Source organism: Polynucleobacter sp. 73C-SIWE, from assembly GCF_018882465.1.
GTDB lineage: Bacteria > Pseudomonadota > Gammaproteobacteria > Burkholderiales > Burkholderiaceae > Polynucleobacter.
This window is the reverse complement of record NZ_JACVOK010000001.1, coordinates 1-57,310: the sequence shown is the minus strand read 5'-3', so window position 1 is coordinate 57,310 and position 57,310 is coordinate 1. Positions and strand designations below refer to the sequence as shown.

Genomic DNA, 57,310 nt, shown 5'->3' with positions numbered 1-57,310 from the left:
ATGATATAAATCGTCTGTGGCATAGGAGTCTCGAGGATTAATCCCTTGATCTCAAATTGATTCAGTAAAAAGGTAACGAATATGAATAAGCTAGTTGCATTGTGTTCTTTGGTTCTGATGGCGGCTGTTGGCTGTGCTGGCGCCGATGTTCGCCCACTCGTGGATATGAAGGGCGTTAATGAATCTGCCTATGAAAAAGACCTGCAGGAGTGCCAGGCGTATGCAAAAGATCAATCTGGCATGGGTGAGACTGCAGCAAAAGGTGCTGGCGCAGGTGCCGTAGTTGGCGGCTTGCTGGGACTGGTTACGGGTGGTAATAAGACTGGCATCATTCAGGCAGCCGGTGCTGGTGCAGTGATAGGTGGAGCTGGCGGTGCATTTAGCGGTAACCAGGCTCAGGAAGCAGTTGTTAAGCGCTGCTTGAGTGGGAGAGGTTATAAGGTTTTGAATTAAGCCTTTAACATAGAGTAGAGCTAAATATGGAAATGCTTGCCGCAAGTTCATCTGGCGACAATAGACCCCTCTTTAGTTGGTCGATAGTATGATTTCCAAACTTAAGGGGATTTAGATATGTACAGAATTATTATTTTACTCATCATTAGCCTTGGTTTAATAGCGTGCAAAAGTAACGATAGAGTGGTTAGTGCTTGGGAGATAAACGATGTTTATCGTTCTACCATCATTAGCTCTAATCCGAGTAATGGGGCAAAAATTTATCAAGGTCCACCGATCAATACGATGGATGATGCCAATACTTTTGAGATGTTTAGTCTCAGAGGAGAGAAAAGTACTCAGGGTGCCAAAACATACGAACTCCTAGTTCATCTGACTTACTTCGCTCCTTGGCGTTATTACGAATCAGCAAACTTACTGAATAAACCTGCAAGTACTTTCAAGGTTGTATCCAGGGAAGCTGGCGTCTGCGATGCGCAAGGTTGTGTATTTAAAGAGCTGATGTCCATTCAAGTCACCGATGCTTTTTTACGGGAGCAAATGGATAAGGGATTTCAGGTCACTATTTCTTCAAAAACTGGGGTGAGCAGCAATTTATTTGTGCCAGCTCAATACCTCAAGGGTTACTTGCAAGCAGTTGACGGGCCAAAGAGCTAGTTGATTAAGCAGGTTCTCAGGGTTTAGTTAGTACTAAAAAGCAAAAAGCCCTTAAAAATTAAGGGCTTAGTACTGAATTACTGGTTGCGGGGGCAGGATTTGAACCTACGACCTTCGGGTTATGAGCCCGACGAGCTGCCAGACTGCTCCACCCCGCGTCTGAAGCTGAAATTCTACCATTTTTTAGGGGTCTCTGTCGAGGTTTTCCTTCAAAAGGAATACAAAAACACGGTTTTTGAGGGTTTCGTTCCTGCTTTATTAGCCCCCTATAAGGAGTAACATATTGCCACGCAACATACCTTAAGGTTATGAGATGTCAATTAGTAATCCAGAGTTTTCCAGTTCAACGCTTCTGAATCCGGTAGAAGTTAGTGGTCCTGGTGGTGAGCATAAAAAAAGTCTTGGTGTAATGATGCTCGCAGCGATTGGCGTAGTTTTCGGCGATATCGGAACTAGCCCGCTTTATGCCTTAAAAGAATGTTTCGATGCCAATCATGGCATTGCATATACTCCAGAAGCTTTATTTGGCGTCATCTCAATGATGATTTGGGCTCTTATTTTAGTTGTGACCGTGAAGTATGTTTTGTTTGTGATGCGTGCAGACAATAAAGGTGAAGGCGGTGTTCTGTCTTTGATGGCCTTAGCTTTACGTTCTTTTGACAGTAAATCAAAGAGCTACTTCTTTTTTATGATCATGGGCATGCTAGGCGCTTGCATGCTCTTAGGCGAGTCGGTTATTACCCCAGCTATTTCTGTCCTGTCAGCGGTTGAGGGTATTGAGATAGCCGCCCCAGGTTTACATAAATTCATTATTCCAATTTCACTCATTATTTTGGTGGCTTTATTTCTCATTCAGAAATATGGCACTGCTGCAGTCGGAAAATTATTTGGACCCATTACGCTTGCCTGGTTCCTCACACTTGCTGCATTGGGTATCTGGAATATTGGCGATGCCCCTGAGATTATTGCTGCCTTTAATCCTTTGTACGCAATCGATTTCATCAGACTGCATCCAACTACTGCCTACATTGTGATGGGTGCGGTTGTTCTTGTGGTGACCGGTGTCGAAGCGCTCTATCTTGATATGGGGCATTTCGGGCCCGCTCCAGTGAGATATGCGTGGCTGTTTATTGTTCTACCAAGTCTTCTGATTAACTATCTTGGTCAGGGAGCTTTGGTGCTCTCAGATCCCGAGGCAATTAAGAACCCCTTTTATTTAATGGTCCCAGAATGGGCCTTGTGGCCAACGGTAGGCTTAGCGACTGCTGCCACCGTGATTGCATCTCAGGCCGTCATTTCTGGAGCATATTCATTGGTAAGCCAAGCAATTTTGTTGGGCTTTATGCCGCGCATGAATATTTTACACACCTCAGATTCTGAGCAGGGCCAAATTTATATTCCGATTGTGAATTGGGCTTTATTGTTTATGGTAGTTGTCACCATTATTGAGTTTCGAGAGTCTGTTAACTTGGCAGCTGCGTATGGTATTTCCGTAACATCAACAATGCTCATCACCACTATTTTGCTAGCGGTAGTAATGTTCCGCGAGTGGAAGATGAATGTTGTATTAGTGGCATTGATTACGGCTGCCTTTTTCCTCGTCGATGTTGCTTTTTGGACAGCGAATCTGATTAAGATTAAAGACGGTGGCTGGTACCCATTAGCTCTCGGCTTACTTTGCTTTACTTGTTTAATTACCTGGTACCGCGGCCGTCAAATTTTGCGCAAGCGTGCAATGGAGGACGGCATTGAATTGAGTAGCTTTATCGGTGCCTTGCTTGCGCACCCGCCTCATCGAGTTGAGGGTACGGCTATATTTTTGACTGCACACGTAGATTATTTGCCGGTATCTTTTTTACATAACCTGAAGCATAACCACGTGCTTCATGAAAGAGTCTTTTTCTTAAAGGTGAGTATTTGGGATGTGCCTTATGTTAATGATCAGGATCGTATTACCCTCAAGGATTTGGGCGGCAATATCTTTGTTGTTAGAGCTATCTATGGATTCAAAGAGACTCCTGATATGGCAACAATCATTAACTTGATTGAGACTAACTTCAATATGAAGTTTGACATGATGAACACTTCATTCTTCTTGTCGCGCGATACCATTATTCCTTCAGCTATACCTGGCATGGCACTCTGGCGTGAGCGTTTGTTCTGCTGGATGTATCAAAATGCTGGACGTCAGTCTGACTTTTTCAAGATACCTGCCAATCGAATTGTGGAATTAGGCGCAAAGGTGGAAATTTGAGAGCTTTTCTTATGCGCTCAAAATTATTCCTCGGAATTTTTTTGCTAGCTTATTCTATTGCTAGTTCTGTCTTGGCGACTCCCGCTGAAGAGGCTAGACTCGAACAATTAAATAAGATTGAGCAAGAGCTTGAACTGCAGCGTGAGTGGGCAAAGTATCGTTGGGGTAAGGCTCAAGCTGAATGCCATCAAAAGTATTGGGTCAACTACTGTATTGGCAGTGCTAGAACCCAATATCGTAAAGAAATAGACCCAATTACCGAGCAAGAGATCGCATTGCATGATGAGCAACGTAAATTACGTAAGAGCTTAAAAGATCAAGAAGATATCAAACGCGCTGCTGACCGTGCTTCGCCAGTGAAGGCTGCTGAGCGTGTAGATAATCAGCGTGAATTTGAAGAAAAGCAAAAAGCCGCTGCTGCAAGAGCGGCTGATCTAGAGCAGCGCCGCAAGGATGCGCCTAAGCGCGCACAAGAAAATAAAGCGGGTACGCAGCTCGATTAATGATTCACTCTATATTCATTTAACTTCATTACTAGGCAACCCTTGGCTAAAGTCAAAACGGTTTACATCTGCCAATCTTGTGGCGGTACCTCTGCAAAGTGGCAAGGGCAATGTCCATCTTGTCAGGCATGGAACACGATGGAGGAGGGCTTGCCAGAGACAACCTCGAACTCTCGTTTTCAGGGTTTGGCACAATCCTTGCCGCGGCAAAAACTTTCTGCAATTGCTGCAGAAGACCTGCCAAGATTTAGCACAGGCGTAGAAGAGTTTGACCGTGTCTTGGGTGGTGGCTTGGTTCCAGGCGGCGTAGTGCTTTTAGGCGGCGATCCCGGTATTGGTAAATCCACATTACTTTTACAAGCTCTAGCCGAGATGAGTGCTGCTGGCATGAATGTACTCTATAGCAGTGGCGAAGAGTCGGCAGCGCAAATTGCCTTACGTGCAAAACGTATTGTATTAGATGCTCCCCAATTGGAGGTCTTAGCAGAAATTCAGTTGGAGAAACTGATTTCGATTATGGATACCGTTAAGCCACAAGTATTGGTAGTGGACTCGATTCAAACTTTGTACTCTGAGGTATTGAGTTCTGCACCAGGATCTGTGGCGCAGGTTCGGGAGTGTGCTGCGCAATTAACCAGGGCCGCTAAATCAAGCGGTATTTGTGTCTTGATGGTGGGTCACGTTACTAAGGATGGCCACTTAGCCGGTCCCCGTGTGCTTGAGCACATTGTCGATACCGTTTTGTACTTTGAGGGTGATACACATTCTTCATTCCGCCTAGTGCGCTCAATTAAAAATCGTTTTGGTGCTGTGAATGAGCTGGGCGTATTTGCGATGACTGAAAAAGGTCTGCGCGGTGTTACGAACCCTTCCGCCATTTTCCTATCGCAGCATGAGCAGATGGTTCCGGGCGCGTGTGTATTGGTGACCCAAGAGGGTAGTCGGCCATTATTGGTAGAAATTCAGGCGCTAGTAGATACCGCACATGTTCCTAATCCTAGGCGTTTGGCCGTTGGTTTAGAGCAAGCTCGCTTGGCAATGCTCTTAGCGGTATTGCATCGTCATGCTGGTATTGCTTGCTTTGATCAAGATGTGTTCTTAAATGCGGTCGGTGGGGTCAAAATCTCAGAACCTGCGGCTGACTTAGCGGTGCTGTTAGCAATCCAGTCGTCGATTCGAAATCGCGCTTTACCTAAAGAGCTGATCGTGTTTGGTGAGGTTGGCTTGGCTGGGGAGATTCGTCCATGCCCGCGCGGTCAAGAACGATTGAAAGAGGCTGCTAAGTTGGGCTTCACAGTCGCCATTATTCCGAAGGCCAATATGCCTAAGACGAAGATTCCTGGATTGAAAGTCATTCCAGTCGAGCGAATTGATCAGGCAATTGCAGCAGCAACAGAATTAAGTTGATGACTGGTTAGCGCAGGTCTTCTGCCTGAATTAATAAGACTTGCTCTTCACCAGCAGATACTTCCATCCAAATGACTGGAATTTGCGGGAAGGCTTTTTTGAAGTTTTCATATTCATTGCCAATCTCAATCAGAATGGCGCCGCGCTCAGATAAGTAATCAGGCGCATGCGCAATAATTCTTCTGATTAAGTCCATCCCATCATCTCCACCGGCTAATGCTAGAGCTGGCTCAGCATGATATTCAATGGGAAGTGCATTCATTGAGTTCGCGTTGACATATGGTGGATTGCAAATGATCAAGTCAAAAAGATTGTCTTCATTAGGCTCAGGTAGTGCATTCCATAAGTCGCCATCAAATAACTCTACTTGAGAGCTCAAGCCATGCCGATCCACATTCCGAGCGGCAACAGATAAGGCAGGCATACTGATGTCGCAAGCGCTCACATGAATATCAGGGCAAGAGAGCGCGAGTAGCACTGCTAGTGAGCCATTGCCGGCGCATAAATCAAGCGCTTTACCATCTGCTGGTAGCCAAGGCTCTAGAGAGCCATCGACAATCAGTTCTGCAATCCATGAACGGGGAACAATACTTTGCTCACTACAGAAAAAAGGTACGCCCATAAGCCATGCTTCACCCAAAATATAGGCGAGTGGTTTGCGTGTGGAGATTCTTGCATTAGCGACAGCGAATGCTTTTTGCTGCTGCTCTTGTGTAATGGGATCTTCTAAATGATCTAGTGCATCACTTGGGCTTAAATCGATCTGTTTGCTGACAAGCCACAAGGCTTCACTCTGTGAATCAATCGCGCCATGTCCATAATGTAAATTGGCAGCTTCTAGTTTTTGTGCAATTTGATCGATGCACTGATTGACTGTTAGGGATTGCTGAGGCTCAGGGTCCATGATGGATTAGTTGTATTAGAAAAGAATCTATTCGCAATTAAGCAATGAGTTGCTCAAGCGTTTTGCGATAAATATTTTTAAGCGGCTCTACATCATCAATGATGACGCACTCATCAATCTTGTGGCTAGTGGCATTTAGGGGGCCAAACTCCACCACTTCTTTGCATATCTTGGCAATAAAACGACCATCGCTGGTGCCGCCAGTAGTAGATAGCTCTGTATCAATCTGAGTTTCAGCTTTAATCGCTGTGCGCAGTGCTACCGCTAAAGCGCCATCACCTGTAATGAATGGACTGCCGCCTAATACCCAGTCAATTTCAAAATCAAGCCCAGCATCTTTGAGAATCTTTTCAAGACGCTCACGCAATTGCTCTGGTTTGCTCTCGGTTGAGAAGCGGAAGTTGAAATCAATGGTTAACTCGCCAGGGATGACGTTATTTGCGCCGGTGCCCGCATGAATATTGGAGATCTGAAAGCTGGTCGGTTGAAAATATTGATTCCCTTTGTCCCATTCAGTTTCTACTAGCGCAGAAATTGCAGGTGCAGAAAGATGAATCGGATTTTTGCCTAAATGAGGGTAGGCGATGTGCGCCTGGATACCTTTCATTTTGAGCTTGCCTGACAAGGAGCCACGGCGTCCATTCTTAATCATGTCGCCGAGTTGGTCTACCGAGGTGGGTTCACCAATCACACAATAGTCTAGACGTTGACCATGCTTTTGCAAGCGTTCACACATGATGACGGTGCCGTCATTCGCGGGACCTTCTTCATCGCTAGTAATGAGAAAAGCAATGGAGCCTTGGTGATCGGGATGGGCAGCAATAAACTCTTCAGTAGCGACAACAAATCCAGCGAGGGAGGTCTTCATATCCGCTGCACCACGACCATAAAGCATGCCGTCGCGTATGGTTGGGGTGAATGGGTTGCTGGTCCACTTTTCCAATGGCCCAGTTGGCACAACATCTGTATGTCCGGCAAACATTAGTACTTTGCCTTCGTCACCAGCTTTCCCTTTTTTAATTGCCCACAAGTTAGTTACTTGAAAGTTATCAGGGCCACTCACAACACTCTCGGTATGAAAGCCGAGAGCTTGTAAGCGTGTCGCGATTAATTCTTGGCAACCACCATCAGCCGGGGTAACGGAATGGCAAGCAATGAGAGCTTCTGTGAGCTCAAGGGTGGCGCTCATCGAAATTTAGTCGCGAAGTAATTCGTTAATGGCAGTCTTTGCTCTAGTTTGAGCATCCACTTTCTTGACGATAACCGCAGCATACAAACTGTATTTACCGCACGCAGAGGGCAGTGAGCCAGGTACGACTACAGAGCCTGCTGGAACTCGTCCGTAATGGACTTCGCCAGTCTCGCGGTCATAAATCTTGGTGCTTTGACCGATATATACGCCCATCGAGAGCACAGCATTTTCTTCAATGACCACGCCTTCAACCACTTCGGAGCGCGCTCCAATGAAGCAGTTATCTTCAATGATGACTGGGCCAGCCTGGATGGGTTCTAAAACACCACCAATACCTACGCCACCGGAAAGGTGAACGTTTTTACCGATTTGGGCGCAAGAACCGACTGTTGCCCAGGTGTCAACCATGGTGCCTTCGCCAACATAGGCACCAATATTGACGTAAGAGGGCATTAAAACCGCATTTTTACCAATAAATGAGCCGCGACGAGCCATGGCTGGGGGAACTACGCGGAAGCCACCAGCAGCAAAATCAGCCGCAGTGTAGTTCTGGAATTTGCTAGGCACCTTGTCGTAGAACTGGGTATAGCCACCAGCGCCCATAGGAATGTTGTCCTCAAGTCGGAAGGAAAGCAAAACAGCCTTCTTAACCCACTGATTTACCTCCCATTTACCAACGCTTTGGCGTTCAGCAACGCGAATAGTGCCGTTATTGAGGCCCTCTAAGACGGCATTAACAGCGCCGCGGACGTTGCCAGGGGCGCTATCTGGAGAAAGGTTTGCGCGGTTTTCCCAGGCTTCTTCAATGATGCTTTGTGGTGATTGGCTCATGCTTTTTAGTTAACTATCAGATTGTTAAGGGATTTTGTCCCTGGAGGTAGATTTATCATTATATCGATGGGGAGAAAACACGTCTAAGGAGCCCCAAGCTTGCTATCATCTTCCCACTTTAGCTTTAATTATTTATCCCCTATTTAAACCTCTTTTTTCCCTACAAAGTACGCCGTGCAACTGAAATCCATCAAACTTTCCGGCTTTAAGTCTTTCGTTGACCCAACCCATTTTGAAATGCCTGGCCAATTAATTGGCGTTGTAGGTCCTAACGGTTGCGGAAAGTCGAACATTATTGACGCCGTCCGCTGGGTTTTGGGTGAATCCCGCGCCAGCGAGTTACGTGGCGAATCGATGCAGGACGTGATTTTTAACGGCTCTGGTTTGCGTAAGCCATCTGGTCGTGCCAGCGTAGAACTCATTTTTGATAATTCTGAAGGACGTGCTCAAGGCCAATGGAGTGCTTTTACAGAATTAGGTATTAAACGTGTTTTGACTCGTGACGGTAACTCAAGTTATTACGTCAACAATCAAGTAGTGCGTCGTAAAGATATCCAAGATATTTTCTTGGGAACAGGTATGGGTCCAAGAGGTTACGCCATTATTGGACAGGGCACTATCAATCGCATCTTAGAAGCAAAGCCAGAAGAATTGCGGGTTTTCTTGGAAGAGGCAGCTGGTGTTTCTAAATATAAAGAGCGTCGCAAAGAAACTGCATCTCGTTTGGAAGACACTGTAGAAAACTTAACACGTGTTGAAGATATCTTGCGTGAGCTTGATCAGCAGTTAACTCGCTTAGAGAAACAAGCTACGGTTGCTGAGCGCCATGCTGAGCTCTCTACGCAAATGAAATCACAGCAACAGTTACTTTGGTTTGTGCGTCAGACCGAGGCTGGTAAAGAGCAAGAGCGCCATGCCAATGGTATCCGTGATACCCAGGTAAGCTTGGAAGAGCAGACAGCAAAGCTGCGTCATGCCGAGGCTGAATTAGAAACTATGCGTACCCAGCAATATTCTTTACAAGATAAAGTTTCTCAAGCGCAGGGAGATTTGTATCAAACCAACTCTGATGTGAGTCAGGTTGAATCACAGATTCATTATGTGCAAGAAGCACGTCAACGTTTGCAACAGCAAACTCAAGACTTGCAAGCTCAGTTACAACGCTGGACTGTTCAAGAGACTGATGCTGCGCAAGCTCAACGCACTACCGAACATGAACTTGGCGAAGCGGCAGACAAAGAGCAAACCTTGTTGGCTAACCTCAATAGCTTACAAGAGCAAATGCCAAGCCGTGAAGAGGCTTACCAAGTATCTGCTCGTGAATTAAATCATGCACGTGATAGCTTGGCATCGATTGAACAGCGTTTAGCAAGTTTGGGTGAGCGTATTCGTGCGATGTCTGCGCAATCAGATGAATTAAAGGGGCGCGAGACTCGTCTTACCAGTGAATTAGATGGCATGCGTAGGCCGGATGCACAGGCTTTACAAATGGCGATTGATCGCCAGGCTATGGCTCAGCGCAAAGTAGATGAAGCTAAGCAGCGTGCAGCCGATACACAGCAACGTGTTCCGGCTACTGATGAGGCACGAAACGCCGCTCAACAAAAGATTCAAGCTGCGAACCAAGACCTCGCCCAAACTGAAGCGAAGCTCACCGCATTAACAACCTTGCAAGCGAGCGTTCAAGCCCAAGGCAAGATTGGCCCATGGCTGGAGAGCAAAGGACTCAAAGAGAGCAAGCGTCTCTGGCAAGAGCTCAAAGTTGAGAGCGGCTGGGAAGCTGCTTTGGAATCTGTGTTGCGCGAGCGTTTAGCTGCGGTGACAGCAAAGAGCGTTCAAGAGACATTGGCTTTAGCTAATGATGCTCCACCAAGTCGCTTGGCAATTTTGCTGACAGAAGAAATTACTCCTGCACATACAGTAGTGCCGGCAGATTTCACGCCACTCCTTACTCGTGTTCAAAGTGCTGGTGCAGCACGTCTCACCTCTGTGTTGCAAGAGTGGTTGGACAATATTTATATTTCTAGCAGCTTAGAAGATGCTTTGCATCGTCGCGAGAAATTGCCAGCGGGAGGTGCTTTTGTAACCCAACAGGGTCACCTAGTTAGTCGCGTTAGCGTTCAACTCTATGCTGCAGACTCTGAGCAAGCCGGTATGTTGGCTCGTGCCCAGGAGATGGAGAGTCTTGAAAAGCAATTGCGCGCACAAAAACTCATGCAAAGCGAGTTGCAAGGCGAACTAGATCAATGTTCTGCAAATTATCAAGCTGCGCACCAGGCAGCAGAGCAAGCTCGTATTCATGCTGAACATGCTGTTCAAGAAGCGCATGGTTTTGAAGTAGAGAGAATGCAGCTTACCCAGGCTGAAGAGCAATATAGTCAACGCGCTGCTCAAATTCAGAGTGAGTTATCAGAGCTAAATCAACAAATGACGCAGCTCAGCGCAAATCAAGAGCAGTCTGCTGCAGAGTTGACTCAAGCAGAGCAATCAAAGCAGGAGCTTCAAGAGTCTCTTCAGGCGGCCCAAGATAAATTAGAGCTCTCTACGCAAGAGCGTGATCGTTTACGTGAATCTCTTCGTGCTGCCGAGATGGCTGCACAAGAAGCAGCATTTGCAACTCGCTCATTACAGCAACGCATTGCTGATTTGCAACGTGATCAAAGTACAGCGCGTACTCAGATCATGGAGATTCAGGATAAGCATGACTTGGCTACCCAAGAATTAGCCACTTTGAGTGATGAAGAAGCGCAAGATAAATTACAAGGCTTGTTGCTAGCTCGAAGTGCACGTGAGGCTGCTCTAGCGAATGCTCGTACAGAACAAGATGCTTTATTGCATCAATTGCGTGAGGCTGATGAGGCTCGTATGCAAATTGAGCGTGGCTTGCAGCCAATGCGCGATAAGGTTGTTGATTTGCAATTGCGTGAACAAGCTGCCCGCTTGAACTTTGAGCAATTTGCAACTTTGTTATCAGATGCAGAGGCTGATCTCAGTGCGCTCGAGGCCAATTTCAGCCCAGACTTAAAAGTAGGCGCGCTTCAAACCGAAGTGAATCGCTTGAATACTGAAATCCAATCTTTAGGTCCAGTGAATATGGCGGCCCTTGATGAGTTAGCCAGTTCAAGAGAGCGTAAGCAGTTCTTGGATGCACAATCTGCTGACTTGAATGAAGCAATGCAAACCTTGACAGATGCGATTGCCAAGATTGATGCTGAGACACGGGATTTATTACAGGGGACTTTTGACCAGGTCAACGGTCACTTCGGCAAACTCTTCCCAGAATTATTTGGTGGTGGACACGCTGAACTGGTCATGACTGGCGAAGAGATTTTGGATGCCGGTGTTCAGGTAATGGCGCAGCCTCCAGGTAAAAAGAATAGCTCTATTTACCTACTGTCTGGTGGTGAGAAAGCCTTGACTGCAATTGCTTTGGTTTTCTCACTCTTCCTTTTGAATCCTGCACCATTCTGCTTGCTAGATGAGGTGGATGCACCATTGGATGACGCAAATACCTTGCGCTATTCACAGCTAGTTGCCAAAATGTCAGATAAGACACAGTTTTTGTTTATCTCTCATAACAAGATCACTATGGAAATTGCTCATCAACTGATTGGTGTCACCATGCAAGAGCAGGGTGTATCCAGAATTGTGGCGGTAGATATTGCATCTGCTGTATCGATGGTGGAGGCTGCCTAAGTGTACGTAGAACAAATCATGACAACATTAGGTTTGTCTGATTTGCAATTCGCTTTGGCCGCAATTGGACTATTGATTGTGATATCAGTAGCCATTCTGAATTTAAAATACGCCCGCGCTCGCCGAAAAGCAAATGAGCAAGCTGAATTTTCCGATGAGCGTACTCGTCGTGAACCTGGTTTTGCAGATTCAGATGCAGAGCGAACTGAGCCAAGCTTCGGGACCGCCTTAGTAGTAAGCTCTACCCCAGAGAAATTTACTATTGACCCTCGTATTGATTGCGTCATTACTCTTCGATTTGACGAGGCCATTGCTGGTTCAGAGATCTTGGAAGAGCTGAATGATTTGACTGATTCGCAGGTACAAGCCAATGTACGATGTATTTGTGAGGGATTAAATGCAGACCAAGATGCTGCTGAGAGCTGGGAAGAGCTCAAGCCTGATTCTTCTTATGCCGAGCTGCAGTTAGCAATTCAATTGGCAAGTCGTCGTGGGGCAATTGGAGTACTGGAGTTATCGGATTTCTGTTCACGTGCACAAGCACTTGCTGAAACTTTGGGCTCTCAGATTGATATGCCTAGCGTGAGCACGATGCTAGAAAGTGCTAAAGAATTGGATGTGATGGCGGCTGATAGCGATATCCAATTAAGTATTAATGTTTTATTTGATGAGCCATGCCCGTGGGGTAATTTTGATGCTCTGATGCGTCAACGTGGTTTCAAGTTGGCTCGCAACGGCAGACAATATGAGTTCTATAGCAATGGGACCCTCATTTTTAATAGCGCTGATTTAGATCCTAATTCGCCAGTATCGCAACTGACTTTATTACTTGAGGTTCCATTGGTCTCCCAAGAGCAGCGAGCATTCGAACGAATGCTGAGCGAAGGTGTTGAGATTTCTCAGGCATCTCATGGCCGCTTAGTAGATGACAATGGGATTAATCTGAGTGAAGCTGCGGTGGTGAGTATTCGTCAGCATCTCGATGTCCTTTACGCCAATCTTGAGAAATCCGGCATTGCTGCTGGATCTTCTGCAGCTAGCAGACTATTTAGCTAGGAAATTGCCTTGTCGTCCAACAGTCCGACAAACTTAGCGGAGCGTTACGCATTCTTGCAGGCAGAGCTCGCACGCTTAGAGCATGCTTACTACGTGCTTGATAATCCTCTTCTACCTGATATTGAGTATGACCTCCTTTATCGTGAGTTATTAGAGATTGAGGCGGCACATCCAGAATGGATTACTTCAGAGTCTTTATCTCAAAGAGTGGGTGGTACCGCTTTAAAAGAGTTTGATTCGGTAACACATGAAGTGCCGATGCTCTCTCTCAATAATGCTTTTGAAGAGTCAGAATTGGTGGCGTTTGATCGGCGCTGTCGTGAAGGCTTGCATCTAGAGCACGTTGTTTATGCCGGTGAGTTGAAGTTTGATGGCTTGGCCATCTCGCTGCGCTACGAAAATGGTTCCCTAGTCACAGCGGCAACCCGAGGTGATGGTGCTAGCGGCGAAGATGTTACCGCCAACATTAAAACCATTCGTGCTATTCCCTTGAAATTGACTGGTAAGAGCATCCCGAGACTATTGGAAGTGCGTGGTGAAGTCTTTATGTATCTAAAAGACTTCGAGAAAATGAATAGACAGGCAGCAGAGCTGGGAGAAAAAGAGTTTGCCAATCCTCGTAATGCTGCAGCTGGTAGCTTGCGCCAATTAGATTCCAAAATTACCGCTAAAAGACCACTCTCTTTCTTTGCTTATGGCTTAGGTGCTCTCGAGCCACAATCTTGGCTACCCAAAACTCATGAAGAATTGCTTAATACCTATGTAGAACTAGGATTACCAGTTTGTGCAGAGCGCAGGGTGCTGAACTCCGTGCAAAAGATTCTCAATTTCTACAATGAGATTGGTGCAAAGAGGGATTCTCTTCCATACGATATCGATGGCGTCGTTTACAAAGTGAATTCATTTGCAGAACAAGCTAAATTAGGTTTTGTATCTCGGGCTCCACGATTTGCATTGGCCCATAAGTACCCAGCACAAGAAGCACTCACCACTGTTTTGGGTATCGATGTTCAAGTAGGCCGTACAGGGGCAATTACTCCGGTAGCTAGACTGGCGCCAGTAGAGGTGGGTGGCGTCACCGTTACCAATGCCACTCTTCATAACGAGGATGAAGTTAAGCGTAAGGATGTACGTATTGGCGATACCGTTTCTGTGCGAAGAGCTGGTGATGTAATCCCAGAGGTAGTTTCGGTGATCAAAGATCGTAGACCTGCCAATACAACAGAATTTGTAATGCCAACGAACTGCCCAGTATGTGATTCTCATATAGAGCGCTTGGCAGATGAGGCAGTAGCACGTTGTAGTGGCGGACTATTTTGTGGAGCGCAGCGTAAGCAGGCATTAATTCACTTTGCCCATAGAAGAGCGCTCGATATCGAAGGCCTAGGAGAAAAGATTGTTGATCAATTGGTTGATCAACATCTGGTGAGAACTCCTGCAGACCTGTACAAATTAGGATTTACGGCTCTAGCCAATCTTGAGCGCATGGGTGATAAGTCTGCTGATAATCTGATTCAGGCAATCAACCAATCCAGAAACACGACTCTGGCTAGATTTATCTTTGCCTTGGGTATTCGTCATGTTGGCGAGACCACCGCAAAGGATTTGGCCAATCATTACCAATCTATGCATGCATTAATGGACGCAGGTATGGAGGATTTGCTCACCGTGAAAGATGTTGGGCCAGTCGTGGCAGATTCCATTACGAGCTTTATGCAAGAGGCTCATAACCGCGAGGTGATTGAGCAGCTTCTAGCATCAGGCATGCAACTCGCAGTAGAGGAAAAGGTGATTAGTGCAGCGGTAGCAGGCAAGACCTTTGTATTAACTGGTACATTTCCAACGATGACAAGAGATGAGGCCAAAGATCTCTTAGAAAAAGCAGGCGCTAAGGTGGCTGGATCAGTTTCTAAGAAAACCGACTATGTTGTGGCAGGCTCAGATGCTGGTAGCAAACTAACCAAAGCTGAAGAGTTAGGTGTGCCGGTGATTGACGAAGCAACAATGCTCGATTTATTGAAGTAGATCGCATTTGATATGAACCTACTAAAGCAAACATTCCATCTCAATTCAGAACACTGGGCTAGCTTAGGTCCAATTTCCGATCAAGAGAAGCGGGTCCGAATTGATTTAGCCACTGCTTATCAATTGGCGTATTTAAAAAATTGGGATGATGGTATTTACACGCATATTTCAGCTTCAGTCCCAGGCGAAGATGGCGCCTATCTGCTGAATCGATTTGGCTTGCGATTTAATGAAGTCACTCCGCAAAATTTAGTGAAGGTAAACCTTCAGTGCCAGATCTTGGCAGGAGAGGGGCCTGTAAATCAGACGGGATTTGCAATTCATGGCGCAGTCCATGCTGCACGCCATAATGCGAAGTGTGTATTGCATCTGCATGTAGATTCAGTAATCGCTATATCAGCCCAAACACAAGGTCTTTTGCCAATTTCACAGCATGCATTGCGTTTCTATGAAGATATGGCTTATCACCACTATCAAGGCCTGGCACTATCTTCTGATGAGCAAGCGCATTTAGTGAAAAGTTTAGGTAATAAAAAAGCAATCATTTTGCATAATCATGGCAGCATTGTGTGTGGAACGTCTGTTCAACAAGCCTTTTATCTGATGGATGTTTTAGATAAAGCCTGTAGGATCCAAGTTTTATCAGGATCTAGTACAGATTTGGTCCACCCATCTCAAAAGATTTGCGAATTAACTTATAAACAGCTTTGCAGTGATGGTGATGAAGAGGGTCAGCTTGAATGGCCTGCGTATCAAAGAATTTTGTTAGCCAGCTAAGAGGAGAAAACAATGCCATTAATTCAGGTGCAATTATTTGAGGGTCGCAGCGATGACGTTAAGCGCGAATATGCCAAGGCCATTACAGAGGCTGCGGTAAACATTATGGGTTGCACTGCAGCATCAGTTGATGTGATCTATCAGGACGTCAAAAAGTCCGACTGGGCAACTGCAGGAAAGTTGTGGAGTGATTCCTAGCTAGTAAAAGCGCACATATTCCCCATAGGAATATGTCATATTGCATCCCTGGTATTCACAACACTGAAGACTTTGCGGAAGATGCCCCTAATCTAATTTTTTATTTCTGAGGGGGCTGTATGAAAATCTGCGTCATTGGGGGTGGTGGAGCAATTGGTGGCTATTTAGCCGCTAGGTTAGCTAGAGCAGGAAATCAAGTAACCGTTGTGGCTAGAGGTAAAACCTTAGAGGCTATCCATAAAAATGGCATAACCCTTTTCATGGAAGATGAGCCCCGTCCGATTGTTGCTCGTGTCACTGCAGTAGAGAAAATTCGTGATGCTGGCACACCAGACGTTGTCATCTTGGCCGTTAAAGCACATCAAATCGAGCCTATCGTCGATGACTTAGCCAGCATCGTTGGTCCTGAGACGGTTGTTATCCCGATGCAGAACGGTATTCCTTGGTGGTATTTCCAAAAGCTGCCGGGCCAATTTGAAGACTTGCCAGTAGAGACGGTAGATGCTGGTGGACAGATTATGAAAAAAATTAATCCACGCAATGTGATCGGTTGCGTTGTGTACCCAGCTACTTATGCTGAATCTCCAGGCGTTATTCGTCATGTTGAGGGCAATCGTTTCCCATTGGGTGAGCTTGATGGTTCTCAGTCTGAACGTATTCAAAAAATTTCTCAGGTGATGGCCGATGCTGGCTTTAAGTCCCCGATCTTAGAAGACATTCGCTCAGAAATTTGGCTCAAGCTTTGGGGCAATATGACTTTTAATCCGATTAGCGCACTCACCCATGAGCATCTTGAGGGAATTTGCAAAAATCCTCTGACTAAGGATTTAGCGCGCTGCATGATGCAAGAGGCGCAAACTATTGCCGAAAAGTTGGGTGTTGTATTTCGAGTAGATATCGAGAGAAGAATTTCTGGAGCGGAAAAGGTCGGCAAGCATAAAACATCGATGCTTCAGGATCTTGAGGCTGGCAATAGCTTAGAAATTGATGCCTTGCTTGGCTCGGTGATTGAGCTTGGACACATCACCAAGACACCAATGCCTTGTTTAAGTACAGTATTTGCCTTAACGAAGCTGTTAAATACTAAGGTTCAAACCTCACAAGGTAGATTAGCACTACCCGAACTTGCTCTCGAGCACTAGTTCCAAAGAAGTCCTGCAGTTCTATGTTGTGTTTTCCCGTCTTCATGACGGGATTTTTTTTATTCAGACTTTGCTGCGGGCAATCCTTTCCACCACTCTCCTTTAAATTGGCCTTGAAGCCAATCAATGCATCGACTCACTTTAGTCGGCACATGCTTGGGGGATGAGAACACTGCATGAATTTCTTGGCTTGGTAAGGACCAATCTTCAAGGATAGGTTTCAATATCCCATCTTTGATGGACTGATGAGCAACGTAAGAGGGCAGGGCAGCTAAGCCCATGCCGGCTCTTGCGGCAGATAAGATCGACGAGAGGTTGTTGGATGTGAATGGCCCTTTCACCTCAATAGATTCCGACTGGCCTGATTTACCGGTGAAATTCCAGCGATGGTCAGCCTGAACGGTGGAATAGATGAGTGCCCGGTGTCGCTGAATATCTTCCGGTGCCTGGGGTACGGAATGATCGTTCAGATATTGTGGGGTAGCTACCAAGACCCAGGGATTAGTCCCCAAAAATCTAGAACCCAGAGAAGAGTCAGGCAGTCGCCTCATACGGATTGCCAAATCAACGCCTTGTTCTACTAGATTGATATATCGATCATCCATATTGAGATTAACTTCTAGTTCTGGATGTTGAGACATAAATTCGAGAATCGAAGGCGTTAGCACCCGACGCCCAAAAGCAACAGAGGAGCTTATCGTTAACTTCCCACGCACTTTTGATTGCATCAATGAGGCAATGTCATCAGCCTCTTCAATCTCACGGGCAATCAGCTTGCACTTTTCGTAATAAACCTTCCCGATTTCGGTAGGGGTCACTCCGCGCGTGCTGCGATGCAGCAATAATGCCCCCAGACGCTTCTCCATCGAGGCAACAAATTTGGTGGCAGTAGGCTGAGTAATGCCAAGGTCTTCAGCAGCTTTGCTAAATGAGCCCGTTTCCACTACTCGAATAAAGAGGGATATGCCTTGTACGCGATCCATTCAGGGGGTTTTTCCAGTGGCGATATATTATTTTTACACTATTCCATGGCGGAATACTAGATATAGATTTGGTGAGGTTCTCAATAGGGATGAATTTGAGGATGATTCGTCCATATCTATACGAGGAGATGATTCATGGCAAAGATGAAGGCGGCAATGGCAGCAGTGTTGGTGATGGAAAAAGAAGGCGTTACTCAAGCCTTTGGCGTCCCAGGAGCTGCAATTAATCCCTTATATGCCCAAATGCGCGAGCGTCAGTCGATTGCTCACGTATTAGCAAGGCACGTAGAGGGCGCCTCTCATATGGCAGAGGGCTACACCAGAGCTGCCCCAGGAAATATCGGCGTATGTATTGGTACCTCAGGCCCAGGCGGCACAGATATGATTACTGGCTTGTATTCTGCACAGGCTGATAGCATTCCAATTTTATGCATTACTGGCCAAGCGCCACGCGCTAAGTTGCATAAGGAAGATTTCCAGGCGGTGGACATTGCCTCGATCGCTAAACCTTTAACCAAGATGGCTGTTACTGTTCTTGAGCCAGCATTGGTTCCTCGAGTTTTTCAGCAAGCATTTCATTTAATGCGTTCAGGCCGTCCTGGTCCGGTATTGATCGATTTGCCAATTGATGTGCAGATGGCGGAGATTGAATTTGATATCGACACCTATGAGCCATTGCCTGCCTATAAGCCACAGGCAACTCGTAAGCAGATTGAAAGAGCGCTTGAAATGCTCAATGAATCTGAGCGTCCATTGATTGTTTCTGGTGGTGGCGTGATTAATTCTGACGCTTCAGATCAGTTGGTTCAGTTTGCAGAAATTACTGGTATTCCTGTTATCCCAACATTGATGGGCTGGGGCTCAATCCCTGATAGCCATCCTTTGATGGCCGGTATGGTCGGTTTGCAAACATCACATCGCTATGGCAATGCCACCATGTTGGCCAGTGATTTTGTTCTGGGTATCGGTAACCGTTGGGCGAATCGTCATACTGGTTCAACTGAGGTTTACTGTAAAGGCCGCAAGTTTATCCACGTTGATATTGAGCCTACCCAAATTGGCAGAATCTTTACTCCTGACTTTGGTATCGTGTCCGATGCGAAAGCTGCATTAGACTTATTCATTGAAGTTGCGACAGAAATGAAAAAAGCTGGCAAGCTCAAAGATAGATCAGAGTGGGCAGCCGAGTGCTTGGGTAGAAAAAATTCTATCGACTACCAGCGCAAGACAAACTTCAACGAGTCTCCAATGAAGCCGCAGCGCGTGTATCAAGAGATGGTTCAGACATTTGGCGAAGATGTTACCTATGTGAGCACTATCGGTTTATCGCAAATTGCTGGCGCTCAATTCTTAAAAGTATTTAAACCGCGCCATTGGATCAACTGTGGCCAAGCAGGCCCATTAGGCTGGACAGTGCCAGCGGCTTTGGGTGTTCGTGCTGCTGATCCAACTCGTAAGATCGTGGCTCTCTCAGGCGACTATGACTTCCAGTTCATGATTGAAGAGTTAGCTGTTGGTGCGCAGTTTAAGTTGCCATTCATCCAAATTTTGGTGAATAACAGTTATCTTGGATTGATCCGTCAAGCGCAACGTGGTTTTGAGATGGATTACTGCGTGCAATTAGCCTTTGATAACGTCAATATTCCAGAAAGTGCTGGCATCGTTAAAGGTTACGGTGTTGATCACGTGAAAGTGGTTGAAGGACTTGGTTGCAAAGCTATTCGAGTAGAGCGCGAAGATCAATTGGCTCCAGCGATTGCCCAAGCCGAAGCATGGATTACTGAATTTAGAGTGCCGGTAGTCGTTGAGGTAATTCTTGAGCGTGTTACCAATATTGCGATGGGAACAGAGATTGATAGCGTCAATGAGTTTGAGCCTGTCGCCAAATCTATCGAAGATGCACCAGTTGCAGTGCTGCAGTCTTAATTGATCCATAAATAGGGAATATTGAATGCCTCGTTTCTCAGCTAACCTCAGCATGCTCTTTACGGAGGATGCATTCTTAAACCGTTTTGCGCTTGCTCGGGTTGGTGGCTTTAAGGCTGTCGAGTTTTTATTCCCTTATGGATTCTCCAAGGAAGAAATTAAGTCTTGCTTAGATACTTATGCACTGAAGTTGGTTTTGCATAATTTGCCAGCTGGCGATTGGGATGCGGGTGAGAGAGGTATTGCATGTCATCCTGACCGCGTACCAGAGTTTCGTGCTGGGGTAGATAAGGCTATTGAATACGCTACCTTTTTAAATGTTGGTCAGTTAAATTGTTTGGCAGGTAAGGCGCCTGCTGGCGTTGACGCTCAAACACTGCGCGACACTTTTGTCGGTAATTTAAGGTATGCAGCAGAAAAGTTAAAAAAAGCCCATCTGAATCTATTAATTGAGCCTATTAATACTTACGATATTCCTGGATTCTATTTATCCAGAACCCAGCAAGCAATTGAAATCATGGATGAAGTAGGTGCAGATAATCTTTACTTGCAATACGACATCTACCACGCACAGCGCATGGAAGGTGAGTTAGCAAACACCATGCAAAAATACTTGTCCAGAATTGGACATATTCAGTTAGCAGACAATCCTGGACGTAACGAGCCAGGTACTGGCGAAATTAACTATGACTTCCTATTTGGATTCTTGGATAAGATCGGCTACCAGGGATGGATTGGTTGTGAATACAAGCCTCTCAAGAACACTGCTGCAGGCCTAGCTTGGATGGGGAAGTATGAGCAGTCTCATCAAGAGATGGCGTTCATATAACTAAGTCTTAGGACTTTCCTGTAAGGTTTTTAGTCTGAATGTCTGCAGGCAACTTTGCCTGCAGTAAGGAGCGGTGTAATCCACTTCTTACAATAGTTTCAGGTATTCCTTTTTCAGTATGCTCGATAAGCTCATATTTTTTGGGTTAAGAAATTATGGGCAATCAAAATATCAGTTCCGCTTTACAGTTGATTATGCAATCTGGTAATCCTTACTCTCGATCCAATCAAGTCGGCCACATTACTGCAAGCGGTTTAGTTATTAAAGATGACAAAGTTTTACTCATCTTCCATCCCCATATCAAATCCTGGTTTCAACCTGGCGGCCACATTGATGAAGGTGAGTCACCTTTTGAGGCAGCTATTCGCGAGGTATATGAAGAAACTGGTTTTAGGTGCCTTTTGGACTCGAGCGGCCTTGATCCGTTAGATATCGATATTCATGAAATCCCTGCCAATCCCCAGAAGGGCGAAGATGCTCATTTACATATAGACCTCCTTTATCGCCTAAAGCTCATTGGAGAGGAGAAATCTCCAGAGGATATTGCTTTCGATTGGTTTTCTTTTGAACAAGTGCAAAGCGCCCGCATTCGAAGGGCCTTGGTTAAGCTAGGTTCCTAAGGCTTCAAGCAACTCCGTTTCTAGCTGGATCTGTAGTTTTGGATTCTTACCTAGGTTCGCTGCATCAAGCAGCAATACATCTTCCACTCGCTCACCCAGTGTATTGATTCGTGCGGTATGGATCGATACTTGATGTTTCGCTAGCACTCTTGAGATGGTGTAGAGGAGGCCTGTGCGATCGCTAGCAGATAGTGCGAGTGTGTAATATTGGCCGCGTTCATCAGGAACCATATGGACACGTGGCTGGATCGGAAAGATGCGCGACTGTCTCGATAGGCGACCCATACTTGGGTTGGGTAATGGATCGGCATTCGTTAAAGCAGCGCTTAATTCAAATTCCACTAGTTGAATAATGTCGCGATAGCTGCCGCCCTCATCCACTAAATTACTTCCTGAGATTTGGAAGGTATCTAAAGCGTAACCATGACGAGTGGTATGAATACGTGCATCCCAAATTGAGAATCCATGTTTTTCAAAGTAGGCGCAAATTCTGGCAAAAAGATCTTCTTGGTCTTTAACGTATACGGCGACTTGCAAGCCCTCACCAATTGGTGACAGTCTTGCACGTACTACAGGTTGATCGCTATTCGCTTTGTTATAGAGATGGCGAGTTAACCAGGCAATGTCTGATGAATCCTGTCTTAAGAAGAAGGCGACATCTAACTGTCTCCATAAATCCTCATAAGCTTCATCGTTAATGCCATAGAGACGTAATTTTGCTTTCGATTCCTCTTGGTGCTGCGCGAGTTCTGAAGAGGCGTCAGGTTTAGCGCCACCTAAAACTCGTAATGTAGCGCGATAGAGGTCTTCTAGGAGTTTGCCTTTCCAGGCATTCCAGACCTTAGGACTCGTGCCACGGACATCTGCTACGGTTAATAAGTACAGGGCGGTGAGATGGCGTTCATCTCCCACCTTTTTAGCGAATGCTTTAACCACATCTGGGTCAGTAATGTCTTGCTTCTGAGCTGTCTGGCTCATATTGAGATGCTCGGCAACTAACCATACCAATAACTCAGTATCTTTCTTATCTAAGCCATGATCTTTGGCAAACTTTCGCATGTCTGCTTTACCAAGTTGCGAATGGTCTCCGCCACGTCCTTTGGCAATGTCATGAAAGAGTGCGGCGATGACTAGTAGCCAAGGCTTTTCAAAGTGGGCAATCAGACTGCTGCAGAATGGAAATTCATGGGTATGTTCAACCACCATGAAGCGACGCACATTTCTCAATACCATCAAGATGTGTTGATCAACTGTGTATACATGAAATAAGTCATGCTGCATCTGACCAACAATTCTTCTGAAGGCCGGAAGGTAGCGACCCAAGACGCTGCTGCGATTCATCAGGTGAAATGCGCGGCTTACGCCTTCTGGCTGCTTGAGTAGCTCCATAAAGAGCGCTTTATTTACAGGGTCAGCACGCCATTTACTATCCATTTTTTGGCGTACGTTATATAGCGCTCTAAAAATGGTTGCTGAAAGACTCTTGACGTTAGATGTTTGGGCAAACACCAGGAAGGTGCGCAGAATCTGGTCGGGATGTTTCTGGTAAAGCTGGGGATCGGTAATATCTAAAACACCTTGCCGCTCAATAAAATGCTCGTTACCTTCACCAGGAATAGGGCGCGTCGTTTTCGACTCTTTTGGAAAGAGAAGTGCTTCAATGTTTTGTAAAAGTACGTCGTTTAACTGAGTCACAGCTTTAGCAGCCCAGTAGTAGCGACGCATGATTGCCTCACTGGCTTCGCGCGGTGATTCTTGCTCGATACCCATCGTTTTCGCTAAGGCAGTTTGCAAATCAAACACTAATACATCTTGTCTTCTTCCGGCCAGTAGATGAAGGTTGGCTCTCAGTGTCTCTAGAAAACGCTGATTACGGTTGAGCTCAGTTAACTCACGTTGGGTAACTAAGCCTGCTTCATTGAGATCCTTAAAAGTATTGCCCAGTAGTGCTGCTTTACTGACCCAGGAAATGACTTGTAGATCACGTAATCCACCAGGACTCTCTTTGCAATTAGGCTCCAGCGAATAGGGCGTGTTCTGATATTTATAGTGACGCTGTATTTGTTCTGCCAATTTAGCTTGGAAGAAGGCCTTAGGATCCATGGCGCCTTCGAAAGCTTTGGCAAATTCTTTAAAGAGTTGTTTTTTACCGCACAAAAAGCGAGCTTCAAGCAAAGAAGTTCGTACCGTAATATCTTGCTCTGACTCTGAGGTGCATTCAGCCACTGTTCTTACCGAAGATGCTATCTCTAGACCAGTGTCCCAGCAGTTGGCAACATACTGCTCAACCTTCTTTGATACTGCTCGTGCTAAGTCCTCTTCGGAGGGCAACAAAACTAGAATATCAATATCTGAATAAGGAAATAATGCGCTTCTACCGTATCCACCAACTGCAATTAAAGTAGCGTTATTATTTAAGCCGCAATCATTCCAGATTTGAATGAGAAGCTGATCTGTGACTTTGCTTAACTGCTTGATGAGTTTGCCAACAGCTTGGGTTTTTTTAAACTCAGTGTATGCAATTTCTCGTGCAGCGCGCAGACTTGCTGCATCGGTGATCTTGTTTGGCGCTTGCTGCAAATCACTCATGGATTTAGGCGCTTGCTAGTGCTGGCCTGAAAGAAAGACCTTGGACACAATCAGGTGGCGGGTTGCTACCTTCTGACCAGGTTAAAACCTCCACACCGGTTTGCGTAACGAGCAAGGTGTGCTCCCACTGAGCAGATAAGCTGCGATCCTTGGTTTTTACAGTCCATTGATCAGGCATCGTACGAATATCTCGCTTACCAGCATTAATCATGGGTTCGATTGTGAAAGTCATCCCGGCTACAAGCTTTTCACCGGTGCCAGGTTTTCCGTAGTGAAGAATTTGTGGGTCTTGATGAAATACTTTTCCTATTCCATGGCCACAATATTCTCGTACAACTGAGTAGCCTGCTTTTTCAGCATGCGTTTGAATGACATGACCAATATCGCCAAGAGATGCGCCAGGTTTGACCTGAGCAATACCAAGCCACATGCATTCAAAAGTGATTTGGGTAAGACGTTTTGCCATGACCGAAACTTCACCCACCATAAACATGCGACTTGTATCGCCGTAGTAGCCATCGGGAGTAATCACTGTGATATCTAAATTCACTACATCACCAGTTTTTAAAACTTTGTCACCAGGAATACCATGGCAGATCACATCATTTACAGAGGTACAAATTGATGCGGGGAATGGGGGGTAGCCTGGGGGCTGATAGTTGAGTGGTGCCGGAATAGTCTTTTGAACATCACGCATGTATTCGTGGCAAATGCGGTCTAATTCGCCAGTGGTGACTCCAGGTTTGACGTGGGGTGCCACATGATCTAAAACTTCACTGGCTAAGCGGCCAGCTTCTCGCATCCCCAGGATGTCTTTTTCTGCGGTAAATACACTATTCATGCCTTGATTATCAACGACTTGGGCAGTTTTGGGGTGAGGATGACTGCTTAAAATTTAGGCAATTACTGCCTTTGAAGGGTCCCCAGGGGCATTTTAAGGCCCGTTACCCCAGGTTGAATCTGGGGTTAGGCTAGCTAGAGCATTGATATTTAAGCTATAATTTTGGTCTCAGGTCTATTTTGGACTTGAAATCGCGAGTTGAGCCTTCCAGGGTGGCGTTTTTTAGCGCAGCTAGGACTCAACTTTAGAACCAACCCTCAGGAGAAGTTATGTCAGTAACTATGCGTCAGATGCTGGAAGCCGGTTGCCATTTTGGTCACCAAACACGCTTCTGGTCCCCAAAGATGGCCCCATTTATTTTCGGTCATCGTAATAAGATCCACATCATCAACTTGGAAAAAACATTGCCAATGTTTCAGGACTCCCTGAAATTTGCAAAACAAGTTGCTGCTAATCGCGGCACGATTTTATTTGTTGGTACTAAGCGTCAATCACGCGAGATCATTGCTGAAGAGGCAACTCGTGCTGGTATGCCTTACATCGACAGCCGTTGGTTGGGTGGCACGCTCACCAACTTCAAAACTGTTAAAGGTTCCCTCAAGCGCTTGAAGGATATGGAAGTTGCTAAAGAAGCTGGCGACTGGGAAAAGCTTTCTAAGAAAGAGGCTTTGACTAATGACCGTGATCTCGACAAATTGCAAAAAGCACTTGGCGGTATTAAAGATTTGAATGGCGTTCCTGATGCGATTTTCGTAGTGGACGTTGGATATCACAAGATTGCTATTACTGAAGCTAACAAGCTCGGTATTCCAGTAATCGCCGTTGTAGATACCAACCACTCACCAGAAGGTGTTGATTACATCATCCCTGGTAACGATGACTCTAGCAAAGCTGTAACCCTCTATGCACGTGGTATTGCTGATGCAATCCTCGAAGGCAAAGCAAACTCTGTTCAAGAAATCTTGACTGCTGTTAAAGAAGGCGAAGAAGAGTTTGTTGAAGAAGGGAAGGCTGAATAATGGCCGCTATTACCGCTGCAATGGTTGGCGAGTTACGCGCCAAAACTGATGCTCCAATGATGGAGTGCAAAAAAGCATTGACCGAGGCTGATGGTGATATGGCACGTGCAGAAGAAATTCTGCGTGTAAAGCTTGGTAGTAAGGCTGGTAAAGCCGCTTCTCGTGTAACTGCTGAAGGTATCGTTGCCTCATCTATCAATGGCACTACTGGTGCTTTGCTTGAAGTGAACTGCGAGACTGACTTCGTTTCTAAGAACGATGACTTCTTGGCGTTTACAAACGAGTGCGTTAAGTTGGTTGCTGAAAAGAATCCTGCTGACGTCGCTGCTTTGTTGGCATTGCCAATGAATGGTCAAACTGTTGATGAAGTTCGTAGCGCATTGATCGGTAAGATCGGCGAGAACATCATGCCGCGTCGCTTTAAGCGTTTTGCTGGTAGTAGTAAGTTGGTTTCCTATCTGCATGGCACACGCATTGGTGTGATGGTTGAGTTCGAAGGTGATGAGACTGCCGCTAAAGACGTGGCAATGCATATTGCTGCGATGAAGCCAGTGGCTCTATCTACAGCCGATGTTCCTGCTGAATCTATTGCGATTGAGCGCAGCGTTGCTGTTCAAAAAGCTGCTGAATCTGGCAAACCACCAGAGATCGTTGAAAAGATGGTTGAAGGCTCAATTCAAAAATACCTCAAAGAGGTTTCTTTATTGAACCAAACTTTCGTGAAGAATGATAAGCAAACTGTTGAGCAAATGCTCAAGGCTGCAAATACAACAATCAAGGGCTTCACTATGTTTGTTGTAGGCGAGGGCATTGAGAAGCGTCAAGACGACTTTGCGGCTGAAGTTGCTGCTCAGGTAGCTGCTGCCTCTAAAGCTACTGCTTAATTATCTGTTTTGGGGTTCTCCCCAGATGGTCTGTATTACCCCAAAAGGGCATAGAAACCTGAGTTTCTATGCCCTTTTGTTTGATCTTTCCCAAGCCCTTTATAATTTGGCGGAGATATTAAAAAGTGCTTAAAGATCAATAAGCTAAGTAAGCAAATTACTTGGCAAATTACGGAAAAATAAAAACATGCCAGCCTACAAACGTGTCCTCCTCAAATTATCTGGTGAAGCCCTGATGGGGGATGATGCTTTTGGCATCAATCCAGTCACAATTGATTCCATGGTTTCGGAAATTGCTCAGGTAGTCAGTAGCGGTGTGGAATTGGCAATCGTGATTGGTGGCGGAAATATCTTCCGTGGAGTTGCTGGAGGCGCTGCAGGCATGGATCGTGCTACTGCAGACTACATGGGTATGTTGGCAACTATGATGAACTCTCTTGCTTTACAAGATGCATTGCGTCAAAAAGGAGTTGAGGCACGGGTGCAATCTGCGCTCCGCATGGATCAAGTGGTTGAACCCTATATTCGTCCGCGTGCTATTCGTGCAATGAGCGAGGGTAAGGTCGTCATTTTTGCTGCTGGTACAGGTAACCCATTCTTTACTACTGATACTGCAGCTGCTTTGCGTGGTGCTGAGATGGGTGTTGATGTGATGCTCAAAGCCACCAAGGTTGATGGCATCTATAGCGCTGATCCAGTCAAAGATCCAACTGCTACGCTTTACAAGACTATTACTTTTGATGAAGCAATCATCAAAAACTTACAAGTGATGGATGCAACTGCATTTGCATTGTGTCGTGATCGTAAATTACCAATCAAAGTGTTTTCGATTCTGAAGCCAGGCGCACTCATGCGCGTAGTGCAAGGTGAATCTGAGGGTACTTTGGTACACGTTTAATAGGAGGTCTGATGTCTGCAGCAGAAATTAAATCCACAACCGATCAAAAGATGCAAAAGTCTCTTGAGTCTTTGAAGAGTAGTTTGGCAAAGATTCGCTCGGGACGTGCTAATCCCGGAATTTTGGAGCACATTCAGGTGGAGTACTACGGCAATCCAACTCCTTTGAGCCAAGTTGCTAGCCTGGGTTTGGCCGATGCGCGTACTATCAATGTTCAGCCATTTGAAAAAACAATGGTTGCTGCGGTCGAAAAAGCAATTCGCGATTCTGATTTGGGTTTAAATCCAGCATCACAAGGTACCGTGATCCGCGTACCAATGCCTGCTTTGACTGAAGAGCGTCGTCGTGAACTTACCAAAGTGGTGAAGAGCGAAGGTGAAGATGCCAAGATTGCGGTGCGCAATTTGCGCCGTGATGCTAATGAGCATTTAAAGCGCCTCACTAAGGATAAAGAAATTTCCGAGGATGATGAGCGTCGTGCGACTGATGATATTCAGAAGATGACAGACAAAGCAGTTGTCGATATCGATAAGATCATCTCTGAAAAAGAAAAAGAGATCATGACGGTTTAAGGACCCGATTGAATTTTTACTTCTTATGACCCAGCACCTTAGCTCAACCAAGGATATTCCAGAGGTAAGCGCCATTCCTCGCCACGTGGCGATCATCATGGATGGTAATGGTCGCTGGGCTAGTAAACGTATGATGCCCCGAGTCGCGGGTCACTCTGAAGGTTTGGGGTCTGTGCGCAAAATTGTTCAAGAATGTCGTCGAATTGGTGTTGAATACTTAACAGTATTTGCATTTAGTTCAGAGAACTGGCGTCGTCCACCTGAAGAAGTGGGCTTTCTGATGAAGTTGTTTCTTAAATCGCTTAAGGGTGAAGTTTCCCGTCTTGCTGAAAACGATATCCGCTTACGTTTGATTGGGGATTTAAGTCGTTTCGATGGTGCTATTCAGGAGATGGTGCGGTTCTCTGAAGAAAAGACTGCGGGCTGCAACGCGCTGACTCTGACCATTGCAGCAAACTACGGTGGTCGCTGGGATATTCTGCAAGCAATGAGTAAGTGCTTGGCTGCTAACCCGAACTTAAAGCCTCAGGATGTCAGTGAGGATCTACTACAGCCTCATCTTTCGATGGCTTATGCTCCAGAGCCAGATTTATTTATTCGTACTGGTGGTGAGCAGCGTATTAGTAATTTCTTATTGTGGCAATTAGCCTATACAGAGTTATATTTCACGGACGTTTTGTGGCCAGACTTTGATGAGGCTGAACTTCATAAAGCATTTGATTGGTTTGGTCAGCGTGAGCGTCGTTTTGGGCGTACTAGCGCTCAACTTGCATCGCAAGTCCTATGCGATCCGGTTTAATTACTCAAGCTATCTAAAATGTTGAAAACCAGAATCATTACTGCCCTTGTTTTGTTGGCAGTATTTTTGCCAACCTTATTCTTGTTGCCCGCGGTATACATCGGCGCTTTCTTCTTGGTGGCTTTATTAGCGGCTGCTTGGGAGTGGGGTCGCTTGTTGACGCCACAGTCAGCTCGGGCAGCGTGGCTCTATGCATTGTTCTGCCTGGCTATTATTTTGCTCTTGCTTGGTATGCAAAATGCCTCTTGGCAATTTGGGTTACTGCTTTTAGCAGTTCTCTTTTGGTTCCTTATTGCACCATTTATATTGGCTAGGGGCATGAACCTTTCTTTGCAAAAGTTACGCCCCTTCTATGTAGTTATTGGATTGATTCTCTTGCCAGCAACTTGGTTTTCATTAGTTTTCTTGCGTGAGCTAGGTTTAACGTTTTTGTTGACTAGTATCGCTTTGGTTTGGGTGGCAGATATTGGGGCTTACTTTGTTGGTAAGGCGTTTGGAAAACATAAATTAGCCATACAAATCAGTCCAGGAAAATCAATTGAAGGCGCTCTTGGCGGTCTAGTACTTTGTTATGGCTACGCCTTAATTTGCGTAATCTATTTACCTTTTGAATCTACCCTGTTTGGTGCTTGGGCGATTCGGTTTGGCTGGGTGCCAATGTTTTTGATGGTGACTGTACTGACTGCTTTTAGTATCTTTGGAGACCTATTTGAGTCTCAGTTAAAACGTTTAGCTGGAGTGAAAGACAGTAGTCAGTTATTGCCGGGACATGGCGGTGTCCTTGATCGGGTAGATGCTTTAATTCCAGCTATGCCGATTGCAGCATTATTGGCGGGATTCGTCTGATGACAATAAAGCAAGTTGCTATTCTGGGATCTACCGGTTCTATCGGTGTTAATACGCTAGATGTGATTCGCGCTCATCCGGAGCGGTTTAAGGTAGTCGCACTGACGGCAAGTAAACAAGTCGATCGATTGGCACAGCAGTGCGCAGAATTTAAGCCTGCAATTGCAGTACTTGCTGACGCTGATGGAGCAGCTCGTCTAGAGAAGTTATTGCGCGATCAGAACATCAATACCCAAGTGCTTTATGGCCCTCAGGCTTTAGTAACTGCAGTGACCGACTCCGGGTGTGACACCGTGATGGCTGCCATAGTAGGCGCGGCAGGCTTGGTGCCTACCTTGGCTGCAGCTAAGGCAGGTAAAAGAGTCTTGCTAGCAAACAAGGAAGCATTAGTCATGTCTGGCAATCTGTTCATGCAAGCTATGAAACAGGGTGGCGGCGAGTTGCTGCCCATCGATAGCGAGCACAATGCAATCTTTCAGTGTCTACCGAACCAATATACGAAAGCGCCATCACCAGGTTTGGGTGTTGAGGAGCTTTGGTTAACTGCTTCCGGTGGTCCATTTCGTAATACTCCATTGGATCAATTGGGGGGTATTACGCCTGAGCAAGCCTGCGCCCATCCAAACTGGGTAATGGGCAGAAAAATTTCCGTTGATTCAGCAACCATGATGAATAAAGGTCTTGAAGTGATTGAGGCTTTTTGGCTATTCGGCTTGTCTTTAGAAAAAATTAAAGTGTTCATTCATCCGCAAAGCGTAGTGCATTCCATGGTGCGCTACCGAGATGGCTCTGTGATTGCTCAATTAGGTCAACCTGATATGCGTACTCCAATTGCTTATGGTTTAGCATGGCCCGAGCGAATTGATGCGGGTGTTGCTCCATTAAGCCTGACCCAATTAGCGGCGTTGAGTTTTAACGAGCCAGACTTAGCTCGCTTCCCTTGTTTGTCTCTAGCATTTGCCGCTGCAAAAGTAGGGGGCACAGCGCCCACTGTTTTGAATGCAGCTAATGAGATTGCGGTGGCAGCATTTTTGGATGAAGGCATGCCTTATTTGCAAATCCCTAATGTAGTTGAGAAAACACTCAGCGCTATACCCGTATCAAACGCAGACTCAATCGAATCTATTTTGGAGATTGATGCGCAAGCTAGAACGGTAACGCGTGATTTCATTAAAACTTTCAACTCTTAATTTAAAAAGTCATTAGGAATTTATTTGCAGGCACTTATTACTCTTGCTGCATTTTTAGTCACCCTGGGTGTACTCGTGAGTTTTCATGAGTTTGGACATTTTTTAGCAGCGCGCTTGTGTGGTGTACGTGTACTTCGCTTCGCGGTTGGGTTTGGTAAACCCTTGTTTACCTATATTGCGAACAATAAAACAGAGTGGGTTCTCGCTTCCATTCCCTTAGGCGGTTATGTGAAGTTGCTAGATGGGCGAGACCGTCAGCAAAAGATTACTGCTGCAGACCAATTAGAAGCATTTGATTACAAGCCGCTGTGGCAGCGGTCTTTGATTGTTGCAGCTGGCCCATTCGCCAATTTTTTCTTAGCGGTAGTTTTATTCGCCGTGATTTATATTTCTGGTGCACCACAATTACCTGCGATCCTGAAAGCGCCCCCTGAAAATTCAGTGGCCGCTAAATTGGGTGTTTTAGAGGGCGATCGTGTGATTGGTTGGCAGAGTCTACCGAGCTCAAATTCTGTGCCCATTTCTGGTGAATTTGAGCCCGTGCCTAGTTGGAATGCTTTGCGCTGGATTCTGTTGGATGCCCTTACCGCTGAATCTGGATTTTCCTTGGAAATGCAGAGCCCCTCTGGTAATAGCTACGTTAAGACCTTTTTGGCTTCGGATATGCCTCAGGCAAACCCGGAAAATGACCACATATTAGCCCTTGGTGTTCTGCCTAAGTCGCTGCCTCTGGCGGAGTGGACTGACTTGAAATTGGGGCCGGTTGACGCTATCGGGTTTGCAGCCGAGAGGGTATGGCTTATTACCAAGGTCTCGGTAAGGCTGATGGCTGGACTGTTTACCGGAAACACCTCCTTAAAGCAGCTCGGGGGGCCATTCAGTATTGCGGATATGGCGGGCAAGTCTGCTCAGGTTGGTTGGCAACCTTTTTTTGCATTTTTAGCACTTATGAGTATTAGTATTGGCTTGCTCAATTTGCTCCCGTTCCCGATGCTTGATGGGGGTCAGCTACTGTATGATGCATGGGAGTTAGTCGCTGGTAAGAGACTATCGATTTCAGTGCAAGAACAGTTCCAGAAAGTGGGCTTTCTACTGCTGATTTCCCTGTCTCTGCTAGCCTTGTTTAATGATTTACAACGCTATTTTTCGCCTTGAACTTTCTGATCTCACCTTTTCGTAGCGCATCCCGTCTGCTAGCCCAGCTTTTGTTGGTGATTTCTGCCGCACTCAGTTTGAATGTATATGCAGCTGAATCTTTCGTTGTTAGAGATATTCGCGTAGAGGGATTGCAGCGCGTTGAGCCAGGTACGGTCTTTAGTTATCTGTCTGTGCAGGTTGGAGATACTTTCACAGAAGATAAGGGTGGGGAAGCAATTAGGGCTTTATATAGCACTGGCTTTTTTAGAGACGTACAAATTCAGGCTCAGGGTAACGTTCTGATTGTGATTGTTGAAGAGCGCCCAACAATTTCTCGTATTGAATTTACGGGAATGAAGGAGTTTGACCAAGAGATTGTGAGAAAGTCATTGAAGGCCGTGGGTGTGTCAGAGGCACGTTTTTATGACAAGGCCTTAATTGATAAGGCCGAACAAGAGCTAAAACGTCAGTATGTTAGTAAGGGTATGTATGCAGCTGAAGTAGTAGCTACAGTTACCCCGCTTGAGCGTAATCAGGTAGCCATCTATTTTAATATTGATGAAGGTCCTGTTGCCAAAATTCAAGAGGTCAATTTCATTGGTAACGAGGCCTTTAGCGAGAGTACCCTCAAGGGTGAGATGCAACTTAAAACTGGCGGTTGGTTATCTTGGTATAGCAAAGATAACTTGTATTCCAAGCAAAAGCTGACTGCTGACCTAGAAGCAATTCGTTCTTACTATTTAAATCGCGGATATCTTGAGTTCGTAATCGAATCTACCCAGGTATCGATCACTCCGGATAAAAAAGGCATTTACCTTACTATCAGTATTAATGAGGGTAAAAAGTTCACAGTGAAAGATGTGCGTATCGCAGGCGAGGCTTTAGGTAAAGAGGCTGAGTTGATGCAGTTGGTTACTTTAAAGCCTGGCGATATCTTTTCTTCTGCCAAGTTGACAGAGAGTACCAAGGCTATCGCTGAGATTTTAGGTTCATATGGTTATGCTTTTGCAACCATTAATCCACAACCTGATATACGACGTGATAAGGCGGAAGTTGATTTAACTTTGGTAGTTGATCCGGGACGTCGTATCTATGTTCGTCAAGTGGCCATTTCTGGTAATGCAAAAACTCGTGACATTGTGATTCGTCGAGAAATGCGTCAGTTTGAAAGCTCTTGGTTTGATAGTGACAAGATCGATTTATCTAAAAAGCGCTTGGGTCGTATGGGTTACTTTACGGAAACCGATATCTCAACAGAGGATGTGCCTGGGTCACCGGATCAGGTGGATGTGAAAGTGAAGGTTACTGAAAAGCCTACTGGTGCAGTAACGATTGGTGCTGGTTTTTCATCTACAGAAAAGTTAATTCTATCGGCAGGTATTAATCAAGATAATGCATTTGGCACTGGTACGGCAGTTGGTTTAAATTTTTCTTTAGGAAAGATTAATCAAAATCTCACCCTATCAAATTACGACCCATACTTCACTGAAGATGGTATTAGTCGCTATACCGACCTTTTCTATCGGTCTTCAAAGCCTCTTTATTACGTTGGCGATACTAATTATCAAATTAAGTCGGTTGGCTCAAACATTAAGTTTGGTGTTCCTTACACTGAAGTAGATCGAATTTTCTTTGGAACGGGGCTTGAGGCTTATCAGATTCAAACCTCTTCGAATACTCCTCAACCGTATTTAACCTATGCTCAAAGCTATGGCATCGCGCCACCAGGCTATCCCGCAACACTAACTACTTATAATATTCCATTGACTGCAGGTTGGTCTCGTGATGGTCGAGATAGTGCCTTAATTCCGTCGACTGGTTCTTTGCAGCAGTTGACTGCAGAGGTAGGTACTCCCGCAGGCAATATGACTTTCTATCGTTTGTTTGGGCAGTACCAAAAGTACCATTCATTCTCAAAAGGAAATATTCTGTCCTTTAATGGTGAGGTTGGTTATGGTGAGGCCTACGGAAATAATCCATTCCCAATTACCAAAAACTACTATGTTGGCGGTATTGGTTCGGTCCGTGGATATTCGCCCGGATCGCTTGGACCACAGTTCTACAACACGACACTTGGCATTAATCAGCCAACGGGAGGACAATCGAAAATCGTCACTAATGTGGAATATACCGTTCCAGTTCCTGGGTCGGGAATTGATAAGACATTGCGTACTTTTGCGTTTATAGATGGCGGTAATGCTTTTGGGGAAAATATCAATCTCGTTTTGAGTTATTCTTACGGTTTGGGTATATCATGGATTTCACCCTTGGGACCGCTCAAGTTTAGCTACGGTATTCCGTATAAGCCGTATCCAACTGCTAACGTGCAGCGCTTACAGTTCCAGGTCGGTACAGCGTTTTAATTGTTTGAGGAAAGTTTTATGAAGTTTTATCATTTTTCTAAATGCATTCAAATCAGTTTAGTTGCTGCAATAGTGGCGATGATTGCACCACAAGTTTTTGCTCAGGATGCAGGGACGAGAATTGGCGCTGTCAATGTTGACAAACTGTTTAACGAATCTAATATTGCCAAACAAAGTCAGGCTAGAATTGAAAAAGATTTTTCTAAGCGCCAAAATGATATCAGAGAGGCCGCAGGAAAGATAAAAGCTGCAGCTGAAAAATTAGATCGTGATGCTGCCGTAATGAATGAAGCAGAGCGCATTCGTCGTCAACGTGATCTAGCTGAGCAAGATCGCGAACTGCAACGTAAGCAACGTGAGTTTACAGAAGACCTTAACCAAAGAAACTTTGAGGACCGCGCCAAGATTGCTGAGAAGGCCAATATTGCGCTCAAACAGGTTGCCGAGCAAAAAAAATTAGATATCATCGTCCAAGATCCTCCTTATGCTAATCCTAAGGTTGATGTTACTGATGAAATCATCAGGGTTTTAAATAGCCTAAAGTAAACTTATGCCTACTGCCATTGAGCTGGCCGAACAGTTTCAAGCAAGCTTGGTGGGGGAGGCCTCCACAGCATTTATCGGACTCGCCCCTCTAGAGCAGGCGCAGCCCAACCAAATCTCCTTTCTTTCTAATCCGCTGTATCGCCTGCAGGCGAGAGATAGCGCAGCGGGCGCATTGATTGTTAATAAAGCTGATTTAGAGTTCTTGCAGGCAAATCCGACTGAGAACACCTCTAAACGGGTTTACTTTGTCTCTCAAAATCCTTACGCAACTTTTGCCAGAATCGCTCAGTATTTTGCAAAAGCAAGTGCGCCAAAATATAGTCCAGGAGTCCATTCAAGTGCTGCAATAGATTCCACAGCAACGATTCCTGCTTCATGCCATATCGGCCCTTTTGTGCAGATTGGCCCTGGAGTAAAGCTAGGTGAGTGTGTGGCGATTTTAGGTAATACGAGCGTCGCAATGAATGCCGAGATTGCAAGCGATACGCTGATTTATCCATCGGTGTCTATTTATCATGAGACTCAAATTGGCGAGCGCTGCATTATTCACAGTGGTGCCGTCATTGGCGCAGATGGCTTCGGATTTGCTCCAGATTTTTCTGCTAGCGGTGGAGAGTGGGTCAAGATCCCGCAAACTGGTCGGGTAGTCATTGGTGATGATGTAGAGATTGGTGCATCAACTACGATTGACCGTGGTGCGATGAGTGATACCATGATTGGCGCTGGAACAAAAATAGATAATCAAGTACAAATTGCTCACAATGTTCTTATAGGCAAGTGCTGTGTAATTGCCGGATGCGCCGCTATTTCAGGTAGCACAAAAATTGGTAATTCCTGCATCATTGGCGGAGCAGCCAATTTTGCAGGACATCTTACTATTGCCGATAGAACCACCGTTTCGGGCAATACCTCCATCATTCGCTCTATTACTGAGCCAGGACAGCATTTCACGGGAGTTTACCCCTCGATGCCTCACAGTGCTTGGGAGAAAAATGCTGCCATTTTGCGTGGCCTAGATAAAATACGTCAACGCTTGCGTTTGTTGGATAAAAGCAAGCATTCAGAGTCATAAGGCTCTTGGCAATTTAATATTCACTTTTAAGCAGGTAATTTATGAGTAAAGCTAATGCGATCGATATCAATAAGATTCTGAAGTTATTGCCGCATCGCTATCCGTTTTTATTAGTCGATCGCGTGCTTGAAATTACTCCTCGTGAAACGATTACCGCTCTCAAGAATGTAACGATGAATGAGCCATTCTTCCAGGGGCATTTTCCAGATTTTCCAGTAATGCCGGGCGTTCTCATTATTGAAGCTTTGGCTCAGACTGCTGCCTTGCTGACTTTTTCAGAAGAGCGTGCAGAAGACGCTATCTATTACTTTGCTGGTATTGATGGTGCGCGTTTTAAAAAGCCAGTATTGCCAGGTGACCAGTTAATCATGACTGCCAAGCTAGAGCGCGGTCGTGCTGGCATCTATAAATTTTCTGTCCAGGCAACTGTAGATGGCGAGATTGCTGCCGAAGGAAATATTACCTGTGCAGTTCGTTCGAAAGGTACGTAATGAATCGGATTCATGCATCAGCCGTTGTTGATAGCAAAGCCGAACTGGCTGGCGATGTTGAGATTGGCCCGTATTCTGTTATCGGTCCCAATGTAAAGATTGGCGCTGGTACAAAAGTGGGCTCACATACCGTCATCGAGGGTTATACGACGATCGGTAAAGATAATCATTTTGCACATTTCGCCTCAATTGGTGGTGCTCCTCAGGATATGAAATATCGTGGTGAGCCTACTCAACTCATTATTGGTGATCGAAATACCATCCGAGAATTTACAACCATTCACACTGGTACGGCGCAGGATGTTGGCATCACTCGTATTGGTAGCGATAACTGGATTATGTCTTATGTGCATATTGCACATGACTGCCAAGTCGGTAATCACACTATTTTCTCTAGTAATGCTCAAATTGCAGGTCACGTCCAAGTGGAAGACTGGGCCATTATGGGCGGCATGTCTGGAGTTCATCAATTTGTCCGTATTGGACAGCATGTCATGCTTGGTGGGGCTTCTGTTTTGGTTCAAGATATTCCGCCGTTTGTCATTGCGGCTGGCGATAAGGCTACTCCACACGGTATTAACGTTGAGGGTCTAAAGCGCCGTGGGTTCTCCAGCGAAACAATTTCTGCATTACGTCAGGCCTATAAGGTTCTCTACAAAGATGGCCTAAGCTTTGAGGATGCTAAGGTAGAAATCAAAAAAATGATTACTGCAAATGCGACCGATGCTGCTACGACAGAAAAACTGACCCAGTTTCATGATTTCATTGCCGCCTCTACGCGCGGCATCATTCGGTAAGGTTCTGCTTTGTCTAAGTTAGCTTGTGTGGCTGGCGAACCCTCTGGTGATTTACTTGCTGCACCAGTACTTAGTGCTTTAAATCAAATTCCGCATATGGCTGGCTTAGAGGTTTATGGCATTGGGGGTCCTCGCATGCAAGCTGAGGGTATGCGCTCTGATTGGCCGATGGAGACCTTGAGTGTTCGGGGTTACGTTGAGGCAATTCAACAACTTCCCGCCATTCTTAAGCTTCGTAAAGAGCTCATCCAAAATCTGATGGCTGAGGGGCGCCCCGATGTTTATTTAGGAATAGATGCGCCAGATTTTAATTTAGGCGTTGAGCTGCAATTGCGTAAAGCAGGTATTCCAACTTTACATTTTGTCTCTCCTTCAATTTGGGCGTGGAGAGCAGGGCGTATTAAGAAGATTTCTCAAGCTGTCGAGCGAATGCTATGTATTTTTCCATTCGAAACTGAGATATACGATCGTGCAGGTGTGGCATCAACCTATGTAGGGCATCCTCTTGCAAGTGAAATTCCACTTGCGCCAAATGTAAATCAGGCTCGAGAAAAAATTACGAATATACAAAAGCTTCCCGGCAATGCGTTTGATGGAACGGTGATCGCCGTTTTACCAGGTAGTCGTAGTTCGGAGATTGAACTGATAGCGCCGATATTTTTTGAAACGATTGAGTTGCTAGCAGAACAGCTCAAGGGTCAAAAGCTCCATTTTTTAATTCCGGTAGCAACACCAAGACTGCGCGCCCCACTCGAAGAGCTCCTCATCAAGACTAAAGCCAAAAATCCGGATATTCAGATTCATTTACTTGATGGTATGGCGGATGAAGTATTAGAAGCCTCTGATGTGGTACTGATTGCCAGTGGCACAGCCACCTTACAAGCAGCTTTATGGAAAAAGCCAATGGTGATTTCTTATAAGGTGCCCTGGCTTACTGCGCAAATCATGAAGCGCCAAGGGTATTTACCTTATGTAGGATTGCCCAATATCTTATGTGGTGAGTTTGTAGTACCTGAGCTATTGCAATATGATGCTACTCCTCAAAAATTAGCCAAGGCATTACAGGAATGGCTCGATCATCCGGAAAAAGTTGCCGAGCTAAAAGCACGCTTTGCACAAATGCACGAGACACTTCGCCGACCAACTGGCCTTTTGGTTGCGCAAGCAGTTGCTCAAACCATTGCAAATAGTCGTCTGAAAAGAGTCAATTCGTGAGCCTGATTTGGGTCTGTGGTGTTGATGAAGCAGGACGTGGACCACTTGTTGGATCGGTAGTGGCAGGGGCAGTAGTGCTCGATCCTATGAATCCAATCGCAGGTTTAAAAGACTCCAAGAAGCTGACTCCTGCGCGTCGAGAATTTCTCTATGAACAGATCATGGAAAAGGCAAAAGCCTGGGGTCTTGGGGAAGCAAGTCCTGCAGAAATTGATGATATTAATATTTTGCAAGCCACGATGTTAGCGATGCGTCGTGCCGTTGAAGATTTAAGCGGCAGACTGGGCTCCTGGCCAGACAAGGCGCTGATTGATGGCAATCGTTGCCCTGAGTTACCAATACCCTCTGAAGCAATCATCAAAGGTGACTCTAAAGAGCAGGTGATTTCGGCAGCATCTATCATTGCAAAAGTAACGCGTGATCGCCAGATGCAAGAATTGCACAATCGCTATCCACAATATGGATTTGCGCAACACATGGGCTATCCAACTGAAGCTCACTTTGCAGCTTTAAAGGAGTTTGGTATCTGTGATGAGCATCGTAGAAGTTTTTCACCTGTACGAAAAGTTCTTGAGGGTATGGTGAACTAAGATGAACTTTGACCTCATTACCTCCAAAGAGAATCCTTTATTTAAGGAGATTCGTAATCTCCAAGCAACCGGTTCTAAAGGGCAGAAAGCAAGACTGGCTAGCGGTCAGGCTTTGTTAGAAGGTATTCATCTTGTGCAGACTTGGGTTGGTGATTCTGCTTTGAAGACCCTCCTTACCTCTGAGCGTGGTCTTCAGAATGTAGAAATCTCGCAGGCCGTCTATAAGCATATAGAAATATGTCCAGATTCCAAAGTTTATCAACTGGATAGCGCCTTATGGGATTTATTAAGTGATCTTGTGAATGCGCCACATATTGCGGGTCTACTAGATCTTCCAAAAGCTTATTTGACTCCGCCACAATCGATCGCAACATTGGATGGCGATGTTCTCATCTTAGATCGTATTCAGGATGCCGGTAATGTGGGTTCGATAATGCGTACTGCTGCAGCCGTAGGCTTTACTCAAGTCATTGCTATAACAGGTTGTGCGCATTTGTGGTCAAGCAAAGTTCTGCGTGCTGGGATGGGTGCACATCGCTTATTGGACTTATATGAGGGTTGGTCTAATCAACAAGTACTGAGTGCAGTAACTGCGCCGATGCTAGCAGCCACTGCAGATGCAGAAGAAGAACTCTTCTCACTCAAAAAAGATTTACTCCACCCAGTTGCCTGGATTATGGGTAGCGAGGGGCAAGGGGTTTCTGAAGATCTTCTCGCCCAGGCTAAAGGGGTCTCTATTCCAATTGACCCACGAGTTGAATCCCTCAACGTTTCTACCGCGGCAGCCGTCTGTTTATTTGAGACGATGCGTATCAGGCGCAGCTAAGTAAAACTAACCCAGTATTGTTTTATCGGATTTGATGGCCTGTAAAACGGTAGTCGCAATTTCTTCAATCGACTTACTCGTTGTTAAAACCCAGGGAATGGATTGCTTTCTCATCATCGCAGTCGCCTCATTAATTTCATAGCGACAGTTTTCGAGTTTGGCGTAATTGCTGCCCGGACGACGTTCGTTGCGAATCTCTGAAAGTCGCTCAGCATCAATCATGAGGCCAAAAATCTTTTGCCGGAACGGCACTAAGTCTTTAGGCAATTGGCCGCGTTCAAAATCTTCGGGGATCAGTGGATAGTTTGCGGCTTTCAATCCATATTGCATTGCTAAGTAAAGGCTGGTCGGTGTTTTTCCAACTCGTGAGATGCCAACTAGAATCACATCAGCATCCGCAAGATTTTGATTGGATTGCCCATCATCGTGAGCTAAGGAGTAGTTGATGGCTTCGATACGATTTTTATAGGCGTCGGTATCGGCATTGTGGTGCAGCCGGTTCATGGCGTGAGTAGATTTCAAGCCCAAGGCAGCCTCTAGTGGCGCCACAAAAGTTTGGAACATATCCAAAATAAGGCCATTCGCCTTAGCGACAATATTGTTGAGTTCCGTATTCACCAAAGTAGTGAATACGATAGGCTGTACCCCATATTTATTGAATGCCTGGTTAATGCTGCTAACGGCATCATGAGCCTTATCGACGCTATCCACGAAAGGGATGCGGATGTGCTTAAAACTGGCCTCAAATTGGGCCAAAATCGATTGGCTGAAGTTCTCGGCGGTAATGCCGGTTCCGTCGGAAACAATAAAAACAATACGGATTTCGGTAGACATGGATTTGGCCTAAGGGGTCGGGGTCAGCACTACAATAGGATTTATTGAAGTATGCCCCATTTTGAGTGGCTGCCTGACCAGTTTTCCTATCCTTAGAGAGTATTTTATGTCCAACCAACAGCAACAAAATAGCAGTGTGGCAGATGCCTATGTTTTGCCTTTTGAGCAACTTCGTATGACAGATGTTGAATCTGTCGGCGGTAAGAACGCTTCATTGGGTGAGATGATTTCTCAGCTGGCTTCAACAGGAGTGCGAGTGCCAACTGGTTTTGCCACTACTGCATTGGCATTTCGTGATTTTCTAACGCATAACAACCTAACAGAGCGCATTCAAAAGCGTCTAGAAGGTTTGAATATTGATGATGTACGCGCATTAGCTGAAGCTGGTGCTGAAATCCGTAACTGGATTGAGTCTGCACCATTTCAGCCAAAGCTTGAAGAAGAAATTCGCAAGGGGTTTGCCGTATTGGATGATTCTGGTAAAGGTTCATTTGCTGTGCGTTCATCTGCTACTGCAGAAGATTTGCCAGATGCTTCTTTTGCTGGACAACAAGAAACATTCTTGAACGTTGAAGGTATTGACGATGTTTTAAAGAAGATCCGCGAAGTATTTGCCTCTCTTTATAACGACCGCGCAATCTCTTACCGGGTGCACAAGGGTTTTGCCCATGCTGAAGTAGCCTTATCTGCTGGTATTCAGCGCATGGTTCGCTCCGACCTTGGCGCTGCCGGCGTGATGTTTACTTTAGATACTGAATCAGGCTTTGAAGATGTAGTCTTTATCACTTCAAGCTACGGTTTGGGTGAGACAGTGGTTCAGGGTGCGGTAAACCCTGATGAGTTTTATGTATTTAAAACTACCTTAGCCCAGGATAAAAAAGCAATCATTCGTCGCTCTTTGGGTTCTAAACTCATTCAGATGCAATTTGCACCTAAGGGCTCTGCTGAGAAAGTACAAACAGTCGATGTGACTCCAGAAAAGCGCAATCGTTTTTCTTTGGAAGATGCTGATATCACCGAGTTGGCTAAATACGCAGTGATCATTGAGAAGCACTACGGTCGTCCAATGGATATCGAGTGGGGTAAAGATGGCCAGGATGGCCGTATCTATATTCTGCAAGCCCGTCCTGAGACTGTGAAGAGCCAGGCGGCTGGCCAAGTCGAGATGCGCTACAAACTCAAAGGTAGCTCAAAGGTATTGGCAAAAGGCCGTGCGATCGGTCAAAAGATTGGTGCTGGCCCCGTCAGAATTATTCGTGACCCAAGCGAAATGGATCGCGTTCAGCCTGGCGATGTATTAGTTGCTGATATGACGGACCCTAACTGGGAGCCGGTCATGAAGCGCGCCTCTGCCATTGTTACTAACCGTGGTGGACGTACTTGCCACGCTGCGATTATTGCGCGTGAGTTAGGTGTACCTGCAGTTGTGGGTTGCGGTGATGCTACCGAGCATTTGCAGGATGGCATGATGGTGACGGTTTCTTGTGCTGAAGGTGATGAAGGTCATATTTACGATGGCTTAATCGAGACTGAAGTGACTGAAGTATCTCGCGGCGTATTGCCAGAGATTCCAGTGAAGATCACCATGAATATTGGTAATCCTCAGTTGGCATTTGATTTCTGCCAAATTCCCAATGCAGGTGTAGGCCTTGCCCGTCTGGAGTTCATCATTAACAACTACATTGGTGTTCATCCGCGTGCAGTTCTGGAGTATCCAAATATTGATCGAGATCTCAAGCGCGCAGTGGAGAGTGTGGCTCGTGGTTATGCTAGCCCGCGCCAGTTCTATGAAGACAAGTTAGTTGAGGGTGTAGCAACGATTGCAGCCGCTTTTTATCCAAAGCCGGTGATCGTGCGCCTGTCAGACTTTAAGTCCAATGAGTACAAGAAGTTGATTGGCGGCTCACGCTACGAGCCCGATGAAGAAAATCCAATGCTAGGCTTCCGTGGCGCATCACGTTATGTATCCGAGGATTTTGGTGAAGCCTTTGCTCTTGAGTGCGCAGCGATGAAGCGCGTGCGTGAGGATATGGGCCTTGATAACGTTGAGATCATGGTTCCATTTGTTCGCACTATCAATCAGGCGAAGCGTGTGATCGATATGATGGAAAAGTTTGGCCTCAAACGTGGTGTTAATGGCTTGCGCCTCATCATGATGTGCGAGATTCCATCGAACGCCATTTTGGCTGATCAATTTCTCGAGTATTTTGATGGCTTCTCGATTGGCTCTAACGATATGACTCAGCTTACCCTGGGCTTGGATCGCGACTCCGGTATGGAATTGCTTGCAATTGACTTTGATGAGCGTGACCCAGCAGTGGAGTTTATGATTGCGCGCTCTATTGATGCTTGCCGTAAGCAAAACAAGTACGTGGGTATATGCGGCCAAGGCCCATCAGATCATCCAGACTTTGCACGTTGGCTAGTAGAGAAGGGCATTACTTCCATCTCATTGAATCCAGACAGCGTAGTCGAGACCTGGGAAATGTTGGGCAAGAGTTTAAAAGCCTAAGCCAATTATAGTATCTGATAGTAGTAAAAAAGCCTAGATTGAATCTAGGCTTTTTTATTGGGGCAACTCAATTTACTTTTTCTTAGCCACTACCTTTTTAATTTCTGCTTTCTTGGCAGTTTTGCTGGTCGTAGTCTTTGGGCGCGATTTTGATGGTGGATGGTTAATTGGCACAGCCCCTATTTTCTTGGCAGGAATAGAGATAGCGCTCGATTTATTGACGCCGCTCCAGCTAGGCTCAGGAATCGAATTAAAGGCCTCACGCAGCTTCTCGCCCCAGGATTGATGAATCATGGCGAAATAGGGGTTTCTATCATCCAGGGTGACAAGCTTAGTAGCCTTGAGGGAATTTTTTTCATAAACCAGCATATCCAAAGGCAATCCAACTGAAATATTACTTTTCAGGGTGGAGTCCATAGAAATCAAGGCGCACTTAGTTGCTAGGTTTAGTGGTGTAGTGAAATTGAGTACGCGATCCAAAATTGGTTTGCCATATTTGGACTCGCCAATCTGGAAGTAGCAGGTTTCGGGGGTAGCCTCAATAAAGTTACCGGCGGAGTAAATATTAAATAGACGTGGGGCCTCACCTTTTACCTGGCCACCAAAAATCATATTGCAATTAAATTCAAGACCAGCTTTTTCAAGGGCAAGATGATCACGGTCATAAACCTGCTTGATGGCATCGCCCACAACCACTGCTGCTTCGTACGAGTTTTTGGCAGTCCAGAGATTTTTACCTTTAAAAAACTGTCCTTGTAGCAGTATTTCTTTAACAGACTGAGTAATAGCTAGATTGCCGGCGCTCATCATTACAAAGAAACGATCATTATTCTTTTGGAAAATGCTCATTTTTCTGAAGGTGCCGATTTGATCTACACCAGCATTGGTGCGGGTATCGGAGAGAAAAACCAAGCCGTCTTTTAAACAAAGTCCAATACAGTAAGTCATACCCTAGCCCTTATTCATCATTGCTGAAATTATCCCTTAATTATCTCGATAGAGCTGCTAGGCTAGTTGTTGGATGGAGATGCTGGCACTCAGTTCCTCCCCACCACCGCCAGAGCGAACGCCTTTGACAGGTGCTGCAGAGTAGTAATCGCGGCCAATAGCCAATCGAATATGGCGTGAATCCACCAGACATGCATGGGTGATATCAACACTGACCCAAATACCCTGATCAATATCACTACAAAAGTCAATCCAAGCATGGCTCGCAAGATTGGGCGACTCTTCAGCAAAGAAATATCCACTGACATAGCGGGCTGGGATGTTAGATGCGCGGCATAGTCCGAGCATGATGTGGGCATGATCTTGGCATACACCTGATTTCATGGCAAACGATTGAGCAGCAGTAGTCGCAAAGTTTGTTTGCCCTGGCGAATATTCAATGGTTTTTTGGACCGCAGCAGCTAGTTTTAAGATCTCGTCCACAGAATTTGTCTTTGGAAGGCTAGCTGAAAAATATTTCAGCATCTCTTCGGTAGGTTCGGTCAAATGGGTTTGCTGTAAAAGGTAGTAGGGCGAAACCGCCTTTGCATCATCAATAAACTCAAAAGCATCTTGGGTGTGCACTTCCCCCTCAGCTTCAATCATCATTGAGGTGTAAGGACTCTCTTGAACAAATACGTTGCACACATTGCCAAAAGTATCGATTGAGCTTGTAGATTTAATGGGTGTGCTCACCTTCCATTTATGAATCTCTTGACCTTTAATGGATGGTGGCGTCAGACGTAATTCCTGGATGGAATAACGTACGGGAGTCTCATAGCGGTATTCAGTACGATGGCGAATTTTTAAGCGCATGTTTTACTAACTCTTAGTTAGTTGCTAATGGGATGAGATAAGCATTACTAAACTCATCGGCGATATGGTTGATGCGCTCTAGAAAGACTTCAATGAATTCCTCTAAACCTTGCTCAAAGACTTCATCAATATCGGAGAAGTCTAGACTAGCCTTAAGCTTACCCAATAAACGTTCAATCTCTTTCGATTGTTGGTTCTTCACTTCAGAAATCAAGGGAATGAGTTCGTTGACACAACATACCAATGAACGTGGCATTTGTTTATTGAAAATCAGTAGCTCAGCAACCTGCTGAGGGCTTACTTGATCAGAATAGATTTGACGATAAATCTCAAAAGCAGAAACGGAACGCAGTAGTGCAGCCCAGTGATAGAAATCAAAGAACTGACCATCGGTACCCTCATCAGAGCCTTTCTTGGGGTTGAGGACTTTCAGTGCTGCTTGATCTTCATATTTGTTTTCTAGAATACGGCCAGTATTGTCAGCTCTTTCCAGGAGCGTTCCCACATTAATAAAGTAGAAGGCTTCATTTTTTAGCATAGTGCCATGCAGCACCCCTCTGAAAAGGTGGCAGCGGTGTTTTACCCACTCAAGTAGTCTGCTATGGTCAGCTTGATGTCTTGCCTCCAGAATGCGTTGTAACTCTAGCCAAGTAGTATTTTGGGTTTCCCAAACTTCAGAAGTAATTTTGCCGCGAATCACACGGGCGTTTTCACGGGCAGCGTAAAGGCAAGAAACAATGCTCGATGGATTGCTAGTTTCATAAATCATGAAATCCAAAACATTCTCACGATTCACGACATCATATTTACTCAGAAAAGCATCTTCCAGCTTGGAGATAGTGAGCAACTTCTTCCAGCTTTGCTCAAGGAACTCTTTAGGTTGTGGCAGTAGAGAGGTTTGATGATTAACGTCGAGCATGCGGGCAGTATTTTCTGCGCGCTCGGTATAGCGGGCCATCCAGTAGAGACAATCAGCGGTACGACTTAACATGTTTTTCTTATCCCTCTTACGCTTCTAGTACCCAGGTATCTTTAGTTCCGCCGCCTTGGGAGGAGTTCACAACCAAAGAACCTTCTTTGAGGGCAACCCTAGTTAATCCGCCTGGCACCATCTTGATGGTTTTGCCAGAGAGGACAAAAGGTCTCAAATCAATATGCCTTGGGGCAATGCCAGACTCGACAAAAGTGGGGCAGGTGGAGAGTGCTAGAGTGGGTTGGGCAATATATTTATCGGGATTAGCAATTAAATGCTTTCTGAATTCTGCGATCTCAGCTTTAGTAGATGCAGGTCCAACTAACATTCCATATCCGCCTGCACCATGGGTGAGTTTTACAACGAGCTTTTCTAAATTAGCCAAGGTATAGGCAAGATCATCAGTCTTACGACATTGAAAGGTCGGTACATTATTCAGAATCGGTTTTTCATCAAGATAAAACTCAATCATTTCTGGGACGTATGGGTAGATCGATTTATCATCAGCAATGCCAGTACCAATTGCATTGGCTAGCGTCACATTCCCAGCGCGATACGCTGACAAAAGCCCTGCAACCCCTAGAGTGGAATCGGAGCGGAACGCAAGTGGATCTAAGAAGTCATCATCTACACGGCGATAGATCACATCTACTCTCTCGGGGCCTTGAGTTGTCCGCATAAAGACTTGTTCGTTCTTTACAAACAAATCTTTGCCTTCTACGAGTTCAACCCCCATTTGTTGCGCAAGATAGCTGTGCTCAAAGTATGCAGAGTTATACATCCCTGGTGTTAGAACTACCACGTTTGGTTTCTTAATATCGTTGGGCTTCACCGATTTCAAGCACTCCAATAAAAGATCTGGGTAGTGCTCAACAGGAGCAATGCGATATTTTTGAAAGAGATCCGGGAAAAGCCGCATCATCATCTTGCGATCTTCAACCATGTATGACACGCCAGATGGAACACGCAAGTTATCTTCTAATACATAGAACTCACCTTCACCAGCACGAACAATATCAATGCCGGCAATTTGTGCGTAGATATCGCGTGGCACACTAACGTTGCGCATTTCTGGACGGTATTGCGCATTGTTATAAATTTGTTCAGCCGGAACAATGCCTGCCTTGATGATTTCTTCATCGTGATACACATCATAGATAAATCGATTGAGTGCTTTAACACGTTGACGCAAACCAGCTTCTAGTTGCCCCCATTCTTTGGCAGTAAAGATACGGGGTACCTGATCAAACGGAATAGTTCTTTCTGCCCCAAGGTCATCACCGTAGACTGCGAAAGTAATGCCCACTCGTCTAAAGATGAGATCTGCCTCAGCACGCTTCAGACCCATAAGGGAATCGCTTTGCTGCTTTAACCAATTATGAAAAATTTGGTAGTGGGGACGCGCTTTACCTGCAGCGTCGAGCATTTCATCAAAAGGCAATTTCATAGTTCTAAAACTAATGCCTTTAAAAAAACTGGATTTGGGGATTTGAAGCTGCTTGGTGCTGTATTGCACTATAAAAGTGCATATATGCTCAGATATTGACGCTGTGGGCAGTCTACCCCAGTTCTTGACCTACTAGGCGTTTAAATCGCCTCTTGCAATGCGACCCTTTTGAACTTCCCATTCCCGCTCTTTGGTGGCAGCGCGTTTGTCATGCTGTTTTTTACCTCTGGCTAGTCCAATTTCGCACTTCACATTCCCTTTGGAGAAATGGAGGTTTAGCGGGACTAGGGTATAGCCCTTTTGCTCGACCTTGCCAATCAACTTGCGAATCTCAATGGCATTAAGTAGAAGTTTTCTGGTGCGAGTGCTCTCTGGAACGATATGAGTAGATGCTGAAAGCAGGGGGGTGATATGGCAGCCGATCAGGAAAAGCTCCGCCTTGCGAATGACAACATACGCTTCTTTAATGTGCACGCGGCCTGCGCGGATGGCTTTGACTTCCCAGCCTTCCAGAACAAGTCCTGCCTCGAAGCGTTCCTCGATAAAATAATCGAAGAAAGCTTTTTTGTTATCGACGATACTCATAGTTATTTAGCTTCCAAGATCGATTATGGCAGACGTCCACAAGACCGTTTTAATTGGCCAATCAGCCGACCGAATGTATGGCTTAGTGACTGATGTGGCTCGGTATCCTGAGTTTTTGCCTTGGTGCGGCGGGGTAGAAATTTTTGAACAGACTGAGACCGTTCTAGATGCCAAAATCAATATCAATTTCAAGGGTATTAATCAGTTCTTTCATACCCGAAATATCAATCACCGCCCAGAAACCATCGATATGGTCTTTGTAGATGGCCCCTTTAAGCATTTTTCAGGGCAGTGGAATTTCATTCCCCTGCGTGAAGACGCCTGCAAAGTCGAATTTAAGCTCCACTGGGAATTCAAGAGCGCCATCCTGGATAAGATCATCGGCCCCGTTTTTGGTCATATTGCCGGGACCTTCATCGATTGCTTTGTGAAAAGGGCGGAGGATCTTGATGGCAAGCCTTAGCCTAGATCTCTTGCTATGTGATGCCAGGAAGGGTGAACCAGTTCTGCGCCCTTTTCAGTTAATTTTGCATGATGGTGAGATTCCCACCGTAGGTTTGGCTTTAATGAGGGCGGGCATTGTAGCCGGTCAGGACGATCCCGCTCTTGCTAGAAAGGGCTGTTTTGGGGTCTTTGGGAAGCGCAAGGACTGGGATAGCCCAATTTACTCGGGGGATCGTCTAGAGCTCTATTCCCCTCTATTAATCGACCCTAAGAGCGTTAGGCGCAAGAAGGCCAATCAGAACCAGGATGCTAAATTCCAGGCTGCCGCAGCTAAAAGAAAGGCTAGGAGGCTATAATCTGTTTTTGCGACTAGGGGTTTTGCATGCGACTCATTCAAAAAGCACTCACTTTTGACGATGTGCTCCTCGTACCGGCCTATTCTTCGGTACTCCCTCGAGATGCCAGTCTGGCAAGTAAGTTAACTCGAGAAATTTCTCTTAATACACCGCTCGTATCTGCTGCTATGGATACTGTGACCGAGGGTCGTTTGGCAATTGCTATGGCCAGCGAAGGTGGCATTGGAATCATTCATAAAAACTTAACACCAGCTGAACAAGCGCGCGAAGTGGCAAAAGTAAAGCGTTACGAATCTGGTGTTCTGCGTGATCCAATTACGATTGCGCCAGAAGTTACTCTGCGTCAAGTAATTCAACTTTCTCGTGAACATGGTTTCTCTGGATTCCCAGTATTGGTTGGCAAAGAAGTGGTTGGCATTATTACCAATCGCGATTTGCGCTTCGAAGAAGACTTAGATGCTGCAGTAAAAACCAAGATGACTCCACGTGAGCGTTTAGTAACCGTTAAAGAGGGTTGCTCATTAGAGGAAGCAAAACGCTTGATGAGTCAACATCGTTTAGAGCGCGTCTTAGTTGTCAATGACAAATTTGAATTACGCGGCTTAATTACGGTTAAAGATATTCTTAAGGCTACCGAACATCCTAATGCTTGCAAAGACAGCGAAGGTAAGCTGCGCGTGGGTGCGGCGGTTGGCGTTGGTCCAGATAATGATGAGCGCATTGAACTTTTAGTTCGTGCAGGCGTTGACGTGATCGTCGTGGATACTGCGCACGGTCATAGTCAAGGTGTTTTAGATCGCGTTAAATGGGTCAAGAAAACTTTCCCTCATGTTCAGGTGATTGGTGGCAATATCGCTACTGGAGATGCAGCTAAAGCTTTAGCTGATCATGGCGCTGATGGTGTGAAGGTAGGCATTGGCCCTGGCTCAATTTGTACTACTCGAATTGTTGCAGGTGTTGGTGTTCCCCAAATCACAGCGATCGTGAATGTTGCTAATGCACTCAAAGGCACGGGCATTCCATTAATTGCAGACGGTGGCGTACGTTACTCCGGTGATGTTGCAAAAGCACTCGCTGCTGGCGCAAGCTCTGTCATGATGGGTGGTATGTTTGCTGGTACCGAAGAAGCCCCTGGAGAAGTATTCTTGTATCAAGGACGCTCATACAAGAGTTATCGTGGCATGGGCTCCTTGGGCGCGATGGCTGATGGTTCCGCAGATCGCTACTTCCAGAACGATATCGTTGCCAATGCAGAGAAGCTCGTTCCAGAGGGCATTGAAGGTCAAGTGCCATACAAAGGCAGCGTTCTCGCAATCTTGCATCAACTCACTGGAGGCATTCGTTCCTCGATGGGTTACCTCGGTTGCAAAACGATTGACGAGTTACATGAAAAAGCCAATTTTGTGGAAATCACTTCAGCCGGTGTACGCGAGTCACACGTTCATGATGTGAAGATCACCAAGGAAGCGCCCAATTACCACATTGATTAAGGCTGTTTCTTTCGTGCACGACAAAATACTGATTCTCGACTTTGGTTCACAAGTAACTCAATTAATTGCTAGGCGTGTGCGTGATGCACGAGTGTATTCAGAGATCCATCCTTACGATTGTGATCCAGAATTCATTCGCAAATTTATCCAAGAGCAGGGCGGTAAAGGAATCATCCTTTCTGGCGGTCCAAGCTCGGTAACAGAAGCTGGTAGCCCTCGGGCCCCTCAAATTGTTTTTGAATTAGGTGTGCCTGTATTGGGTATTTGCTATGGCATGCAAACGATGGCAACCCAATTGGGTGGCGCAGTAGCTTCTGCAGAGTCACTAGGTAAGGCCCGTGAATTCGGTTACTCAGAAGTGCGTGCTCATGGCCATACTAATTTGCTCAAAGGTATTCAGGATTTTTCTACTAGCGAAGGACATGGCATTCTTAAGGTATGGATGAGCCACGGTGACTCTGTCACCACTATGCCTCCAGCCTTTAAGTTGATGGCTTCTACAGAGTCTTGTCCTATCGCTGGAATGGCAGATGAAGATCGCCGCTTTTATGCATTCCAATTTCATCCAGAAGTTACGCATACTATCCAAGGTACTGCAATCATTGAGCGCTTTGTGCATGAGATTTGCAAATGCAAGCCTGACTGGGTGATGGGTGATTACATCAGCGAAGCTGTTGAGAACATTCGTAAGCAAGTAGGTGATGAAGAAGTCATACTTGGTTTATCAGGTGGCGTTGACTCCAGCGTTGCTGCCGCTCTGATTCATCGTGCGATTGGTGATCAATTAACTTGTGTGTTTGTTGACCACGGTCTATTGCGTTTGAACGAAGGCGACATGGTCATGGAGATGTTTGCCCGCAATCTCGGCGTCAAAGTGATTCGAGTAGATGCAAAAGATACCTTTATGGGTAAGTTGTCAGACGTTTCTGATCCTGAAGCAAAGCGCAAGATCATCGGCAAAGAATTTGTAGAAATTTTCCAGAGCGAGTCTGGCAAGATTCAGAATGCCAAGTGGCTTGCCCAGGGCACTATTTATCCGGACGTGATTGAGTCTGCTGGTAAAGGTAAAAAGGGTGCGCATACCATTAAGAGCCATCACAACGTAGGTGGCTTGCCAGAGGATATGCGCCTCAAGTTGCTAGAGCCATTGCGTGAGCTCTTCAAAGATGAAGTACGTGAACTCGGCGTGGCATTGGGCTTGCCACGTGAGATGGTTTATCGCCATCCATTCCCAGGCCCAGGTCTAGGTGTGCGTATATTGGGCGAAGTGAAGGAAGAATTTGCAAGTCTCTTGCAACGTGCTGACGCAATCTTTATTGAAGAATTACGCAACACCATTGATGAGATTAGCCAAAAGTCTTGGTATGACTTAACAAGTCAGGCCTTTGCAGTTTTTCTCCCAGTCAAATCGGTTGGTGTGATGGGCGATGGCAGAACCTACGAATATGTTGTTGCGCTCAGAGCAGTTCAAACACAAGACTTTATGACGGCGCACTGGGCACATTTACCTCATGAGTTATTAGGTAGAGTTTCCAATCGCATCATCAATGAAGTGCGTGGCATCAATCGAGTGGTGTACGACATCAGTGGCAAGCCACCTGCAACGATTGAGTGGGAATAGAAACTCGCGACTGAGCCACTATCCAATCCACTAAAAAAGCATTAACCCCTTTGAAATTTTTCCAACAACCCCCTTTTATTCAGGGCTGCAAAGTGATGCTCGAGTCATCTCCGGGCATCATTGCTTGGTCGTTAGTCACGAGTATTAGTTTGCTCAGCGCTGGACTTAGCCCGGCAAATACATTTTGGTTCAATATGCTGGTCTATGCTGGGTCGTCACAGTTGGCAGTGATGCCATTGCTTGCTGGAGATTATCCTTTTTGGACTGTTTGGCTAACGGCATTCATTGTGATGTCTCGCTTTGTTATTTTTAGCGCCGTCCTTCAGCCTCACTTCCAACGTTATTCTTTCTGGCAAAGGTTGGGTATTGGAGGTCTAAACACCGATATGAGTTTTGCGAAATTCATAGAAAAGTTTCCATCACCAGAAAATCCTCAAGGGAGCCAGGTTCAGCTGCTCTATTTCATGGGAATGGTTTTAGCGCATTGGTTTTTTTGGCAGGTCGGTGCATTAATTGCTATTTTTGGTGGGTCTTACATCCCGAGCTCTTGGGGGCTTGGGTTTGCTGGACCTCTCGCATTGATCGCCTTGATCATTCCTGCGATCAAACATAAGACTGCTGTTATCTCAGCATTAACCGCGGCTGTTACTTGCGTCTTAACAATCAATCTGCCATATCGCTTAACGATTGTTTGCTCAGTGATTGCTGGCGTGATGGCTGCAGTACTGGTGGATAAACAATCTCAAAAGAAGAGCGTATGAATACAGTGGACCTATGGATTGCTTTTTTTGGCCTGATGCTAGTTAGCATACTGAGCAGAGGCTCTTTTCTTTTGGCGGGCTCCAAATTTCCCATTCCCAGAACTGTTCATGAGTTCTTGCGCTATGCACCTACTGCTGCGCTGATTGCGATTGTTCTTCCGGATGTATTGTTTGTAAAAGATCCAGCAACACAACTATTTGAATTAAACCTGCATTCACCCCAACTATTTGGAGCTATTGGTGGGGCGATTGGATTTTTGGTCACCAACAGTATCTTGGCGACCATATTATTGGGAATGACCTTTTTTACTCTGGCTAGATTTTTGATCTAAACAAACCCCTGCTGAAATAGTGGGGGGTTTAACTTTGGATCTATTAGAGGTATATTGAAAGCATGCGAATCTCCAGTAAAAGCAAAATTGCCTTCCAAATCCTATTGGATATTGCAGCCCATACTGCCCATGGCCGTGCCATTTCTATTCCGCTCATGTGTCATCGGCACAAGCTGTCTCATTCTTATTTAGAGACTATCTTTTCTCAATTAAGGGTTGCTGGGATGATCAGAAGTCATCGTGGCCCTGGTGGTGGTTACTCTTTGAGCAAAGAACCAAATGATATTTCTTTGTATGACGTTGTATGCCTAATGGGTGGAAATGAAAGTGCCCGTGAGGATTTGGGCTCCATGTTTTGGTCAGATCTCGATAAGCACATGAGTATTCAAATGCAGCAAATGACGCTATCTGAGGCATTGCAAAAGTCATCCATTAGCATTGAGCAAAGTACAAAAGGCTTTAACCACGTTAAACCTAGTTCATCTACTCAAGTTTTAGCTGCTCCACAAAAGAAGAAAGCGTTGAAGAAGACCAAGCCACGCTTAGGTCCAAACTCAGTATTTGCATTTGGTAAATATCTCAAGACTTCTTGATATTCATTGTTGGCTTTAGCCCAACGAATCGTTACTTCAGAGAATAGTCACGCAGCTTAGCTTCAGATTTACGAAGTGCGGCTGCAAGTCCTTCCCCCATCGTTACAAAGTTATGGCTAATTGCCATGGGTAGGCATTTATCGGTATAGAAATCTTGCCGATTTTTATATTAGGGTAAATACTAATTTTGTATATATTTTTACAACATTTAAAAATCAATTAGAAGTTAATTATTTATATAAGTAATTGATTTTTATATAAAAATTTCTATTTCCAACTTAAAAATGTACATTAACCTTGACATTTTTAAGTGTATTTAATAGATTACACATGTAGTAATTGGAAACAGTGATTTTGGTCACTACCCTGCGTGCGGGGTTGCACGTTTAGTTAGTCTTTTCTATAGGGAGACGCAAACTATGTCAGATGGAAAAATGAGCCTTACCGGCCTGACGGAGGAACAATCAGAGGAGTTGCATCGGAATCTGATTCAGGGGACCCAGTTTTTTGGGATGATTGCAGCACTAGCACATTTGCTTGCTTATATTTATTCGCCTTGGCTTAAATAAGGAAAAGGGAGATCAATATGATTTACGGAAAAATGTGGACGGTAGTGAAGCCTACAGTTGGAGTTCCGATCATGCTAGCAGCAGTGGCAATCGGTTCTTTTAGTGTGCACTTAGCAATCTTGACTCATACAACTTGGGTTAGTGGTTTCTTAGAGGGTGGCGCCAAGACGGCGGCAGTAGCAACGGCACCCGCGGCACCGGTTAAAAAGTAAAACGCTTTAGACCACTATCAAGGCTGGCTTAACACCAGCCTTTTTAGTTTCTACATTTACATAAAAACCACCAGCATTACTTCATATATATTTCTAGGCCACTAAGGTAGAATTTATTACATGAAGCGAGTGACAAAAATGCTCATGCAGTCCTGGTCTAATCTTGGACCTCGATATCTTCCCTTTGCGGATGCTGCTTCAGATGACTTACCTCTATCAAGATTACTAAGACTCTCGCTTTTTCAGGCCTCCTCAGGGATGGCATTGGTTTTACTAGTGGGTACCTTAAACCGCGTGATGATTGTCGAGCTGCATGTGCCAGCTTCGATTGTTTCGGTGATGATTTCATTGCCAATCATCTTTGCCCCTTTTAGAGCCCTCATAGGCTTTCGTTCGGATAACCATAAATCTGCGTTTGGTTGGCGAAGAGTGCCCTTTATCTGGATGGGCACGCTAGTTCAATTTGGCGGACTATCCATTATGCCGTTCGCATTGCTGGTTTTATCGGGCGCTGGACAATCTGCGCAAGCACCAGTTTGGATTGGTTGGGCTGCCTCTGGCCTGGCATTTTTGCTGGTAGGTGCTGGCATTCATATTACGCAGACAGTAGGCTTGGCTCTAGCGACAGATCTAGCTCCTGAAGTTGATCAGCCTAAAGTAGTTGGGTTGATGTACGTCATGCAGCTGCTTGGCATGATTGTGAGTGCGTTGATATTTGGTTTGGCTTTAAATGAATTTAGCCCTGGCAAATTAATTCAAGTCATTCAAGCTGCAGCGATTATTACGCTGCTACTGAATGTCATCTCCTTATGGAAACAAGAGCCGAGAGGTCAAGTTGAAAAGAAATCTTCTGGAGAGCCTTCGTTCTTAGATTCTTGGCGCACTTTTGCGCAAGGTGGCAACGCCAAGAGAAGGTTGGTTGCTGTTGGATTTGGAACAATGGCTTTTAGTATGAATGAAGTTTTGCTTGAGCCTTATGGTGGGCAGATTTTAGGTATGACTGTGAGTGATACCACTATGCTCACTGCCATCCTAGCGCTTGGCGGATTAATCGGATTTAGTTGGGCTTCTCGTGTACTTGGTAAAGGCACCGATCCCTTCTATATGGCCACTATTGGCGCATTAGTGGGTATTCCAGCATTTGTATTGATTATGTTGTCTGCGCCACTGGCGTTGACGGCACTGTTCTTGCTAGGTACTTTTTTGATTGGTTTTGGTGGCGGTCTATTTAGCCACGGGACTTTAACTGCAACGATGCAGTTGGCACCTTCCAATCAAAGGGGTCTTGCATTAGGGGCATGGGGCGCAGTGCAGGCAACTGCAGCCGGGATTGCAATTGGCATGGGCGGGGTCATTCGGGATATTGTTGTTGCAATTGGCGCCACAAATTGGCTCCCTGATGGGGTCATAGGCCCAGCTACAGGCTATTCTTTCGTATATTTCTTGGAAATTGGGCTATTGATTGCTACAATTTTTTCCATGACAACGCTTTTACCGAAGAGGAAATAAAATCGTATTTAGCCGTTGTATCTATTTTACGAAGTATGCGTTTTATTCGAGGAGACAGAGATGAATGTAACTGGAATTTTATTAACAGCTTGGGTAATTGTTTGCCTTATCACTATCGCATCAATGGCAAAACGCCTTACTAGCAAATACAAGTAAAAGATTTACTTGTAACACCTCATATTGATATGTGAGGTGTTTATCGTGGGCCAAATATTTTGTGCACCACATACTCCATCATGAAATTGCAAATGAGTGCAGTGACTATGCCGGTCAGAACAGCAAGTCCTGTTCCACTAATTTCGTAACCAAACTTGAATCCATAACCAAACCCAATAATGCTGGCAAGCAAGTAGGGTATGAAGCGCCAAAAATGAAATTTATTTTTGGTATTACTCATACCATCAGCTATTAATTTGTTGATTTGAATTTTCTGCTACATTTGCACAAACTCGGGGTGATAGCAGACAGAAAATACCCGCCCAGGCCAATAACAAACAGGGCGTACTCCTGATCTCGTATCGCCAAGATGAGACCAAGCAACATGATGAACAGAAAAGCTAGGCTAATAATTGTTTTGGAGAACATGTCTACCTCTTGATGTTGGGGTGAGTCAAAGTTGATGAATAGGTTTAATTCTAGCGATTTTATAGAGGCTTCGGAATCAATTCCGCCGCACCTTGCCCTAGTAAATCTTGGGCAACAGCCAAACCTAGTGCTTCTGCATCGGCAAGTGATTGCACTACTCCTTTGCCATGGGCTAGGCAGATGGCTTTGCCATCAGTGCTCGCGACAAAAGAGCGAATTTGCAGTTGGTTTTGATCCCAAGTGGCATGGGCAGCTAAGGGCACTTCACAAGAACCGCCTAACTGGCGAGAGACCATCCGCTCGGCAGACACTGCCAAGAGCGTGGGCATGTCATTTAAGGGAGCTAACCAGTCTTTGATGTGGGGATGGGTAGTGAGAGTCTCAATACCTAAAGCGCCTTGACCAGCAGCCGGGGTATAGGGATCGTAAGGCAAGAAGGCTCGAATACGACTCTCGAGTCCTAAGCGCTTTAAACCAGCCGCTGCCAAAATAATGGCTTGGTACTCGCCACGATCTAGCTTACCCATGCGGGTATCTAAATTACCGCGTAGGGGCT

55 protein-coding genes, 1 tRNA gene and 1 pseudogene (1 of these 57 cut by a window edge) are annotated in these 57,310 nt (G+C 45.6%); 42 read left to right on the top strand and 15 right to left on the bottom strand.

Annotation, left to right across the window (positions count from 1 at the left end; all coding sequences use genetic code 11):
* The 3 genes from ICN17_RS00285 to ICN17_RS00275 all read left to right on the top strand — a co-directional run.
* Positions 1-41 carry the end of a DNA internalization-related competence protein ComEC/Rec2 gene (locus tag ICN17_RS00285; RefSeq protein ID WP_216236593.1) on the top strand. 2,326 nt of this gene lie to the left of the window's left edge, so the window shows 41 of its 2,367 coding nt (coding positions 2,327-2,367); its start codon lies beyond the left edge, outside the window; it ends in the stop codon at positions 39-41.
* A gap of 40 nt (positions 42-81) precedes the next feature.
* A complete protein-coding gene (locus ICN17_RS00280) occupies positions 82-453 on the top strand; it encodes a glycine zipper family protein (protein ID WP_216235556.1) in 372 nt (123 codons plus the stop codon).
* Positions 454-570: 117 nt separating this feature from the next.
* Entirely contained in the window at positions 571-1,110 is a 540-nt protein-coding gene (locus ICN17_RS00275; protein WP_216235555.1) for a hypothetical protein, read from the top strand.
* A gap of 81 nt (positions 1,111-1,191) precedes the next feature.
* Here the strand turns inward: ICN17_RS00275 and ICN17_RS00270 are convergent.
* Positions 1,192-1,268: transfer RNA gene (locus tag ICN17_RS00270), tRNA-Met, on the bottom strand.
* 254 nt (positions 1,269-1,522) lie between these two features.
* Between ICN17_RS00270 and ICN17_RS00265 the strand changes: the two genes are divergently transcribed.
* The 3 genes from ICN17_RS00265 to radA are packed head-to-tail and all read left to right on the top strand — an operon-like array spanning position 1,523 to position 5,274.
* Complete coding sequence (locus tag ICN17_RS00265) at positions 1,523-3,364, top strand: potassium transporter Kup (RefSeq protein WP_255538311.1); 1,842 nt, start codon at positions 1,523-1,525, stop codon at positions 3,362-3,364.
* A gap of 11 nt (positions 3,365-3,375) precedes the next feature.
* Positions 3,376-3,867, top strand: a complete 492-nt coding sequence (locus ICN17_RS00260; RefSeq protein ID WP_216235553.1) for a hypothetical protein — start codon at positions 3,376-3,378, stop codon at positions 3,865-3,867.
* Positions 3,868-3,909: 42 nt separating this feature from the next.
* Entirely contained in the window at positions 3,910-5,274 is a 1,365-nt protein-coding gene (gene radA, locus ICN17_RS00255) for a DNA repair protein RadA (RefSeq protein WP_216235552.1), read from the top strand.
* 7 nt (positions 5,275-5,281) lie between these two features.
* Here the strand turns inward: radA and prmB are convergent, their stop codons facing one another.
* Genes prmB through dapD form a run of 3 tightly spaced genes read right to left on the bottom strand, consistent with a single transcriptional unit; the run spans position 5,282 to position 8,201 of the window.
* Positions 5,282-6,178 (bottom strand): 50S ribosomal protein L3 N(5)-glutamine methyltransferase, encoded by an 897-nt coding sequence (gene prmB, locus ICN17_RS00250; RefSeq protein WP_216235551.1) that lies wholly within the window; start codon positions 6,176-6,178, stop codon positions 5,282-5,284.
* Between the two features lie 37 nt (positions 6,179-6,215).
* Entirely contained in the window at positions 6,216-7,367 is a 1,152-nt protein-coding gene (dapE, locus tag ICN17_RS00245) for a succinyl-diaminopimelate desuccinylase (RefSeq protein ID WP_216235550.1), read from the bottom strand.
* A gap of 6 nt (positions 7,368-7,373) precedes the next feature.
* Positions 7,374-8,201 (bottom strand): 2,3,4,5-tetrahydropyridine-2,6-dicarboxylate N-succinyltransferase, encoded by an 828-nt coding sequence (gene dapD / locus ICN17_RS00240; protein ID WP_087910403.1) that lies wholly within the window; start codon positions 8,199-8,201, stop codon positions 7,374-7,376.
* 174 nt (positions 8,202-8,375) lie between these two features.
* Here dapD and smc point away from each other — a divergent pair, with 174 nt between their 5' ends.
* The 6 genes from smc to ICN17_RS00210 all read left to right on the top strand — a co-directional run bounded on the left by smc (position 8,376) and on the right by ICN17_RS00210 (position 17,095).
* The gene (gene smc, locus ICN17_RS00235) at positions 8,376-11,897 is read left to right on the top strand and encodes a chromosome segregation protein SMC (RefSeq protein WP_216235547.1); all 3,522 of its coding nucleotides are present in this window, start codon (positions 8,376-8,378) and stop codon (positions 11,895-11,897) included.
* The gene (locus tag ICN17_RS00230) at positions 11,898-12,953 is read left to right on the top strand and encodes a cell division protein ZipA C-terminal FtsZ-binding domain-containing protein (protein WP_370625923.1); all 1,056 of its coding nucleotides are present in this window, start codon (positions 11,898-11,900) and stop codon (positions 12,951-12,953) included.
* Between the two features lie 9 nt (positions 12,954-12,962).
* Positions 12,963-14,978 (top strand): NAD-dependent DNA ligase LigA, encoded by a 2,016-nt coding sequence (gene ligA / locus ICN17_RS00225; RefSeq protein WP_216235545.1) that lies wholly within the window; start codon positions 12,963-12,965, stop codon positions 14,976-14,978.
* Positions 14,979-14,990: 12 nt separating this feature from the next.
* Positions 14,991-15,755: a class II aldolase/adducin family protein gene (locus ICN17_RS00220; protein WP_216235543.1), complete on the top strand. Its 765-nt coding sequence runs from the start codon at positions 14,991-14,993 to the stop codon at positions 15,753-15,755.
* Between the two features lie 12 nt (positions 15,756-15,767).
* Positions 15,768-15,953, top strand: coding sequence for a 4-oxalocrotonate tautomerase (locus tag ICN17_RS00215; protein ID WP_087909521.1), 186 nt, complete (start codon positions 15,768-15,770; stop codon positions 15,951-15,953).
* Between the two features lie 119 nt (positions 15,954-16,072).
* Complete coding sequence (locus ICN17_RS00210; protein ID WP_216235540.1) at positions 16,073-17,095, top strand: 2-dehydropantoate 2-reductase; 1,023 nt, start codon at positions 16,073-16,075, stop codon at positions 17,093-17,095.
* 59 nt (positions 17,096-17,154) lie between these two features.
* On the opposite strand, the gene ICN17_RS00205 is transcribed toward ICN17_RS00210, so the two are convergent.
* On the bottom strand, positions 17,155-18,078 hold the full coding sequence (locus tag ICN17_RS00205) for a LysR family transcriptional regulator (RefSeq protein ID WP_216235539.1): 924 nt from the start codon (positions 18,076-18,078) through the stop codon (positions 17,155-17,157).
* Positions 18,079-18,213: 135 nt separating this feature from the next.
* Here ICN17_RS00205 and gcl point away from each other — a divergent pair, with 135 nt between their 5' ends.
* From gcl to ICN17_RS00190, 3 genes are all read left to right on the top strand, one after another.
* Positions 18,214-20,004, top strand: coding sequence for a glyoxylate carboligase (gene gcl / locus ICN17_RS00200; RefSeq protein WP_216235538.1), 1,791 nt, complete (start codon positions 18,214-18,216; stop codon positions 20,002-20,004).
* Positions 20,005-20,029: 25 nt separating this feature from the next.
* A complete protein-coding gene (gene hyi, locus ICN17_RS00195; RefSeq protein WP_216235537.1) occupies positions 20,030-20,833 on the top strand; it encodes a hydroxypyruvate isomerase in 804 nt (267 codons plus the stop codon).
* Between the two features lie 155 nt (positions 20,834-20,988).
* Positions 20,989-21,453: an NUDIX hydrolase gene (locus ICN17_RS00190; protein WP_216235536.1), complete on the top strand. Its 465-nt coding sequence runs from the start codon at positions 20,989-20,991 to the stop codon at positions 21,451-21,453.
* On the opposite strand, the gene ICN17_RS00185 is transcribed toward ICN17_RS00190, so the two are convergent.
* Both ICN17_RS00185 and map read right to left on the bottom strand, forming a co-directional pair.
* Complete coding sequence (locus tag ICN17_RS00185; protein ID WP_216235535.1) at positions 21,442-24,042, bottom strand: [protein-PII] uridylyltransferase; 2,601 nt, start codon at positions 24,040-24,042, stop codon at positions 21,442-21,444. The two genes, ICN17_RS00190 and ICN17_RS00185, sit on opposite strands and share 12 nt — an antisense overlap.
* A gap of 4 nt (positions 24,043-24,046) precedes the next feature.
* Positions 24,047-24,883 (bottom strand): type I methionyl aminopeptidase, encoded by an 837-nt coding sequence (map, locus tag ICN17_RS00180; RefSeq protein ID WP_216235534.1) that lies wholly within the window; start codon positions 24,881-24,883, stop codon positions 24,047-24,049.
* Positions 24,884-25,152: 269 nt separating this feature from the next.
* Here map and rpsB point away from each other — a divergent pair, with 269 nt between their 5' ends.
* The 16 genes from rpsB to ICN17_RS00100 all read left to right on the top strand — a co-directional run bounded on the left by rpsB (position 25,153) and on the right by ICN17_RS00100 (position 40,128).
* Entirely contained in the window at positions 25,153-25,902 is a 750-nt protein-coding gene (rpsB, locus tag ICN17_RS00175) for a 30S ribosomal protein S2 (protein ID WP_087909529.1), read from the top strand.
* The gene (gene tsf, locus ICN17_RS00170) at positions 25,902-26,786 is read left to right on the top strand and encodes a translation elongation factor Ts (RefSeq protein ID WP_216235532.1); all 885 of its coding nucleotides are present in this window, start codon (positions 25,902-25,904) and stop codon (positions 26,784-26,786) included. Before rpsB ends, tsf begins: the two co-directional genes overlap by 1 nt.
* Before the next feature lie 187 nt (positions 26,787-26,973).
* A complete protein-coding gene (gene pyrH, locus ICN17_RS00165) occupies positions 26,974-27,684 on the top strand; it encodes a UMP kinase (RefSeq protein WP_087909531.1) in 711 nt (236 codons plus the stop codon).
* Between the two features lie 11 nt (positions 27,685-27,695).
* A complete protein-coding gene (frr, locus tag ICN17_RS00160; RefSeq protein ID WP_087909532.1) occupies positions 27,696-28,256 on the top strand; it encodes a ribosome recycling factor in 561 nt (186 codons plus the stop codon).
* 25 nt (positions 28,257-28,281) lie between these two features.
* Positions 28,282-29,055 carry a polyprenyl diphosphate synthase gene (gene uppS / locus ICN17_RS00155; RefSeq protein ID WP_216235524.1) on the top strand — a complete coding sequence of 258 codons (774 nt, stop codon included), beginning with the start codon at positions 28,282-28,284 and terminating at the stop codon, positions 29,053-29,055.
* A gap of 18 nt (positions 29,056-29,073) precedes the next feature.
* Entirely contained in the window at positions 29,074-29,901 is an 828-nt protein-coding gene (locus ICN17_RS00150; RefSeq protein ID WP_216235522.1) for a phosphatidate cytidylyltransferase, read from the top strand.
* Entirely contained in the window at positions 29,901-31,091 is a 1,191-nt protein-coding gene (gene ispC, locus ICN17_RS00145; protein WP_216235520.1) for a 1-deoxy-D-xylulose-5-phosphate reductoisomerase, read from the top strand. The genes ICN17_RS00150 and ispC overlap by 1 nt, the downstream gene beginning before the upstream one ends.
* A 24-nt stretch (positions 31,092-31,115) precedes the next feature.
* The gene (locus ICN17_RS00140) at positions 31,116-32,246 is read left to right on the top strand and encodes an RIP metalloprotease (protein ID WP_216235511.1); all 1,131 of its coding nucleotides are present in this window, start codon (positions 31,116-31,118) and stop codon (positions 32,244-32,246) included.
* Positions 32,247-32,251: 5 nt separating this feature from the next.
* Positions 32,252-34,591 (top strand): outer membrane protein assembly factor BamA, encoded by a 2,340-nt coding sequence (gene bamA, locus ICN17_RS00135; RefSeq protein WP_370625954.1) that lies wholly within the window; start codon positions 32,252-32,254, stop codon positions 34,589-34,591.
* A gap of 18 nt (positions 34,592-34,609) precedes the next feature.
* A complete protein-coding gene (locus tag ICN17_RS00130; protein ID WP_216235504.1) occupies positions 34,610-35,137 on the top strand; it encodes an OmpH family outer membrane protein in 528 nt (175 codons plus the stop codon).
* Between the two features lie 4 nt (positions 35,138-35,141).
* Positions 35,142-36,209 carry a UDP-3-O-(3-hydroxymyristoyl)glucosamine N-acyltransferase gene (gene lpxD / locus ICN17_RS00125; protein ID WP_216235502.1) on the top strand — a complete coding sequence of 356 codons (1,068 nt, stop codon included), beginning with the start codon at positions 35,142-35,144 and terminating at the stop codon, positions 36,207-36,209.
* A 41-nt stretch (positions 36,210-36,250) separates the two neighbouring features.
* Positions 36,251-36,700, top strand: coding sequence for a 3-hydroxyacyl-ACP dehydratase FabZ (fabZ, locus tag ICN17_RS00120; protein ID WP_216235500.1), 450 nt, complete (start codon positions 36,251-36,253; stop codon positions 36,698-36,700).
* Positions 36,700-37,497 carry an acyl-ACP--UDP-N-acetylglucosamine O-acyltransferase gene (gene lpxA / locus ICN17_RS00115; protein ID WP_216235498.1) on the top strand — a complete coding sequence of 266 codons (798 nt, stop codon included), beginning with the start codon at positions 36,700-36,702 and terminating at the stop codon, positions 37,495-37,497. Before fabZ ends, lpxA begins: the two co-directional genes overlap by 1 nt.
* Before the next feature lie 9 nt (positions 37,498-37,506).
* Positions 37,507-38,712, top strand: coding sequence for a lipid-A-disaccharide synthase (gene lpxB, locus ICN17_RS00110; RefSeq protein WP_216235496.1), 1,206 nt, complete (start codon positions 37,507-37,509; stop codon positions 38,710-38,712).
* Positions 38,709-39,302, top strand: a complete 594-nt coding sequence (rnhB, locus tag ICN17_RS00105; RefSeq protein ID WP_216235494.1) for a ribonuclease HII — start codon at positions 38,709-38,711, stop codon at positions 39,300-39,302. Before lpxB ends, rnhB begins: the two co-directional genes overlap by 4 nt.
* 1 nt (position 39,303) lies before the next feature.
* Positions 39,304-40,128, top strand: coding sequence for an RNA methyltransferase (locus tag ICN17_RS00100; RefSeq protein ID WP_216235493.1), 825 nt, complete (start codon positions 39,304-39,306; stop codon positions 40,126-40,128).
* A gap of 6 nt (positions 40,129-40,134) precedes the next feature.
* On the opposite strand, the gene ICN17_RS00095 is transcribed toward ICN17_RS00100, so the two are convergent.
* Positions 40,135-40,962: a pyruvate, water dikinase regulatory protein gene (locus ICN17_RS00095; RefSeq protein ID WP_216235492.1), complete on the bottom strand. Its 828-nt coding sequence runs from the start codon at positions 40,960-40,962 to the stop codon at positions 40,135-40,137.
* A gap of 106 nt (positions 40,963-41,068) precedes the next feature.
* On the opposite strand from ICN17_RS00095, the gene ppsA reads away from it, so the two are divergent.
* Positions 41,069-43,474: a phosphoenolpyruvate synthase gene (ppsA, locus tag ICN17_RS00090; RefSeq protein ID WP_216235491.1), complete on the top strand. Its 2,406-nt coding sequence runs from the start codon at positions 41,069-41,071 to the stop codon at positions 43,472-43,474.
* Positions 43,475-43,546: 72 nt separating this feature from the next.
* Here ppsA and ICN17_RS00085 read toward each other — a convergent pair whose 3' ends face one another.
* The 5 genes from ICN17_RS00085 to smpB all read right to left on the bottom strand — a co-directional run bounded on the left by ICN17_RS00085 (position 43,547) and on the right by smpB (position 48,282).
* Positions 43,547-44,422, bottom strand: a complete 876-nt coding sequence (locus ICN17_RS00085) for a peptidase (protein WP_216235489.1) — start codon at positions 44,420-44,422, stop codon at positions 43,547-43,549.
* A 57-nt stretch (positions 44,423-44,479) separates the two neighbouring features.
* A complete protein-coding gene (locus ICN17_RS00080) occupies positions 44,480-45,277 on the bottom strand; it encodes a transglutaminase family protein (protein WP_216235487.1) in 798 nt (265 codons plus the stop codon).
* Between the two features lie 13 nt (positions 45,278-45,290).
* On the bottom strand, positions 45,291-46,268 hold the full coding sequence (locus ICN17_RS00075) for an alpha-E domain-containing protein (protein WP_216235485.1): 978 nt from the start codon (positions 46,266-46,268) through the stop codon (positions 45,291-45,293).
* Positions 46,269-46,284: 16 nt separating this feature from the next.
* Positions 46,285-47,697, bottom strand: a complete 1,413-nt coding sequence (locus tag ICN17_RS00070; protein ID WP_216235483.1) for a circularly permuted type 2 ATP-grasp protein — start codon at positions 47,695-47,697, stop codon at positions 46,285-46,287.
* Between the two features lie 132 nt (positions 47,698-47,829).
* A complete protein-coding gene (smpB, locus tag ICN17_RS00065; RefSeq protein WP_216235480.1) occupies positions 47,830-48,282 on the bottom strand; it encodes an SsrA-binding protein SmpB in 453 nt (150 codons plus the stop codon).
* Between the two features lie 25 nt (positions 48,283-48,307).
* Here smpB and ICN17_RS00060 point away from each other — a divergent pair, with 25 nt between their 5' ends.
* From ICN17_RS00060 to ICN17_RS00015, 10 genes are all read left to right on the top strand, one after another.
* The gene (locus tag ICN17_RS00060) at positions 48,308-48,745 is read left to right on the top strand and encodes a type II toxin-antitoxin system RatA family toxin (protein WP_216235479.1); all 438 of its coding nucleotides are present in this window, start codon (positions 48,308-48,310) and stop codon (positions 48,743-48,745) included.
* On the top strand, positions 48,732-49,082 hold the full coding sequence (locus ICN17_RS00055; protein WP_216235478.1) for an RnfH family protein: 351 nt from the start codon (positions 48,732-48,734) through the stop codon (positions 49,080-49,082). Before ICN17_RS00060 ends, ICN17_RS00055 begins: the two co-directional genes overlap by 14 nt.
* A gap of 26 nt (positions 49,083-49,108) precedes the next feature.
* Entirely contained in the window at positions 49,109-50,572 is a 1,464-nt protein-coding gene (gene guaB / locus ICN17_RS00050; protein WP_216235477.1) for an IMP dehydrogenase, read from the top strand.
* Between the two features lie 13 nt (positions 50,573-50,585).
* Positions 50,586-52,193 (top strand): glutamine-hydrolyzing GMP synthase, encoded by a 1,608-nt coding sequence (gene guaA, locus ICN17_RS00045; protein ID WP_216235476.1) that lies wholly within the window; start codon positions 50,586-50,588, stop codon positions 52,191-52,193.
* 50 nt (positions 52,194-52,243) lie between these two features.
* Positions 52,244-52,954 carry an AzlC family ABC transporter permease gene (locus ICN17_RS00040; RefSeq protein ID WP_216235475.1) on the top strand — a complete coding sequence of 237 codons (711 nt, stop codon included), beginning with the start codon at positions 52,244-52,246 and terminating at the stop codon, positions 52,952-52,954.
* Positions 52,951-53,286: an AzlD domain-containing protein gene (locus ICN17_RS00035; protein WP_216235472.1), complete on the top strand. Its 336-nt coding sequence runs from the start codon at positions 52,951-52,953 to the stop codon at positions 53,284-53,286. The genes ICN17_RS00040 and ICN17_RS00035 overlap by 4 nt, the downstream gene beginning before the upstream one ends.
* A gap of 62 nt (positions 53,287-53,348) precedes the next feature.
* Positions 53,349-53,879, top strand: a complete 531-nt coding sequence (locus tag ICN17_RS00030; RefSeq protein ID WP_216235471.1) for an Rrf2 family transcriptional regulator — start codon at positions 53,349-53,351, stop codon at positions 53,877-53,879.
* 419 nt (positions 53,880-54,298) lie between these two features.
* Positions 54,299-54,448: a light-harvesting antenna LH1, beta subunit gene (pufB, locus tag ICN17_RS00025; protein ID WP_087909593.1), complete on the top strand. Its 150-nt coding sequence runs from the start codon at positions 54,299-54,301 to the stop codon at positions 54,446-54,448.
* 17 nt (positions 54,449-54,465) lie between these two features.
* Positions 54,466-54,660: a light-harvesting protein gene (locus ICN17_RS00020; RefSeq protein ID WP_087909596.1), complete on the top strand. Its 195-nt coding sequence runs from the start codon at positions 54,466-54,468 to the stop codon at positions 54,658-54,660.
* A 120-nt stretch (positions 54,661-54,780) separates the two neighbouring features.
* Complete coding sequence (locus tag ICN17_RS00015; RefSeq protein ID WP_216235470.1) at positions 54,781-56,169, top strand: PucC family protein; 1,389 nt, start codon at positions 54,781-54,783, stop codon at positions 56,167-56,169.
* Positions 56,170-56,365: 196 nt separating this feature from the next.
* Here ICN17_RS00015 and ICN17_RS00010 read toward each other — a convergent pair whose 3' ends face one another.
* Both ICN17_RS00010 and ICN17_RS00005 read right to left on the bottom strand, forming a co-directional pair.
* Entirely contained in the window at positions 56,366-56,566 is a 201-nt protein-coding gene (locus tag ICN17_RS00010) for a hypothetical protein (protein WP_216235469.1), read from the bottom strand.
* Between the two features lie 247 nt (positions 56,567-56,813).
* Positions 56,814-57,310 (bottom strand): annotated as a pseudogene (locus ICN17_RS00005) (hydroxymethylbilane synthase); the annotation flags it as partial.

What these genes read in the sequence shown, in the direction of transcription:
- ICN17_RS00075 (WP_216235485.1), bottom strand. Translation starts at nt 46,268, where the DNA reads ATGTTAAGTCGTACCGCTGATTGTCTCTACTGGATGGCCCGCTATACC.
- ppsA (WP_216235491.1), top strand. Translation starts at nt 41,069, where the DNA reads ATGTCCAACCAACAGCAACAAAATAGCAGTGTGGCAGATGCCTATGTT.
- ICN17_RS00260 (WP_216235553.1), top strand. Translation starts at nt 3,376, where the DNA reads ATGCGCTCAAAATTATTCCTCGGAATTTTTTTGCTAGCTTATTCTATT.
- ICN17_RS00275 (WP_216235555.1), top strand. Translation starts at nt 571, where the DNA reads ATGTACAGAATTATTATTTTACTCATCATTAGCCTTGGTTTAATAGCG.
- guaB (WP_216235477.1), top strand. Translation starts at nt 49,109, where the DNA reads ATGCGACTCATTCAAAAAGCACTCACTTTTGACGATGTGCTCCTCGTA.
- ICN17_RS00080 (WP_216235487.1), bottom strand. Translation starts at nt 45,277, where the DNA reads ATGCGCTTAAAAATTCGCCATCGTACTGAATACCGCTATGAGACTCCC.
- ICN17_RS00210 (WP_216235540.1), top strand. Translation starts at nt 16,073, where the DNA reads ATGAAAATCTGCGTCATTGGGGGTGGTGGAGCAATTGGTGGCTATTTA.
- dapD (WP_087910403.1), bottom strand. Translation starts at nt 8,201, where the DNA reads ATGAGCCAATCACCACAAAGCATCATTGAAGAAGCCTGGGAAAACCGC.
- ICN17_RS00190 (WP_216235536.1), top strand. Translation starts at nt 20,989, where the DNA reads ATGGGCAATCAAAATATCAGTTCCGCTTTACAGTTGATTATGCAATCT.
- ICN17_RS00030 (WP_216235471.1), top strand. Translation starts at nt 53,349, where the DNA reads ATGCGAATCTCCAGTAAAAGCAAAATTGCCTTCCAAATCCTATTGGAT.
- ICN17_RS00185 (WP_216235535.1), bottom strand. Translation starts at nt 24,042, where the DNA reads ATGAGTGATTTGCAGCAAGCGCCAAACAAGATCACCGATGCAGCAAGT.
- ICN17_RS00010 (WP_216235469.1), bottom strand. Translation starts at nt 56,566, where the DNA reads ATGAGTAATACCAAAAATAAATTTCATTTTTGGCGCTTCATACCCTAC.
- ICN17_RS00100 (WP_216235493.1), top strand. Translation starts at nt 39,304, where the DNA reads ATGAACTTTGACCTCATTACCTCCAAAGAGAATCCTTTATTTAAGGAG.
- ICN17_RS00215 (WP_087909521.1), top strand. Translation starts at nt 15,768, where the DNA reads ATGCCATTAATTCAGGTGCAATTATTTGAGGGTCGCAGCGATGACGTT.
- frr (WP_087909532.1), top strand. Translation starts at nt 27,696, where the DNA reads ATGTCTGCAGCAGAAATTAAATCCACAACCGATCAAAAGATGCAAAAG.
- fabZ (WP_216235500.1), top strand. Translation starts at nt 36,251, where the DNA reads ATGAGTAAAGCTAATGCGATCGATATCAATAAGATTCTGAAGTTATTG.
- uppS (WP_216235524.1), top strand. Translation starts at nt 28,282, where the DNA reads ATGACCCAGCACCTTAGCTCAACCAAGGATATTCCAGAGGTAAGCGCC.
- pyrH (WP_087909531.1), top strand. Translation starts at nt 26,974, where the DNA reads ATGCCAGCCTACAAACGTGTCCTCCTCAAATTATCTGGTGAAGCCCTG.
- rpsB (WP_087909529.1), top strand. Translation starts at nt 25,153, where the DNA reads ATGTCAGTAACTATGCGTCAGATGCTGGAAGCCGGTTGCCATTTTGGT.
- smpB (WP_216235480.1), bottom strand. Translation starts at nt 48,282, where the DNA reads ATGAGTATCGTCGATAACAAAAAAGCTTTCTTCGATTATTTTATCGAG.
- ICN17_RS00070 (WP_216235483.1), bottom strand. Translation starts at nt 47,697, where the DNA reads ATGAAATTGCCTTTTGATGAAATGCTCGACGCTGCAGGTAAAGCGCGT.
- ICN17_RS00015 (WP_216235470.1), top strand. Translation starts at nt 54,781, where the DNA reads ATGAAGCGAGTGACAAAAATGCTCATGCAGTCCTGGTCTAATCTTGGA.
- lpxD (WP_216235502.1), top strand. Translation starts at nt 35,142, where the DNA reads ATGCCTACTGCCATTGAGCTGGCCGAACAGTTTCAAGCAAGCTTGGTG.
- ICN17_RS00265 (WP_255538311.1), top strand. Translation starts at nt 1,523, where the DNA reads ATGCTCGCAGCGATTGGCGTAGTTTTCGGCGATATCGGAACTAGCCCG.
- ICN17_RS00220 (WP_216235543.1), top strand. Translation starts at nt 14,991, where the DNA reads ATGAACCTACTAAAGCAAACATTCCATCTCAATTCAGAACACTGGGCT.
- map (WP_216235534.1), bottom strand. Translation starts at nt 24,883, where the DNA reads ATGAATAGTGTATTTACCGCAGAAAAAGACATCCTGGGGATGCGAGAA.
- tsf (WP_216235532.1), top strand. Translation starts at nt 25,902, where the DNA reads ATGGCCGCTATTACCGCTGCAATGGTTGGCGAGTTACGCGCCAAAACT.
- pufB (WP_087909593.1), top strand. Translation starts at nt 54,299, where the DNA reads ATGTCAGATGGAAAAATGAGCCTTACCGGCCTGACGGAGGAACAATCA.
- ICN17_RS00055 (WP_216235478.1), top strand. Translation starts at nt 48,732, where the DNA reads ATGGCAAGCCTTAGCCTAGATCTCTTGCTATGTGATGCCAGGAAGGGT.
- lpxA (WP_216235498.1), top strand. Translation starts at nt 36,700, where the DNA reads ATGAATCGGATTCATGCATCAGCCGTTGTTGATAGCAAAGCCGAACTG.
- ICN17_RS00130 (WP_216235504.1), top strand. Translation starts at nt 34,610, where the DNA reads ATGAAGTTTTATCATTTTTCTAAATGCATTCAAATCAGTTTAGTTGCT.
- ICN17_RS00085 (WP_216235489.1), bottom strand. Translation starts at nt 44,422, where the DNA reads ATGACTTACTGTATTGGACTTTGTTTAAAAGACGGCTTGGTTTTTCTC.
- ispC (WP_216235520.1), top strand. Translation starts at nt 29,901, where the DNA reads ATGACAATAAAGCAAGTTGCTATTCTGGGATCTACCGGTTCTATCGGT.
- ICN17_RS00280 (WP_216235556.1), top strand. Translation starts at nt 82, where the DNA reads ATGAATAAGCTAGTTGCATTGTGTTCTTTGGTTCTGATGGCGGCTGTT.
- ICN17_RS00020 (WP_087909596.1), top strand. Translation starts at nt 54,466, where the DNA reads ATGATTTACGGAAAAATGTGGACGGTAGTGAAGCCTACAGTTGGAGTT.
- ICN17_RS00095 (WP_216235492.1), bottom strand. Translation starts at nt 40,962, where the DNA reads ATGTCTACCGAAATCCGTATTGTTTTTATTGTTTCCGACGGAACCGGC.
- dapE (WP_216235550.1), bottom strand. Translation starts at nt 7,367, where the DNA reads ATGAGCGCCACCCTTGAGCTCACAGAAGCTCTCATTGCTTGCCATTCC.
- ICN17_RS00035 (WP_216235472.1), top strand. Translation starts at nt 52,951, where the DNA reads ATGAATACAGTGGACCTATGGATTGCTTTTTTTGGCCTGATGCTAGTT.
- ICN17_RS00060 (WP_216235479.1), top strand. Translation starts at nt 48,308, where the DNA reads ATGGCAGACGTCCACAAGACCGTTTTAATTGGCCAATCAGCCGACCGA.
- prmB (WP_216235551.1), bottom strand. Translation starts at nt 6,178, where the DNA reads ATGGACCCTGAGCCTCAGCAATCCCTAACAGTCAATCAGTGCATCGAT.
- hyi (WP_216235537.1), top strand. Translation starts at nt 20,030, where the DNA reads ATGCCTCGTTTCTCAGCTAACCTCAGCATGCTCTTTACGGAGGATGCA.
- gcl (WP_216235538.1), top strand. Translation starts at nt 18,214, where the DNA reads ATGGCAAAGATGAAGGCGGCAATGGCAGCAGTGTTGGTGATGGAAAAA.
- ICN17_RS00150 (WP_216235522.1), top strand. Translation starts at nt 29,074, where the DNA reads ATGTTGAAAACCAGAATCATTACTGCCCTTGTTTTGTTGGCAGTATTT.
- ICN17_RS00205 (WP_216235539.1), bottom strand. Translation starts at nt 18,078, where the DNA reads ATGGATCGCGTACAAGGCATATCCCTCTTTATTCGAGTAGTGGAAACG.